Source organism: Campylobacter sp. US53, assembly GCF_004378995.1.
GTDB lineage: Bacteria > Campylobacterota > Campylobacteria > Campylobacterales > Campylobacteraceae > Campylobacter_D > Campylobacter_D jejuni.
In genome coordinates, this window is sequence record NZ_RYYH01000001.1 from 57,672 (window position 1) to 115,342 (window position 57,671).

The 57,671-nt window shown below is 30.4% G+C and carries 58 protein-coding genes and 1 pseudogene (2 of these 59 cut by a window edge); 18 read left to right on the forward strand and 41 right to left on the reverse strand.

Features of this window, described 5'->3' with window-relative positions; all coding sequences use genetic code 11:
* Positions 1-284, forward strand: partial view of a multidrug efflux RND transporter permease subunit CmeF gene (gene cmeF / locus ELQ05_RS00295; RefSeq protein WP_134239825.1) — the end only. 2,734 nt of this gene lie to the left of the window's left edge; the window shows 284 of its 3,018 coding nt (coding positions 2,735-3,018); the start codon falls outside the window, past its left edge; the stop codon is at positions 282-284.
* 23 nt (positions 285-307) lie between these two features.
* On the opposite strand, the gene ELQ05_RS00300 is transcribed toward cmeF, so the two are convergent.
* From ELQ05_RS00300 to ELQ05_RS00315, 4 genes are read right to left on the reverse strand one after another with little or no spacing between them, the layout of a single operon-like run.
* Entirely contained in the window at positions 308-1,114 is an 807-nt protein-coding gene (locus ELQ05_RS00300; protein ID WP_002861764.1) for an adenylosuccinate lyase, read from the reverse strand.
* The gene (locus tag ELQ05_RS00305; protein WP_134239826.1) at positions 1,115-1,834 is read right to left on the reverse strand and encodes an arginyltransferase; all 720 of its coding nucleotides are present in this window, start codon (positions 1,832-1,834) and stop codon (positions 1,115-1,117) included.
* The gene (locus ELQ05_RS00310) at positions 1,834-2,085 is read right to left on the reverse strand and encodes a hypothetical protein (protein ID WP_038816117.1); all 252 of its coding nucleotides are present in this window, start codon (positions 2,083-2,085) and stop codon (positions 1,834-1,836) included. Before ELQ05_RS00310 ends, ELQ05_RS00305 begins: the two co-directional genes overlap by 1 nt.
* 3 nt (positions 2,086-2,088) lie before the next feature.
* Positions 2,089-3,534, reverse strand: a complete 1,446-nt coding sequence (locus ELQ05_RS00315; protein WP_002856595.1) for an acetyl-CoA carboxylase subunit A — start codon at positions 3,532-3,534, stop codon at positions 2,089-2,091.
* Between the two features lie 139 nt (positions 3,535-3,673).
* On the opposite strand from ELQ05_RS00315, the gene ftsW reads away from it, so the two are divergent.
* Together ftsW and murG are read left to right on the forward strand one after the other, a co-directional pair.
* Positions 3,674-4,837: a putative lipid II flippase FtsW gene (ftsW, locus tag ELQ05_RS00320; RefSeq protein WP_002853553.1), complete on the forward strand. Its 1,164-nt coding sequence runs from the start codon at positions 3,674-3,676 to the stop codon at positions 4,835-4,837.
* Positions 4,834-5,862 carry an undecaprenyldiphospho-muramoylpentapeptide beta-N-acetylglucosaminyltransferase gene (gene murG, locus ELQ05_RS00325; RefSeq protein WP_070317100.1) on the forward strand — a complete coding sequence of 343 codons (1,029 nt, stop codon included), beginning with the start codon at positions 4,834-4,836 and terminating at the stop codon, positions 5,860-5,862. Before ftsW ends, murG begins: the two co-directional genes overlap by 4 nt.
* Here the strand turns inward: murG and ELQ05_RS00330 are convergent.
* From ELQ05_RS00330 to ileS, 20 genes and pseudogenes are all read right to left on the reverse strand, one after another.
* Positions 5,833-6,999 carry an MFS transporter gene (locus ELQ05_RS00330; RefSeq protein ID WP_070317099.1) on the reverse strand — a complete coding sequence of 389 codons (1,167 nt, stop codon included), beginning with the start codon at positions 6,997-6,999 and terminating at the stop codon, positions 5,833-5,835. The genes murG and ELQ05_RS00330 overlap by 30 nt on opposite strands.
* Positions 6,992-7,603 carry a thiamine phosphate synthase gene (locus ELQ05_RS00335; protein WP_070317098.1) on the reverse strand — a complete coding sequence of 204 codons (612 nt, stop codon included), beginning with the start codon at positions 7,601-7,603 and terminating at the stop codon, positions 6,992-6,994. Before ELQ05_RS00335 ends, ELQ05_RS00330 begins: the two co-directional genes overlap by 8 nt.
* A complete protein-coding gene (gene thiH / locus ELQ05_RS00340) occupies positions 7,593-8,738 on the reverse strand; it encodes a 2-iminoacetate synthase ThiH (protein WP_070300990.1) in 1,146 nt (381 codons plus the stop codon). The genes ELQ05_RS00335 and thiH overlap by 11 nt, the downstream gene beginning before the upstream one ends.
* Positions 8,739-8,740: 2 nt before the next feature.
* Entirely contained in the window at positions 8,741-9,517 is a 777-nt protein-coding gene (locus ELQ05_RS00345; protein WP_057100806.1) for a thiazole synthase, read from the reverse strand.
* A 2-nt stretch (positions 9,518-9,519) separates the two neighbouring features.
* Entirely contained in the window at positions 9,520-10,323 is an 804-nt protein-coding gene (gene thiF / locus ELQ05_RS00350; RefSeq protein ID WP_079862149.1) for a thiamine biosynthesis protein ThiF, read from the reverse strand.
* Positions 10,320-10,511 (reverse strand): sulfur carrier protein ThiS, encoded by a 192-nt coding sequence (gene thiS / locus ELQ05_RS00355; protein WP_002836054.1) that lies wholly within the window; start codon positions 10,509-10,511, stop codon positions 10,320-10,322. Before thiS ends, thiF begins: the two co-directional genes overlap by 4 nt.
* A 9-nt stretch (positions 10,512-10,520) precedes the next feature.
* Positions 10,521-11,618: a succinyl-diaminopimelate desuccinylase gene (dapE, locus tag ELQ05_RS00360; RefSeq protein ID WP_002877725.1), complete on the reverse strand. Its 1,098-nt coding sequence runs from the start codon at positions 11,616-11,618 to the stop codon at positions 10,521-10,523.
* 3 nt (positions 11,619-11,621) lie between these two features.
* Positions 11,622-12,221 carry a LysE family translocator gene (locus tag ELQ05_RS00365; RefSeq protein WP_002861777.1) on the reverse strand — a complete coding sequence of 200 codons (600 nt, stop codon included), beginning with the start codon at positions 12,219-12,221 and terminating at the stop codon, positions 11,622-11,624.
* Entirely contained in the window at positions 12,214-12,915 is a 702-nt protein-coding gene (locus ELQ05_RS00370; RefSeq protein ID WP_070317096.1) for an NAD-dependent deacetylase, read from the reverse strand. The genes ELQ05_RS00365 and ELQ05_RS00370 overlap by 8 nt, the downstream gene beginning before the upstream one ends.
* Positions 12,916-12,957: 42 nt before the next feature.
* Positions 12,958-16,959 carry an N-6 DNA methylase gene (locus ELQ05_RS00375; RefSeq protein ID WP_134239827.1) on the reverse strand — a complete coding sequence of 1,334 codons (4,002 nt, stop codon included), beginning with the start codon at positions 16,957-16,959 and terminating at the stop codon, positions 12,958-12,960.
* An 8-nt stretch (positions 16,960-16,967) separates the two neighbouring features.
* Positions 16,968-19,178: an endonuclease MutS2 gene (locus tag ELQ05_RS00380; RefSeq protein ID WP_074469264.1), complete on the reverse strand. Its 2,211-nt coding sequence runs from the start codon at positions 19,176-19,178 to the stop codon at positions 16,968-16,970.
* Positions 19,168-19,518: a membrane protein gene (locus ELQ05_RS00385; RefSeq protein ID WP_002869116.1), complete on the reverse strand. Its 351-nt coding sequence runs from the start codon at positions 19,516-19,518 to the stop codon at positions 19,168-19,170. The genes ELQ05_RS00380 and ELQ05_RS00385 overlap by 11 nt, the downstream gene beginning before the upstream one ends.
* Entirely contained in the window at positions 19,511-20,809 is a 1,299-nt protein-coding gene (gene murC / locus ELQ05_RS00390; protein ID WP_079742602.1) for a UDP-N-acetylmuramate--L-alanine ligase, read from the reverse strand. Before murC ends, ELQ05_RS00385 begins: the two co-directional genes overlap by 8 nt.
* 63 nt (positions 20,810-20,872) lie before the next feature.
* A complete protein-coding gene (locus tag ELQ05_RS00395) occupies positions 20,873-22,846 on the reverse strand; it encodes an LTA synthase family protein (RefSeq protein ID WP_070300968.1) in 1,974 nt (657 codons plus the stop codon).
* Positions 22,847-22,857: 11 nt separating this feature from the next.
* The gene (locus tag ELQ05_RS00400) at positions 22,858-23,634 is read right to left on the reverse strand and encodes a carbon-nitrogen hydrolase family protein (RefSeq protein ID WP_052782823.1); all 777 of its coding nucleotides are present in this window, start codon (positions 23,632-23,634) and stop codon (positions 22,858-22,860) included.
* Positions 23,627-23,800 (reverse strand): exodeoxyribonuclease VII small subunit, encoded by a 174-nt coding sequence (gene xseB, locus ELQ05_RS00405; RefSeq protein ID WP_002853034.1) that lies wholly within the window; start codon positions 23,798-23,800, stop codon positions 23,627-23,629. The genes ELQ05_RS00400 and xseB overlap by 8 nt, the downstream gene beginning before the upstream one ends.
* On the reverse strand, positions 23,797-25,254 hold the full coding sequence (gene guaB / locus ELQ05_RS00410) for an IMP dehydrogenase (RefSeq protein WP_057100053.1): 1,458 nt from the start codon (positions 25,252-25,254) through the stop codon (positions 23,797-23,799). Before guaB ends, xseB begins: the two co-directional genes overlap by 4 nt.
* 9 nt (positions 25,255-25,263) lie before the next feature.
* Positions 25,264-26,625, reverse strand: a complete 1,362-nt coding sequence (gatA, locus tag ELQ05_RS00415; protein ID WP_134225689.1) for an Asp-tRNA(Asn)/Glu-tRNA(Gln) amidotransferase subunit GatA — start codon at positions 26,623-26,625, stop codon at positions 25,264-25,266.
* Positions 26,622-26,733: pseudogene (locus ELQ05_RS00420) on the reverse strand (hypothetical protein). The gene gatA and the pseudogene ELQ05_RS00420 overlap by 4 nt, the downstream one beginning before the upstream one ends.
* Positions 26,727-29,480 carry an isoleucine--tRNA ligase gene (gene ileS / locus ELQ05_RS00425; RefSeq protein ID WP_134239828.1) on the reverse strand — a complete coding sequence of 918 codons (2,754 nt, stop codon included), beginning with the start codon at positions 29,478-29,480 and terminating at the stop codon, positions 26,727-26,729. The pseudogene ELQ05_RS00420 and the gene ileS overlap by 7 nt, the downstream one beginning before the upstream one ends.
* Before the next feature lie 98 nt (positions 29,481-29,578).
* Between ileS and ELQ05_RS00430 the strand changes: the two genes are divergently transcribed.
* The 7 genes from ELQ05_RS00430 to ELQ05_RS00460 all read left to right on the forward strand — a co-directional run bounded on the left by ELQ05_RS00430 (position 29,579) and on the right by ELQ05_RS00460 (position 35,010).
* Positions 29,579-30,667, forward strand: coding sequence for a CinA family protein (locus tag ELQ05_RS00430; protein ID WP_002871785.1), 1,089 nt, complete (start codon positions 29,579-29,581; stop codon positions 30,665-30,667).
* Between the two features lie 12 nt (positions 30,668-30,679).
* Positions 30,680-31,105 carry an N-acetyltransferase gene (locus ELQ05_RS00435; RefSeq protein WP_134239829.1) on the forward strand — a complete coding sequence of 142 codons (426 nt, stop codon included), beginning with the start codon at positions 30,680-30,682 and terminating at the stop codon, positions 31,103-31,105.
* A gap of 62 nt (positions 31,106-31,167) precedes the next feature.
* Positions 31,168-31,788: an NAD(P)H-dependent oxidoreductase gene (locus tag ELQ05_RS00440; RefSeq protein ID WP_134239830.1), complete on the forward strand. Its 621-nt coding sequence runs from the start codon at positions 31,168-31,170 to the stop codon at positions 31,786-31,788.
* Positions 31,788-32,393: an NAD(P)H-dependent oxidoreductase gene (locus tag ELQ05_RS00445; protein WP_134224628.1), complete on the forward strand. Its 606-nt coding sequence runs from the start codon at positions 31,788-31,790 to the stop codon at positions 32,391-32,393. Before ELQ05_RS00440 ends, ELQ05_RS00445 begins: the two co-directional genes overlap by 1 nt.
* 124 nt (positions 32,394-32,517) lie before the next feature.
* Complete coding sequence (pgsA, locus tag ELQ05_RS00450; protein WP_002812871.1) at positions 32,518-33,054, forward strand: CDP-diacylglycerol--glycerol-3-phosphate 3-phosphatidyltransferase; 537 nt, start codon at positions 32,518-32,520, stop codon at positions 33,052-33,054.
* Complete coding sequence (gene rseP / locus ELQ05_RS00455; protein WP_070317086.1) at positions 33,051-34,157, forward strand: RIP metalloprotease RseP; 1,107 nt, start codon at positions 33,051-33,053, stop codon at positions 34,155-34,157. The genes pgsA and rseP overlap by 4 nt, the downstream gene beginning before the upstream one ends.
* The gene (locus tag ELQ05_RS00460) at positions 34,150-35,010 is read left to right on the forward strand and encodes a VirK family antimicrobial peptide resistance protein (protein ID WP_070300966.1); all 861 of its coding nucleotides are present in this window, start codon (positions 34,150-34,152) and stop codon (positions 35,008-35,010) included. Before rseP ends, ELQ05_RS00460 begins: the two co-directional genes overlap by 8 nt.
* Here the strand turns inward: ELQ05_RS00460 and ELQ05_RS00465 are convergent.
* Both ELQ05_RS00465 and ELQ05_RS00470 read right to left on the reverse strand, forming a co-directional pair.
* A complete protein-coding gene (locus ELQ05_RS00465; RefSeq protein ID WP_134239831.1) occupies positions 35,003-36,004 on the reverse strand; it encodes a sugar phosphate isomerase/epimerase in 1,002 nt (333 codons plus the stop codon). The two genes, ELQ05_RS00460 and ELQ05_RS00465, sit on opposite strands and share 8 nt — an antisense overlap.
* On the reverse strand, positions 36,001-37,275 hold the full coding sequence (locus ELQ05_RS00470) for an MFS transporter (RefSeq protein ID WP_002866096.1): 1,275 nt from the start codon (positions 37,273-37,275) through the stop codon (positions 36,001-36,003). Before ELQ05_RS00470 ends, ELQ05_RS00465 begins: the two co-directional genes overlap by 4 nt.
* A 217-nt stretch (positions 37,276-37,492) precedes the next feature.
* Between ELQ05_RS00470 and rpsF the strand changes: the two genes are divergently transcribed.
* The 3 genes from rpsF to rpsR are packed head-to-tail and all read left to right on the forward strand — an operon-like array spanning position 37,493 to position 38,701.
* Entirely contained in the window at positions 37,493-37,870 is a 378-nt protein-coding gene (gene rpsF / locus ELQ05_RS00475; RefSeq protein ID WP_002812868.1) for a 30S ribosomal protein S6, read from the forward strand.
* A gap of 8 nt (positions 37,871-37,878) precedes the next feature.
* The gene (locus tag ELQ05_RS00480) at positions 37,879-38,430 is read left to right on the forward strand and encodes a single-stranded DNA-binding protein (protein ID WP_002866097.1); all 552 of its coding nucleotides are present in this window, start codon (positions 37,879-37,881) and stop codon (positions 38,428-38,430) included.
* Between the two features lie 10 nt (positions 38,431-38,440).
* The gene (gene rpsR, locus ELQ05_RS00485; protein WP_002777087.1) at positions 38,441-38,701 is read left to right on the forward strand and encodes a 30S ribosomal protein S18; all 261 of its coding nucleotides are present in this window, start codon (positions 38,441-38,443) and stop codon (positions 38,699-38,701) included.
* A gap of 61 nt (positions 38,702-38,762) precedes the next feature.
* Here rpsR and lon read toward each other — a convergent pair whose 3' ends face one another.
* Positions 38,763-41,138 carry an endopeptidase La gene (gene lon / locus ELQ05_RS00490; protein WP_134239832.1) on the reverse strand — a complete coding sequence of 792 codons (2,376 nt, stop codon included), beginning with the start codon at positions 41,136-41,138 and terminating at the stop codon, positions 38,763-38,765.
* Positions 41,139-41,154: 16 nt separating this feature from the next.
* Positions 41,155-41,802, reverse strand: coding sequence for an outer membrane protein assembly factor BamD (bamD, locus tag ELQ05_RS00495; protein ID WP_002877748.1), 648 nt, complete (start codon positions 41,800-41,802; stop codon positions 41,155-41,157).
* Between the two features lie 160 nt (positions 41,803-41,962).
* Between bamD and fliW the strand changes: the two genes are divergently transcribed.
* The 5 genes from fliW to ELQ05_RS00520 are packed head-to-tail and all read left to right on the forward strand — an operon-like array spanning position 41,963 to position 44,490.
* Positions 41,963-42,352 (forward strand): flagellar assembly protein FliW, encoded by a 390-nt coding sequence (gene fliW, locus ELQ05_RS00500; RefSeq protein WP_002852982.1) that lies wholly within the window; start codon positions 41,963-41,965, stop codon positions 42,350-42,352.
* Positions 42,352-43,083: a pyrroline-5-carboxylate reductase gene (locus tag ELQ05_RS00505; RefSeq protein WP_002932769.1), complete on the forward strand. Its 732-nt coding sequence runs from the start codon at positions 42,352-42,354 to the stop codon at positions 43,081-43,083. Before fliW ends, ELQ05_RS00505 begins: the two co-directional genes overlap by 1 nt.
* Positions 43,080-43,382 carry a transformation system protein gene (locus tag ELQ05_RS00510; RefSeq protein ID WP_002855822.1) on the forward strand — a complete coding sequence of 101 codons (303 nt, stop codon included), beginning with the start codon at positions 43,080-43,082 and terminating at the stop codon, positions 43,380-43,382. Before ELQ05_RS00505 ends, ELQ05_RS00510 begins: the two co-directional genes overlap by 4 nt.
* On the forward strand, positions 43,379-44,041 hold the full coding sequence (locus ELQ05_RS00515; RefSeq protein WP_134239833.1) for a hypothetical protein: 663 nt from the start codon (positions 43,379-43,381) through the stop codon (positions 44,039-44,041). Before ELQ05_RS00510 ends, ELQ05_RS00515 begins: the two co-directional genes overlap by 4 nt.
* Complete coding sequence (locus tag ELQ05_RS00520; protein ID WP_032603535.1) at positions 44,038-44,490, forward strand: hypothetical protein; 453 nt, start codon at positions 44,038-44,040, stop codon at positions 44,488-44,490. The genes ELQ05_RS00515 and ELQ05_RS00520 overlap by 4 nt, the downstream gene beginning before the upstream one ends.
* On the opposite strand, the gene ELQ05_RS00525 is transcribed toward ELQ05_RS00520, so the two are convergent.
* The 13 genes in view from ELQ05_RS00525 to secF are tightly spaced (at most 9 nt apart) and all read right to left on the reverse strand, a layout consistent with a single transcriptional unit that may run on beyond the window.
* Complete coding sequence (locus ELQ05_RS00525; protein ID WP_002866105.1) at positions 44,487-45,116, reverse strand: uroporphyrinogen-III synthase; 630 nt, start codon at positions 45,114-45,116, stop codon at positions 44,487-44,489. The two genes, ELQ05_RS00520 and ELQ05_RS00525, sit on opposite strands and share 4 nt — an antisense overlap.
* Complete coding sequence (gene thiE / locus ELQ05_RS00530; protein WP_057042821.1) at positions 45,094-45,726, reverse strand: thiamine phosphate synthase; 633 nt, start codon at positions 45,724-45,726, stop codon at positions 45,094-45,096. Before thiE ends, ELQ05_RS00525 begins: the two co-directional genes overlap by 23 nt.
* On the reverse strand, positions 45,716-46,528 hold the full coding sequence (gene thiD / locus ELQ05_RS00535; RefSeq protein WP_134239834.1) for a bifunctional hydroxymethylpyrimidine kinase/phosphomethylpyrimidine kinase: 813 nt from the start codon (positions 46,526-46,528) through the stop codon (positions 45,716-45,718). The genes thiE and thiD overlap by 11 nt, the downstream gene beginning before the upstream one ends.
* The gene (locus ELQ05_RS00540) at positions 46,525-47,211 is read right to left on the reverse strand and encodes an endonuclease III domain-containing protein (protein WP_134239835.1); all 687 of its coding nucleotides are present in this window, start codon (positions 47,209-47,211) and stop codon (positions 46,525-46,527) included. Before ELQ05_RS00540 ends, thiD begins: the two co-directional genes overlap by 4 nt.
* A complete protein-coding gene (locus ELQ05_RS00545) occupies positions 47,208-47,969 on the reverse strand; it encodes an ATP-binding protein (protein ID WP_134239836.1) in 762 nt (253 codons plus the stop codon). Before ELQ05_RS00545 ends, ELQ05_RS00540 begins: the two co-directional genes overlap by 4 nt.
* A 1-nt stretch (position 47,970) precedes the next feature.
* Entirely contained in the window at positions 47,971-50,907 is a 2,937-nt protein-coding gene (locus ELQ05_RS00550; RefSeq protein ID WP_057042819.1) for a DEAD/DEAH box helicase, read from the reverse strand.
* Positions 50,907-51,302 carry a polymer-forming cytoskeletal protein gene (locus ELQ05_RS00555; RefSeq protein ID WP_002868630.1) on the reverse strand — a complete coding sequence of 132 codons (396 nt, stop codon included), beginning with the start codon at positions 51,300-51,302 and terminating at the stop codon, positions 50,907-50,909. The genes ELQ05_RS00550 and ELQ05_RS00555 overlap by 1 nt, the downstream gene beginning before the upstream one ends.
* Positions 51,239-52,141: a M23 family metallopeptidase gene (locus ELQ05_RS00560; protein WP_002866112.1), complete on the reverse strand. Its 903-nt coding sequence runs from the start codon at positions 52,139-52,141 to the stop codon at positions 51,239-51,241. Before ELQ05_RS00560 ends, ELQ05_RS00555 begins: the two co-directional genes overlap by 64 nt.
* A complete protein-coding gene (locus ELQ05_RS00565; protein WP_070317080.1) occupies positions 52,128-53,288 on the reverse strand; it encodes a folylpolyglutamate synthase/dihydrofolate synthase family protein in 1,161 nt (386 codons plus the stop codon). Before ELQ05_RS00565 ends, ELQ05_RS00560 begins: the two co-directional genes overlap by 14 nt.
* On the reverse strand, positions 53,288-54,676 hold the full coding sequence (locus tag ELQ05_RS00570; protein ID WP_002936721.1) for a hypothetical protein: 1,389 nt from the start codon (positions 54,674-54,676) through the stop codon (positions 53,288-53,290). Before ELQ05_RS00570 ends, ELQ05_RS00565 begins: the two co-directional genes overlap by 1 nt.
* Positions 54,660-55,172: an LPS assembly lipoprotein LptE gene (gene lptE, locus ELQ05_RS00575; protein WP_070317079.1), complete on the reverse strand. Its 513-nt coding sequence runs from the start codon at positions 55,170-55,172 to the stop codon at positions 54,660-54,662. Before lptE ends, ELQ05_RS00570 begins: the two co-directional genes overlap by 17 nt.
* On the reverse strand, positions 55,169-57,598 hold the full coding sequence (leuS, locus tag ELQ05_RS00580; protein ID WP_070317078.1) for a leucine--tRNA ligase: 2,430 nt from the start codon (positions 57,596-57,598) through the stop codon (positions 55,169-55,171). The genes lptE and leuS overlap by 4 nt, the downstream gene beginning before the upstream one ends.
* A 9-nt stretch (positions 57,599-57,607) precedes the next feature.
* Positions 57,608-57,671 carry the final stretch of a protein translocase subunit SecF gene (gene secF / locus ELQ05_RS00585; RefSeq protein WP_057042810.1) on the reverse strand. Its footprint extends 908 nt past the window's final position, so the window shows 64 of its 972 coding nt (coding positions 909-972); the start codon falls outside the window, past its right edge; the stop codon is at positions 57,608-57,610.

Consider the following 57,671-nt stretch of genomic DNA (forward strand, 5'->3'; position numbering starts at 1 on the left):
AATGCCATGAAGGTTTAGATCCCGATAAAGCTCTTTTAATCGCTGGAAAATCACGCTTAAGGGCTATATTGATGACAACTTTTGCTATGATTTTTGCCATGCTCCCACTTGCTCTTTCAAGGGGTGCGGGCTATGAAGCCAATTCTCCTATGGCAATAGCCATTATCTTTGGGCTTATAAGTTCGACTTTGCTTACCTTACTCGTAGTACCTGCACTTTTTAAATTTTGTTTTAAACTAGATAGTAAATTAAGAAAAATTTATGAGAGAGAAAAATTAAATTAACCAAAATGATTAATTTAATTTTTTTAAGTATTATTCTTATAAAGTGCTTTTAAGTTATCATAGGCGATTTGTATTTTTTCAAACTGTTCTCTTGCGTAAGCTTTTTCTATTGCACTTTTTCCTTGATGAAAATCAGGATGATAAAGTTTTACCAAAATCAAATATTTTTGTCTGATTTCACTAAGATCATTTTGCGGAGTGCATTCTAAAGTATTAAAATAATTACTAAAAAGCTTAGCTAAAGCATTAAATTTCCATTTCATATTTTCTTTATTGTGAATATTTTGGCGAAATTTTTTATACTCTTCGCGGTCAACTTCAAAATTCACGCAATATTTTAAATGCTCGCTCTCATCTGCAAAAGCTTCAAAAAGTTCAAGGGTATTCTCGTTTTTATATTCTAAAATTAGAATATTTGTCATTTCATTGTATTCTATATTATGATCTTGAAAATAATTTCTTATATAAGTAACGAATAATTTTTCATTAGAACTTAACTTCATCAAAATTCTACCCGCAGCAAAATCAATCTTGATAAACAACATAGGCTTAAGCATATTATTTTGCTCAAAATTTAATCTAAAAGTTTTAAAATGAGCATCTTGTAAATTCTCTATACCTTCGTTTGTACTTTTGCGATATTTTTGATCTAAAACTTTTAAGAAATAACGACGCTGTGGAATTTCATTTTCTTCAAAAAAAGAAAAAATTTTATTTTTTCGTCCTATGACCTTTGTGAAATTTTTGGTAATCAAGTCTTTAAAATACTGAAATACGCTAATATCATCTGTATTAACATTGATAGTTTCTAAAGTTTGCACGATTTGCATCTATTTCTCCCATAAAACCTCATTTTCAAAAAGCTCTTTAGTGCCTTTTAAAATTTCATTGGGTGTATAATCGGCTTTATAAGATAAAGATTGACACTTTTTTGCAAAATACCCAAGATAAATATATTCTAAGTTCATTTTTTTAGCTATTTGTATTTCATTGAGCAAAGAAAATTTACCCAAAGAAAAATACGAAAAATCAGGATCATAAAAACAATAAATGCTTGAAATTCCATCCTCTAAAATATCAATCAAATCAACACAAACGAGCTTATCTTCTATATAAAATGCAAGCTCATATCCAAAATTCATAAAACCATCGACATAAAGATTATAATACTGTTTAAAGCTTAAATCATAACGCTTCCAGTTCTTTTTTTCTTCCATAAAACGATGGTATTTATCATATAAAAACAAATGTTCATTGCTTAAATTGGGTGTTCTAAGTATAACTTTGGTGTTAATATTTTTATTTATAACCCTTCTTTCACTTCTTGAAAAATTATATTCATTAACTAAAATTCTAAGACTTAAACATTCATCACAATCTTTACAAATAGGGCGTGAAAAATACCTACCAAAACGACGCCAACCTCGTTTTATTAGCTCATTATTGATTCCTTTAGGGCAATTTTCAATGTATTTATACTCTATTCTTGAGCGTTTATCTTTTAAGTAAGGACACTGATCTTCAAGAGTACAAAAACCAATCTCAAGCATTAAATTTTCTTAATATCTGCATTTTTGATAAATTCGGAAAATTCATCCTGTAGTTTTTCTTGCTTTAAGAAAATTTCTTGCATTTCCTTATCTATGTTTGTTTCTTGATTTTTTTCGCGAATATCTTTAGCTAGTTTTTCTAAATTTTTTACACTTGCACCACTCTTGCTTGATTTCTTTGCTAATTTTTGAGTATTGGTGTTAGCTTGCATTTCTTTTTTAATACTTTTAAGACTGTCTAAAAAATCCATCTATTATTCTCTGCTTTCTCGTATTTTTTTAAGAGTAGCAGCTATTGCAGCTATAACTTCTTCTTTATTTTCTTGATGACGATCTTCTGTTTTTTCTAATAGTTCTTGCATATGTGTTTCTATGAAAGAGGTGTCTAAATACCCTCTTCTAAATTCTCTTGTTTTTGTAATAGCGATTAAAAATGGTATCGTTGTTCTAATATCATCAATCACAAATTCCTTCAAAGCACGCTCAAGTTTATTAACCGCTAAATCATAACTTGTTGCTTTAATAATAAGCTTTGCAAGCATGGAATCATAATAAGGCGGCACAGTATAGTCTTTATAAATATGACTATCAACCCTAACAGATGGTCCAAGAGCTGGGTAGTATTCTCCTATTTTTCCAGGACTTGGAATAAAATTTTTCCATACATTTTCAGCAGTAATTCTAGCTTCAATAGCAAAACCCCTAGGTTTAATATCGCTTTGTTCTAAGTCCAAAATTTCTCCTGCTGCAATGCGAATTTGTCTTACAATAAGATCAATACCTGTAATTTCTTCAGTAATTGGATGTTCAACTTGAATTCTTGTATTCATTTCCATAAAATAAAAGCGATTATAATCATCAAGTAAAAACTCTATAGTTCCAGCATTTGTATAACCTACGGCCTTAGCAGCTGCCACAGCTGTAACACCCATGGTTTTTCTAAGATTATCTGAAATTCCAGGGCAAGGTGCTATCTCAATTACCTTTTGATGTCTTCTTTGGATAGAACAATCCCTTTCACAAAGATGGATAATATTTCCATAGTTATCTCCTAAAATTTGAAATTCTATATGTCTGGGATTAACTACATATTTTTCCATAAATACTTCATCATTATTAAAGTATGTTAAAGCTTCTCTTTTGCAAGATTCAAAAGCATTTTCAAGATCTTGTTCTTTATGAACAACGCGAATTCCACGTCCACCTCCACCACCTGAAGCTTTTAAAATAACAGGATAACCAATCTTCTCAGCAAAAATTTTAATTTCTTCCATGCTATAGGAATTTAATTTTTCAGTCCCTGGAACAATAGGTATGCCATTTTTAGCCATTAACTTACGAGCGATATTTTTATTTCCCATCTTATGGATTACTTCAGATTTTGGACCTATAAAAATAATTCCAGCATCTTCACAAGCCTTAGCAAATTCGTAATTTTCACTTAAAAATCCATAACCAGGATGGATCGCATCAGCACCACAAGCCTTAGCAATCTCAACAATACGAGCAACATCTAAATATCCTCTTATAGCATCCGTTCCTATGCGATAAGCCTCATCTGCGATTTTTACATGCAAACATTCACGATCAGGCTCTGTAAAAACTGCAACACTTTTAATATGTAAATCTCTACAAGCACGGATTACTCTAACAGCTATTTCAGCTCTATTTGCTATGAGAATTTTATGGATTTGATTCATAATTTGCCTTTTTTGTTATATTTTTATTGTTAATTTTAGCAAATTTTCCTTACAAAAACTTAGCAAAAAATTTAATTTATTTTAGTTATAATAAAACTTTTTAAAATTTTAATTCCAATAAAGAAAAGTTATAATTATAATGGTTGCTGATAAAAGATTATTTTATTTAAGTTGTATTTTAATCACCATAGGAATAGTATTTTCATACTCTCTTACAGCTTTTACTGTTCTTTTTCTTGACTATAGTGAGTTTCATTTTTTTATTCGTCAGCTATTTTTTGGAATTAGTGGCATACTTATAATGTTTTTTATTTCTCGATTGGATCCTGATAAAGCACTTTCTAAAAAAATTATTTTAGCTATTTTGATTATTTCTTTTATCTTTATCATCATTTTGCCATTTTTACCTTCTGCATTAGCAACAGCTAGCGGAGGAGCTAAACGCTGGATACGCTTAGGCCCACTCTCTATCTCTCCTGTGGAATTTTTTAAAATAGGATTGATTTATTTTTTAGCATGGAGCTATACAAGGCGTATTGATGATAGTAAAAAAGCTATCAGACACGAGGCTTTAATTCTTCTGCCTTATTGTATCTTAGCTTCTATAGTTATAGGATATATTTATATCACTCAAAACGATTTAGGACAAAGCGTAATTTCTTTCTTTTTGATTCTAGCTTTAGCTTTTTTTGCAGGAGCTAGTAAAAGGCTTTTTGCTTTTGGAACTTTAATCATTATGATGATAGGTATAATGGTAATTTTTAGCAACCAAAGAAGAATTCAAAGAATCGCTTCTTGGTGGGGGAATATACAAGATGCTTTTTTACCTATGCTTCCTGATTGGCTAGCAAATGCTTTAAGAGTAAGTAGCAACAGCGAGCCTTATCAGATTTCGCACTCTTTAAATGCTATAGCCCATGGAGGAATGTTTGGTGAAGGCCTAGGACTTGGAACTTTTAAATTAGGCTTTTTAAGTGAAGTGCATACTGACTTTGTTCTTTCAGGAATTACTGAAGAAATAGGACTCTTAGGTCTTGGAGTTATTTGCTATATTTATCTTTGGATGATTTTAAGAATTTTTAGAATTGCAGGAAGATGCGAAGCTAAACAAGATTTTATTTTTTGTTCAGGCATAGCCTTACTTTTACTTTTTTCTTTCTTTATGAATGCTTTTGGTATTATTTCTCTTACTCCACTAAAAGGTGTAGCGGTTCCACTTTTAAGCTATGGAGGAAGTTCAATGTGGGCAATTTGCATAGGCATAGGATATGTATTAATGATTTCAAAAAAGGTTAAATTATGACAATAGCTTTAACAGGTGGCGGAACTGGAGGGCATTTAGCCATAGTGCGTTGCTTATTAGAAAGCGCAATTAAAAAAAATATAGAATGTGTATACATAGGCAGTCAAAATGGTCAAGATAAAGCTTGGTTTGAAAATGAAATACGCTTTAAGGAAAAATTTTTTTTAAGCTCTAAAGGAGTGGTTAATCAAAGCAAATTTGGCAAAATCAGTTCTTTACTCCACACCTTAAAACTCTCCAAAGATTGTAGAGAAATTTTTAAAAAATACCACATCCAAGCCGTTTTTAGTGTAGGTGGATATAGTGCAGCTCCTGCATCTTTTGCAGCTTTATTCTCACATTTGCCTCTTTTTATACACGAACAAAATTCAAAAAGCGGCTCTTTGAATATGCTTTTAAAACCTTTCGCTACAAAATTTTTTAGCGCCTTTGAAAAAGAATTTAGTCCTTATCCTGTGGCAAATAAATTTTTTGATAATGCTAGGACTCGCACAGAATTAAAAAATATTATTTTCCTAGGAGGATCACAAGGAGCTAGCTTTATAAACGAACTAGCTTTAAATCTCGCCCCAAAGCTTCAAAACCAAAATATTAAAATCATTCATCAATGCGGAAAAAATGATTTTGAAAAATGCAAAAAACACTACCAAAGCTTAAATATCCAAGCTGATGTTTTTGACTTTAGTTCAAATTTGGAAGAAAAAATGAAAAATGCGGATCTAGCTATATCAAGAGCAGGTGCAAGCACCCTTTTTGAACTTTGCGCTAACACCTTGCCTGCTATTTTCATACCTTATCCTTATGCAGCTAAAAATCATCAATACTTTAATGCTAAATTTTTACAAGATCAAGCTTTATGTCAAATTTTCACGCAAGACTCGATCAATCTTGATGATTTTTTAAAAGCAATGTTAAAACTTAACTTAGAAGATATTTCTACAAGATTGCAAAATATAGCACAAAAAAATGGTGGGGATATTTTACTAGAAAAAGCACTATCTGATAACTTGGCTTTTATAAGATAAATATCCAAAGATATTTACCAAAACCCCTACAAAAATCAACATCAAAATAGCAAGTGAAAAATTCTCAAATTTATCGTGTAAAAAACCTATAATCCACTGCCCTTGTGCTGCGATTAAATATCCAAAACCTTGAGCTAAAGCAGAAAGCTTTGCTGCTACTTGAGTATTTGAACTTTTTTGAGCGATAAAAAGTAGTGCAATACCAAAAACCCCACCCCATGGAAAGCCCATGATAAAAGCACTAATGATAATAGAAGTTTTACTATCAAAAACAAAAAGCATGGCAAAAGCAATTACATACATACTACACAAACTTGCTATATAAGGAGTATGTAAATTTTGCCTTAATTTTCCTAAAAGCAATGGGCCAAAAAGGGACACTGGAGCTGCAACAAGTTGAGCAAAAAGAACCATATTTGTAGCAAATTCTTTATCAAAACCTTTTTCTACAACGATTTGAACATACCAAAAAAACAAAGAATAAGCTAAAAAACTTTGAAATCCCATAAAAAGGGTAATCTTCCAAGTGGTTGCATTTGTAAAAAGATTGATTTTTTTAGAACTTTTTTTCTTAGCACGAAAAAATCTACCATTTTTAGCTTGAGGATAATAAACCACCAAAGCTACAAAAGAAAAAATCGCCCAAAAAAACATAGCACCTGCTAAATCAAACACGCTAAGTAAAGGTATAGCTAAAGCTACCCCTGCTATAGAAGAAATACTTAAAATAAGACTATAAACCCCCATCATACTTGCTATTTTTTTAGGAAATTTTTCTTTAATAAAACTAGGCAATAAAACATTAGCGATTGCTATACCACAACCTATGCCTAACATACCCAAAAATAAGCCATATATCCCTGTATAAGAACGCAAAATTTCGCCAATAAAGATCAAAAAAATCCCCACGATAATAGCCCTAATAGGTGAAAAATATCCCACTATAAAAGAAATACTTCCAAAGGCTATCAAAGGTAAACTTGTAAGCACTCCTGCAAAAGTAGAATTTAACCCATACGCATCTTTAATCACATCTATTATAGGCCCTATAGCGGTAATAGGAGCACGCAGATTAAAAGCTACAATCACAACGATGAAAAAATTAAGCCAAAAAATCTTTTTTTGAATACTACTCATAAGATAATCTTTCTTTGCAAACTTGGATATATGTTTTTAAGTCTTTTTCTTTCATTAAAATTTCACGCATACAAATACCTGCTATATTCATATCTTTAAAATTTTCTATATTTTGAGCATTGATACCGCCTATAGCATAAAGTGGAATTTGACTAAATTCAAGCAGAGATTTTAAAAAATCAAGCCCTTTAGGTTCTAAACCCGCCTTACAAGAACTTTCAAAAATATGCCCTACAAAAGCATAATTTACCTTATAACTCATCGCCTCTAAAAGCTCTTCTTTGCTATGGACTGAAGTACCAAGTATATGAAAATATTTTATTAATTTAGGCTCTTTTCTTAGCAAAGAAAGCGGTGCGTGAAAATAACGATGCCCTAATTTTAAACAAACCTTATCAAAAGAATGCAAAAAACAAGTCACTTTTTGCTTTGTGCAAATGCTTAAAACTTCTTTTGCTAAATCATAATACTCAAACTCGCTTAAATCTTTTTCTCTTAAAACTATAGCATCTACCTTAGCCTTAGCAAGTTTTTCAATCTGCTTTAAGAAGTCTATTTCTACACATTTTCTATCGCTTATAGCGATGATTTTTTTATCCCACATAAATGCTATCACTCATCACAGCTTGTAAATTTGATCTTTTAAGCATAGCTAAAATTTCATCTACACTCCTATCATCTGAAATTTCAAACTGCTCATCGCCCTTTTTCTCGCCCTTATGCTCACCTATACCCACACTCACTCCTGCACTCATTTTAGTAGCGCCAAGCTTGATAACCTCATCTCTAAAACCTATTCTTTCACGACTTGAAATGGTAATACCCGCAAAAGGCAAAAAGAGTCTATAAGCACAAAGTACTTGCAAAAGGCGTTTTTCACTCACATCTTTAGGATGGATTTTAGCATTATTGATAATAGGTCTTAAACGTGGTACTGAAATAGAAATTTCAGCATGCGGATAAGCTTGTTGTAAAAAATGCGCATGAAGTGCCGTAGCAAGGGCATCTTTTCTAAAATCATCTATACCTAAAAGTGCCGCAAAAGCCACTCCACGCATACCTGCTTTTAAAGCTCTTTCTTGAGCATTAAAGCGATAAGGAAAAATGCGTTTTTCACCACCTAAATGAATTTTAGAATATTTTAAAGGATTGTAAGTTTCTTGAAAAACAGTCACATAATCACAACCCTTTTCATGCAAAATTTTATATTCTTCTTCATTCATAGGATAAATTTCAACGCCTACAACCTTAAAATACTCTCTAGCAATCTTGCAAGCATTTGCTATATATTCTACACTTGCAAACTCCCTACCCTCACCTGTTAGCATTAAAATTTCCTCTAAACCACTTTTAGCAATAGCTTGCATTTCTTCATGAATTTCAGCTTCACTTAGCTTAGCTCTTGCGATTTTATTACCTTTTTGAAAACCACAATAAACACATTTAGAATTACAATAATTTGACAAATAAAGTGGGGTAAAAAGAGAGATAGAATTTCCAAAATATTTTTGCTTGACTTTAGCGGATTTAAAGGCTAATTCTTCTATGAAATCTTCTGCCGCACTTGAAAGCAAGGCTTTTAAATGCTCTATGTTTAAATGTGTTTGATTTAAAGCATTTTTAACATCTTTGGCGCTAAATTGACTCTCATCATAGCTTTGAACTTGAGTTAAAACCTTGTTTAAAATTTCGCTTTTTATTTCCTGCATATGAGGTAAATACTGCATATAATCTTGCATGATTAATCCCTTAAAAAGCCTGTTAATGGAGAACTTGCTTTAGCCTCGCTCACACTTGCTAAACCTGCTAAAAAAGCCGCTCTTCCTGCATTTACCGCCAAAGAAAAAGCTCTAGCCATCAAGGCTATATCTTTAGCTTCAGCTATAGCTGTATTTACCATCACCGCACTTACTCCCATTTGCATAGCTTCACAAGCTTGCGCAGGACTTCCAATACCCGCATCTACAATGATAGGCAAATCAATTTCATTAAGCAAAATTTGTATAAATTCCTTAGCACATAAGCCTTTATTGCTCCCAATAGGTGCTGCCAAAGGCATGATAGCCGCAGCTCCTGCATCACGCATAGCTCTAGCTGCGTAAAGATCAGCATGCATGTAAGGTAAAGGCGTAAAGCCCTCTTTAGCTAAAAGCTCGCAAGCTTTAATCGTTTCATAATTATCAGGCAGCAAATACCTACTATCGCTTATCACTTCTATCTTGATAAGTTCTCCACAACCAAGCTCTCTTGAAAGCCTTGCAATACGTAAGGCTTCATCGGCGTTTCTTGCACCTGAAGTGTTGGGTAAAAGTGTGATATTTTTAGGGATATAATCAAGTATATTAGCAATTTCCCCTGTATTTGCACGGCGTAAGGCTAGAGTGATAATCTGTGCTTTAGCTTCTTCTATGGCTGATTTTATAAGCTCTAGCGAATATTTTCCAGAACCTAAAATAAATCTTGAATCAAACTCGTATTTACCTATTTTTAATTTATCATTTTTTAAATTTTCTTGCATTTTTACTCCTTATTTGCTAAAAGCTCTAAAACAAGATTGCTTTGATGTCCTGCGCAAATATTTACCCTTGGTGCCATAAGTCCATTTCCTAGCTTAGCACCATTTACCAAATCCCCACATACATAGAAATTTTTAGCAATTTTTCTTGTTTGTATGCTGTTGCTATCACCATAGCCCGCAAGCCCTGAAGCACAGATTAAAATACTATCTTTGTAAAATCTATGAAAATTTTGCGCCATCATCGCTTTTGCGATAGCACTATCAAAGGCTTCACAAACTATATCTATATCTTTAAACAAAGACTTTAAATTATCCTCATCGATTTTTAAAGTGCAAATTTCAACGCTGATATAAGGGTTAATCTCGCTAATTTGCTCTTTTAAAGCTTCGGTTTTAAATTTACCCAAATCACTTACACGGTAAGCTTGACGATTCAAATTACTAGGTTCAATCACATCAAAATCAATCAGCTTTAAATACCCCACTCCACTTCTTGCCAAATTTATCGCTATATGTGAGCCAAGCCCACCTAAACCACAAACTGCCACGCGCCCATTTTTAAGTTTATCGTGAAGCTTTGGAGTGTGTCTTGCTCTCATCATAGCATCTAGTGCATCTTTTGGAGGTAAAGTATTTCTTTCTATGCAAAAAAGCTCATCATCTTCGTTTAAAGCGATATTCTCTTTTGTTGCAAAACCATTGATAATCCATACATCATTTTCATTTTTGCTGATATTTTCAAAAAATTCCAAACTTGTTTTAAAGTCTGTATCAAGTTCTTTACCATTAAATTTCACTCTCATCAACCGCCTCCTACAAAACTTACGATTTCAGCTTTATCGTTTTCTTTTAAAATCAAATTTTCAAATTCGCTTTTTGGTATGATTTCTCCATTTAATTCTAAAGCGATAAGTTCGATTTTCAAGCCTTTTTCTTTGATAAAATCCATAAATTTAAGCTCTTTAAGCTCAAATTTTTCTCCATTGATAATCATCCTAAACCTTTAAAAATTTTCTATCAAGTCTTTAAAAACAAGGCAAAGTTTTTCAAATTCTTCTATGCTTACTCTTTCATCAATAGCGTGAATTCTATCATTGCAAACCCCAAATTCCACTACTTTTACACCATATTTTGCAAAATACCTTGCATCACTTGTACCGCCTTTGGTATTAAGCTCTGGCACTTCATGAGTGATTTTTTGAACGCTTTCATTCATTTTTTGAACGATTTTATTATCGATATTTGTCAAAAAAGCTTCGCTTGATTGTTTTAGCTCTAACTCATAGTTTAAACCATGACAAATTTTTTCTACATAACTTTTTACATCTTCTAAACTTGTATCAGGGGAATTGCGAACATTAAACATAAGTTTTAAATCATTTGGCGTAACATTACACACCCCCATACCTCCGCGAATATCGGTAATAACGATTTTTGAAGGACTAAATTCAGCACTTCCAGGATCAAGATCAAAACCCGCTAAAAGCTTTAAAACCGGTGCAAAATCATGCACAGGATTGATACATTTTTCAGGATAAGCAACATGCCCTTGTTTTCCGCGGATTAAAAGTTTTCCATTGATAGAACCACGACGCCCTATTTTGATACTATCGCCGATTTTTTTAACACAGGTTGGCTCGGCAACCACTGCATAATCAGGTAGCATATCTCTTTCTTGCATCCATTCTAAAACAGCCTTAGTTCCATATATAGCTTCGCCTTCTTCATCACTTGTTAAAATAAGACTCAGTCTTGCTCCTTTAAAATCCGCATTCTTTGCCGCATCTACAAAGGCTGCTACTCCGCTTTTCATATCTTGAGCACCTCTTGCATAGATAAAGCCTTCTTTTTCCATAGGCACGAAAGCATCGCTACTCCAACCCTCGCCTGCAGGCACCACGTCTACATGCCCACCAAAAGCTAAATGCTCACCCTCATCTTTAAATTTTTTAGTGAGTAAAAGGTTTTTAATGCCTTCTTTTTCTATAAAAAAAGCTTCAAAATCACTCAGTTCCATAGCGATGAAATTTAAAGCTCCATCATCATTTGGCGTAACAGATTTAAATTTTAAAAGTTCGATTAAAAATTCTTTTGCATTCATTTTTTATCCTAAGAAAGTTTTATATAATAAATTAAGAGCAAAATACTCTATAATTATAGCTGAAATTATATTGATTATAAAAACAACTTTTGCACTAAAAACATGACTATATCTTGCCACCACAAAGGCTAAAGCACTTACCCAAAAAAGTATAGCCACAACAAGCCCTAAAGTCATCAAATAAGCATGATCACTACTTAAAACCACGCTTGCAGCACTAAGCCAAAATCCTATCACAAAAGGATTTGAACCATTTAAAAAAGCTCCTTTAATATAACTTTTCAAAAGACTTTCTTTAAATTCTTTATGCTCTAAATTTAAGCTTTCTTTCTTTTTTCTTAGCATCAAATACGCCATATAAGTTAAAAAACAAAAACCAAAAATCGCCAAAGAACGCATAAAAATAACATTGTCTAAGAAATTTAAAAGCCCAAATTGAAGCAAAAAAAGATAAAGCATATCTATACTAAATGCTCCAAGTCCTACAGCTATGGAATTTTTAAAAGCTTTTAATGCATAAGTTAAAATCAAAATATTTACAGGCCCAAAAGGCACGCTCACTCCAAAGCCCAAAAAAACTCCACTTAAAAAAGAATCAAACATTACCATCTTTCATAAAATTTTCTATATCAAGTGCGATTTTATCAATAGCACTTATAATATCTTCTATATAGATTTTATCAAAATACCGCTCTAAATTCGCATCTTTTTCGTAGATATTTAAAATACTTTTTTCGCACATTGAAGCATAACGCCCTACAGGCAAAACCGCCCCACTTGTGCCTATGCTGATAAAAAGCGAAGTTTGATTTAGCAAAGAATAAAGCGTAGTATAAGCAGGAGCTTGCTCTTCAAACATGACTATATTGTGTCTTAAATCCTTGCTTTTGCATTTTGGGCATTGTTTATCTGTGATTTTTTCATAGCCTATATTAAAAATTTCTTCGCATTTTAAGCAGCGAAGTTCAGGCAAAAAGCCATGCAAATGAATCACATCTTTACACCCTGCACGCTCTAGCAAATCATCTACATTTTGCGTGATAACAAAAAGATTTTTACCCCATTTTTCTTTTAACTGTGCAATTTTTTCATGAGCATGATTTGGCTTTACATTTTGAAGTTGTGCTCTTCTTGCATCGTAAAAATCAAGTACTTTTTTAGGATTTTTTCTAAAACCTGTTGCAGAGCAAACCTCCATCACATCGTATTCTTCCCAAAGCCCGTCATTATCCCTAAAAGTTTTGAGCCCACTTGGAGCACTAAGCCCTGCTCCGCTTAATATCATAATGTTTTTCATAGCTAAACCTTATAAAATTTACAAAGTTTAGCGAAAAATGCTTTAAGAAAATAAATATTTTTGCAAGATTTTTTCTTTTTCTTTTTCTAAAAATTCTAATTTAAGATTAAGAAAATCAATTTGTTGTTCTACTAATTCAATGTTTTGAACAATTTTTTCTTGAATTTCTAACGGTGGGAGTGGGATTGTAAGATTTTCATAAAAACTTATAGGAACTCTTTTGTGTCCGCTTGCTCCAGTCATAGCAAGAGCTGCTTTTTCTCTTATATTTTGTTGATTTAGATTATAGAATAAGAAACTGCTATCAAGCCCTGTTTTTGCTCTAAAAATATGAAATTCTGTGCTACCAAAACCTATGTTATTTGTTAGATTTTTTGCGATAGCACATTTACCATTTTCCATGCAAGGAGTAATTTTTGCAATCAAAATATCATTTTCTATAAAATATGTGTAGCCTTTTCTTACTTCGTTTAATGACCTATCTATCTTACTTTGAATATAACCCTTATCTGAAACACTAGCCATTTCTATAAATGAGACAAGCATATTTTCATCAAGTTTTGATATTTCTTTTTTGCTAGGATTAAGTTCTATATATTGTTCATTCTTTAAAGAAATTCTCTTCCAGCCATCTTTTGGAGATATCGGAAGGGTGTCTAAAATAGCTTTTATATTCTTGACGAATTCTTTAAATTTCTTTAAGTCTTCTTGCCTTGCATTAGTAAAATCATCTATAAATGAAAACAAGAGATTAAAATCAAGCTTAGATTCTAATTTTTGCAAATTTTCTAAAATAGAATTTAGTTCATATTCTTGATTGTCCTCTATGATGCCGCATTTTTGAAGCATTGCTTTGATTAGGTTTTGATACTCTTTTATACTCAAGCTTAAAGCATTATGCTGCTCTTCTACTTCTTCACACTCTACAACGATTTGCTTTTGAATTTCAAGCGGTGGTTTTGGAATAACCATATTTTGCAAGATTCCTAAATTTATATTTTGTTGCGAAGTTGTAATAACTTCGTTATATAATTGAAATTTAAAATAATCAATAGCATACATAAGATATTTATTTATAAATTCTTCATTTGGAATAATAGCTACTATAGCTTGATTTGTTGTCATATCTTCGCCTAATATTCCAACTCTACCAATAGTTGCATAAATTGAAACAACAACAGCACCTTTTTGTATCATTTTTGCATTAGAATTCTTAAAACCCTCTCTTGTAATTTTTTCTTTAGTATCCATAATAACTTGACGATTAGAGTAATCGCTAATTGTTAGCCACTTAATATCCCCATTCCAATAATTTATATTTTTTCTTGATGGTGTTCCTCCCATGAAAAAATCTCCACAAATTTTCAATTTAACCAATGGGTATTGAGACTTTATTTCTTCTCTTTGAGTTTTTGGATTTAAACTTATAGCTTTATTAAATTCCACTTTTTCAAAATCTATCATATCAACAAGCCTTGCTTTTGTAGCATAAGTCTGTAATTCTTGCGGGATAACATCAAGCGTATTTAAAAAAGATTTGTAGATTAAAGTATTAAGCTTAGTTTCATTTTGCGGATTGCCTCTTTCAAAAAGTGGGCTCAAATAAGGTTCGTGCAATTCTTTTAAACCTTCATCACCTTTTCTATTGCTCCACTCATAACCTAAAAATTTCTTTTGTTCTTTTATATCACTTGGGGATTTTATGATTAAAACTTCTTGATTAAGACTTAGACAAAAATAAAGCAATTTATCCTTTTCTATTGCCTGAGCATAAGCTAAAAAGGCTTTATCTTCTAAATCTTGCTTATCTTTACTTTCTTTATAAATTTTAGATTCTTTAAGTTTTTTATAATCACTTGTTTGCCTAAATGCATTGCGATAATCTTTAAAGGCTTCTAACTCTACAAGATTAGAATCTAAGTTTCCATTTAAAAAATTGCTATAAAGCTCTTTATCAAATTTTCTAAAATCACAATACGCACTTAGATAATTTTGATAAAAGTTTTCATTGTCTTTTAAATTTTCAGCTTCTATGCGTTCTTTAATCAAACTATAATCTTGAGAAATAAGATGATTTTCTTGTTTAAAAGTTTCTTTTTTGCGTAAAAATAAAATAATCGTATTTGTCCCTGTTGCTCCAAATGTTTGGCTTCCAAGCTCTACAATGGCAATAAAATCAAAATTTTGAAATAATATTTCTCTTGTATTTTTATAAATAGAATCTTTATTTAAAATAGAACTTGGCAAGATAATAGCAGCTTTAGCATTATCATTTAAAATTTGATTTGCTCGCTCACAAAAAAAGCATTCGATAGAATTATTTGTTTCTATGTTTATATCATCGTTAAAAAGTTTATAGGTATTTTTAGATTTATCACTTAAAGTTTCTAAAAATCCTTTTACAGAATAAGGTGGATTTGCTATAAGCAAATCAAAACTATTTGATTCTATTTGTGGTTTTGCTTTTTCTCCTTCTAAATTATTTGTATTTGCTAATTCAAAAGAAGCAAGTGCATCAGCGTATAAAATATTGATTTCATTTTGCCCATACATTGCACTTGATACCTTAGAAACCTTACTTAAGCGATACTCTTTTTCAATACCATAAATATTTTTATAATGCTCTTTAAGCTCATCTTCTGTTAGATAACGCTTAAGCTCATTGGCATAGGTGTTTAAAAAATGTCCAGCACCACAAGCATAATCAATCACCCTTAAAGCTTTAGAGTTTTTGCTTAACATTTCTTGAAGCGGTAAAGAATACATAATAAATTCACAAATTTGAATAGGGGTAAAAAACTGCCCTTCATCTTGCTTCATACCTTTTTGCAAAAAAAGTTCAAAAAGATTGCCTAAAAATTGATTTGTAGAGTTTTGGGTAAGCTTGTAATTTGCAAAAAGCTCTACTATTTCTTTTAATACAAGTGCATTTTTTAAGAATAATTCTTTATTATGCACTTCTAAAAATGCAAAATCATTATTTGAATAAAATTTTAATTCTTTGATGTAATTTTGCATTACTTCTTTTAAAGTTTTTATCTTTAATTGCTTAAAGTCTTTTTCTATATCTTCATTAGATACAAAGGTAATTTTCTCTCCTAAGAATTCTTTCATAGCTTCTTTATAAAGCCACATTAATCTATCTTGCATATTTGCATAAGTATCTGCCATTACACCAAAATATCCAAATTTGAGATTGTTTTTATTAAAAGTTTCATCATAAATTTTGCAAAGAAAAATATTTACAAGTTTATCAAAGGCATTTTCCTTGCCTGATATATTATGCTTGCGTAAAATTTTTGCAAATTCGTGATATTTGCCTTCTTCTTTAAGTTCTTTAAGATTATCAAAAGTTGGAGTAATTTCTAAAATTTTATAGGCATTGACATTTGCTTCAAAAATACCTTGCTCGAAATATTGCAGTTCATAACTTTCTTTCCAAGTTTTAAAAAGTTCTATATTGTTATTAGATTTTTTATAAGAATTTTGTAATTCTTTTTCTTTTAGATATTCTTCGTTATCGTAAGCTTGTATGATGTAATTTTTATATTCTAACTTATCGCTAAAATCACTTGTATAAAGACAAAGATATTTTACACCTTTTTCTTGCTGAAAATAAGAAAAAAGCTGCCCACCATCTTCTTGCATTCTATTCCATTCTTTTATAAATTCACTATTTTTAAAATCTGTGGTTTTACATTCTATAATTAAATAAGGATTGTTTTCATTATCCTTTACTAAAATATCAGCCTTACCACCTTTTTTATCCCTGCCAAGATTCCATTTTGGCTCTAACTCTAAATGTTGAGCCTTGTAGCCTTTTTCTAAAAGTCTATGCACACATTCAAAAACTACAAAATTTTCAGGGTGTGAAAAATTAGAAGTAGTTTTATCGTGAATTTTTATTTCTTTTGGGTAATTAATACTTTGGTTTTTATAATCTATTAAAAGTGTGCAATTATTGATTGTTTTTACATAATTTTCATTTTTATTTTTAAAGCCTAAGTTTTCTAAAACATATTTTAAATTATCTTTTGTAATCATTTATTTCCTTATAATTTTACCACCTTAGCACCAAAGCCACCTTGATTGATCGGTGCGTCATTAAAACCCTTGACACTTTTATGGGTTTTTAAAAACTCTCTTACAGCAAAGGCAAGCTTTCCTGTTCCTATGCCATGATAGATCAAAACCTCATCAAATCCCGCTATCAAAGCATCTGAAATAAATTTATCAAGCCTTGAAATAGCCTCATCACTCCTAAGTCCATGCAAATCCAAAGTTACACTTAAATTGCTTGGTTTACTTACGCTTATACTTGTTTTTGCTACTTTTTTTGGCATTGCACCACTTTTTTTAAGTAGTTTTAAAGGCACACGAAGTTTGATCCCATCGCTTTCAACCATAGCATCGTTTTTAGAAATGCTTATGATTTTACCCTTAATTTTTTCATATTTTACAAAATCCCCCACACGCAATTCTTCGTTTTGCTCCATACTTGGCAAAATGATTTCTTTTTTAAGCTCATTGGCTTTATTAAGACTTCTTTGCTTATCTTTTGTGTCTTTAAGCTGTATAGTTTTTTTAGCTTCTTCTATGGCTTTGTGAAATTTAAATTCTAAATTTCTCAAACTCGTACGAAATTCTTGTTCATTTTTTTCTTTTTGATCTTTTAAAGAAAGTAAAATTTCATCGACTTTTTGCTCTTTTTTCTCAACATTTTCAAGCTTAGCTTTTAGTTCTAATTCAAGATTGATATTTTTACCTACAAGTTCCTCTAAATTTTCTTTATCCTCGCCATAAAGCTTTTTAGCCTCGCTAACTAAATTCGGCGGAATCTGATAACGCAAAGCGGTTTCAAAGGCATAAGATTTTCCTATAGTACCTTTTAAAAACTCATATTTTGGGCGTGAAAGTTCTTCATCATATAAAGCAGCGATGAGTTCAACTTGCTCATTCTTTGCTAAAAGCATGGCAAGGCGTTTGTGGTGTGTGGTGATAATGATTTTAAGATTATTAGCTATGAGTTTTGAAATTAACACGCTATACAAACAAGCCGCTTCTTCAAAATCTGTTCCAAGCTCTATTTCATCGATACCTAAAAGCAAATTTTTCTTAGAAAAAAGCCTAGAAAAATGCAACATTCTTCCTGCAAAAGTTGAAATGTCGTTTTTAACATTTTGCGGATCTTCTATGATGGCATCAAATTCTTTAAAAGTACCGATTTTACTTTCACTTGCTTTTATATGCATAGGCAAAAGATGTTTAGCTAAAAATGCTGCGCTTAGCATGGATTTTAAAAGCATGGATTTTCCACCTGCATTTACCCCTGTGATGATTAAAACTTGTTTTTTAAATTCCAAACTCACGCTTTTTGGATTTTTTAAGGCAGGATGAGCGAAATTTTTAAGCACTAAATCCGTACTTTGATCACACAAAACAAATTCAAAATCCCTTTTTTTAGCAAGCAAAACCCTAGCACTATAATGATCAAAAAGATCAAAGACTGTATTGATAAATTTTAAAAAAGGTAGGTTTTTTGCTAAAAAAGCTGAGAAATTTTTAGCGTATTCATAATAAATTTCTTCTTTTTGATTTTTGATTTTTTCTATATCATTTTGCAAATTTTCAACACTTAAAGGCACGATATAAAAGCCACCGCCACTACTTCTACCTATGATTTTTGCTTTAATAGCGTGATTAAACCCGCCTCTTACAAGCAAGGCTTCAAGATTGTTTATAAGATGGATTTGTGTATCGATAAGATAAGGCATTAAAGCTTTTGTATAGCAAAATTTCTTAAACTCAGCTATTATGCTTTCGTTTTTCAATCTTAAAGCGGCATTAAGATTTACAAGTCTTTCGTCTAAACTTTCTTTTAATTCCCCTTTTTCATCGAAATTCAAACAAAGCTCCAAAGCCCCGCTAACAAATTCTATCTTTTGTAACCAAGAGTCTAAATTTGTTCCTAGTTTTATTTTTTTTAACTTTTCAAAATAACGAAAAATTTTTACAAATTCAAAAATTTCATCTAAATGTAAAATTCCTTGCTTGCTTAAATGCACTAAGGCTTTATCAAGATTGCTAAGCTCTGGCATAGTAGGAAATTCCACCTCACAAAGCTCATGTATGCGTTTAAAATGAAGGTTAGAATCTCCTTGTAAAAAAATCTCTTTATCTCTTGCAAAAAGGGCCTTAAACTCTTCTAAATAGCTGTTTAAATCAAGCTTTGAGATCAATTCTTCTTTTGCATCATTCATCATTTAACCTACAATCTTTAATATCTATGATTAAAGAATTAAAACTTTGATTATTATCCTTTGAAATAAAACTTCCTGTTCCAAATTCATAATTAAAATACGCCTTAGAAACATTAATATCTTTACATAAAATATTTTTATTTTGATTAAAAGCTACGATAATATCTGTTCTTAAATGACTTTTTTGCGTATTTTCAAATTCAAAAAATACTGCTAAAACAATAAAAATCACAAGTAAAATACCAAAAAAAGGTTTGGTTTTTTTGCCTAATTTTTCACGCAAAGCAAAAGTGATTAAGGCTAAAATTAAAATAATTAAAAAATATAAAAAAACCCTACTCATTCTTTTGCCTTAATTTGTTGCTGATATCTCCTGCACCAAAACCTATAATAAGCCCTTCTTCAAAAACCTGCCCCTTAGAAGCTACTAAAAATTTACCCTCTCTTTTGATATCTTCTACAAATAAAGCCTTAGGAAAAACTGCTTTTAAATCAAGCTCTATAGGCTCTTCTCCTGCAGCATAAACAGGTAAAATTACAAGCTCATCAACACCTTCAAAAGCCTTTGCAAATTCCTTTAAATTTGCAGCTAAACGCGTGTAGCGGTGGGGTTCAAAGATAGCTGTGATTTTTTTATATCTACCTAATTTTGCGTATTCTTGTGCTGCACTTAAAGTCGCTTTTATTTCGGTTGGATGATGACCATAATCATCAATTAAAACCAAATTTTCATCAGCATGTAAAATATCAAAACGCTTTTTAATACCTTGATAATTTTTAAGTCTGGTTCTTATCGTTTCTATATCTAAAAAATTTAGAGCCGCCAAAATCGCCAAAGACGCATCAAGAGCTAAATGATATCCCATACCAAAAACTTTAAACTCACCTAAATCTTTTAACTCAAAGCTTGTAAAAGGTTTGAAATTTTCTATACACATGGTGCAGTTTTTGATATCTTTGCTTGGATAAAGCTTGATTGACTCATTTTTATAATTTTTCAAAAACTCATCTTCAGCATTAATCACGCGAATTTTAGCCACATCTAAAAACTGGGTATAAGCATGATGAAGTTTTGAAACTTCATTACCATAATGATCTAAATGCTCTGCTTCCGCATTGGTAACTATAGCCAAATAAGGATTTGAATTTAAAAAAGAACTATCGCTCTCATCAGCTTCAAAAACAAGGTTTTGACTTTCTTTATAAATCATATTTGAACCAAATTCTTTTAAAATCGCTCCGATGATCACAGAAGCATCATCAAGTAAAGAAGCTAAAATACTTGAAGTCGTGCTTTTTCCATGTGCTCCTGCAATTGCAAAAACACGCTTATCTTCTAAGATAAGAGGTAAGGCCTCCTTGCGTGAAAGGCATTTAATGCCCAATTCTTTAGCATGTTTAAATTCAGGATTTTCTTCTTTGATAGCAGCAGAATAAATAACTAAATCTTTGTTTAAAATATTGTCTTTATGATGAGGGATGCTGACCTTAACCCCTTCTTTTTCTAGTTCTTTAGTGATTTTACTCTCTTTAAGATCACTTCCGCTAATCTTAAAACCTTTTTCTTTTAAAAATCTTGCTAAAGCGGAAATTCCTATACCGCCTATGCCGATAAAATGGATATTTTGCATCATTTAAACCTTTATACTTTAAAGGCTAAATTTTAGCACTTTTTTACTAAAAAGAAAATATAAATCCTATTTTGAAATGCCTAAACGCTCGGCTAATTGATATAAATTTAACTCTCTATAAAATTTATCAAAGTCTTTAGTATAACCATCAAGGTTAAAAGCTTTATTCATATCTTTTAAAGCATCATTACTTTCAAAATAATACCCTTTACCGCCACTATAAATACCTTTTTTATCAATCCATACAGCATCGTTGATCCCAAATTCTAATTTCTCATCACTTGGTCTTGCTAACATATTTCTTCCGCCTACGCTTAAATACTTGACATTATTTAAACTTAAAGCATAAAGAGTTGGAAAAATATCTTTATGAGATCCTACACGATCTTTATCATAATAAATATTATCTTGCAAATCCTTAGGAATATAAAGATAAAAAGGTACACTATAAGCAAAAGCTTTTTGGGAATTTAAATCTATACTCATTTCGCGTACTCTATGATCTCCAGTTGCTGCTATAATAACACTATTCTTAAATGGACTTTGCTTTACTTTATCTAGAAATTTTCCAAATTCATTGTTTGCATAAGTATAAGCTTTGATAATATTGTCTTGTTTATCTTTTTCATAAGGAAGCATATTAAGCAAAGTTTGTGGAATGTTTTCTAATTTTGGCAAATCATTTTGCGGAAATTTATAAGGTGGATGATTAGAAATAGTAAGAGCAATTATAAGGGTGTTGTGTGGATTTTTTTGAAGCAAATCATAAACTTTTTTATATAAAAACTCATCAGCTACCCCATAACCATTTTCACTATCTTTTGCTCCATTATAGTCTTTCATTAAAATATTTTCATCTATAATCTCATCTACTCCCAAAATACTGAGATAATTTTTAATATTTTGCCAAGATCCATTACCTGCACTTACAAAAATCACCTTATATCCTGCTTTCTTATAAACAGCAATAGGTGTTAAATCCAAATAAGTTTTCTGAAATTTGCTTGTAGAAATATTAGAAAATGGACTTACAAAAAATAAGTTTGCAAAACTTGGTATAGTTCCATTACTAGAACTCAAAAAACGTTTGAATAAAAAATCTTGCTTAAAATGTTTATCTAACGAACCTAAAAAATTATGTTCTGTATTTGCAAAATCAGCCAAATTAAGCCCAAAACTTTCCATTAAGTTAACAAATACACTAGGATGATTCTTTTCAGCTTTTAGATTTATAGGACTTTGATGCAAATAATCAAAAAGTTTTTCTTTAAGTTTTTGTGCTTTCAAAGGTGTGATAACCTTCAAAGCCGCTTCTTCTTTATATTGTTTTAAAGCCCAAGAAAATGCCATAATTGGATTTAACATTGTATCATTTACAACACTATATTCACTAAAAGAATAATTTTGCACATTTATAGCCACATGCTTAAAGGGACCCCTTAATGCTATAACATAAACAATAATTAATATTAAATTTAAAGCTATCAAGGGAAATAATCTTAAATTAACAGGTTTTAGCTTTAAATTTAATATTTTCAAATTTAAAAAAAATACAAAAACTCCAAAAATCAACATTAAAGCTAAAATTTTTAAAATTGGATAATCGTGATAAATAATACTTAAAATAGTTTTTGTATTATCATCTTTTAGAGTAAACATAAAAATATCAAATTTAGTCTTGTAAATTTCGTAATAATAGTATTTTGCATAAGAAAATCCTATACAAAGACAAGAAAGAACAATTATATAAATGCTTGAAAAAATGAAATAAAAATTTTTACTATATATTACTAATTTATTATTTATTTTTATATTAGAAAAAATTAAACTTAAAAAACCACAAAGCAAGAATGGTAAAAACGCTGCGCTTAAAAATCTTATATCATGAAAAACACCTAAAAGATACATTAAAAAGATTTCATTTTTATCACTAATTAAACCAGTAGGGATAAAAGAATTTTGCATTAAAATACGATTAATGGTAAAAGTTACTATAAATAATACACTAAAAATAAAAATTTGAAGTAAAATTTTTCTCATATTCATCTTCTTTAAAAATTCTTAAGAATTTTATCAAAACCCCAAAGTTTTCTTGCTTCATCACTTTTTTTAGGCTCTATAATAAGCATTTCTTCTTCAGAACCTAATTTACTTTCTATCTCGCCAAAAGCATTGATAAACAGAGTATCGCCGTAAAAATTCCATTCATCTTTTGTTTTACCTATGCGATTTACTCTTAAAATGCTTGTAGAATTTAAAAAAGCTCTTGTTTTTAAAAGTTCTTCCCATCTTTGTTTACTTTCAAAGGTACAAGCACTAGGAACGATAACCAAATCAATTTTTTTCGCCATAATCTGTTGCCAAAAAATATCAAAATGCGTCTCAAAACCAAAAAGCAAAGTACATTTTAATTTTTCATAATTAAAAGTAAAAATTTTTAATTCCGATGGAGTTTTGTTGCTGAAAAATTTTTCTTCATTCCAATGTTCATAAGGCATTAAAATTTGCTGTTCATAACTTTTAACACCATTTGGAGTAACTTTTAAGCAAAGTTTTTTATAACTTTTAGCTTCAACGCTAACATAAGGAGCGATGATTTCTAATTCGTATTTTTTAGCAAGTTTAATCAAGCTTTCTTTTTTAGCCTCGCTTTGTTCTTTTATCATATTTTTTGGCATGTGTAAAAGTTCTGTAAAAAAACTATTGATCACATATTCGCCCAAAACTACCAAATTTGCCCCATTGTCTTTTGAAGCTTTGAGATAATAATCAAGCCTTGATTCACTTAAAGCTAAAGTTGGAAACTGTAAAGCCGCTATTTTACTCATCGATTTGCTCCACTTCTAATTTTGCTTTTTCAAGCTCAAGTCTTGCTTTTTTGATACTCTCTAAACCTTCTTTATAAATTTTTACACTTTCATCTAAGGCAAGCTCTTGATTGTTTAATTTTTCCAAAGATTCATTAGCGTGTTTTAAATTTTCTTCAAAACTCATTGATGATTGACCTTGTAATTTGGTGCTTCATGAGTGATAATAACATCATGCACATGACTTTCTTTAAGCCCTGCAGTAGTAATTTCAACAAATTCAGCTCTTTTTTGAAAATCTTCTATATCTTTAGCCCCAACATAACCCATAGAAGAACGCAAACCTCCTAAAAGTTGATGCACCACGCTTCTTATACTTCCCACATAAGGAACACGCCCTTCTATACCTTCAGGAACGAGTTTATCTTGAGCAGTACCTTGCTGAAAATATCTATCTGAACTTCCCTTTTGCATAGCCCCAAGTGAGCCCATACCACGATAAGACTTATATTGTCTTCCTTGATAAGTAAAAAGCTCTCCTGGACTCTCATCTGTTCCAGCTAAAAGCGATCCTATCATAACAGAACTTGCACCTACGGCTAAAGCTTTTGCGATATCACCTGAATATTTAATCCCGCCATCAGCTATCACAGGAACGCCAAATTTATTTGCTTCTTCCACGCACTCATCAATGGCTGAAATTTGAGGCACACCCACACCTGAAACAATACGCGTAGTACAAATACTTCCTGGCCCAATACCTACTTTAACCGCATCTACTCCTGCTTCACAAAGTGCTTTTGCTGCGGCTGCAGTAGCGATATTTCCTGCGATAAGATCTAAATTTGGATATTTGGTTTTAATCGCTTTTACTGTATCAATAATACCCTTAGAATGTCCATGCGCAGAATCAAGCACAACAACATCAACGCCTGCCTCAACTAAAGCATCTACACGATCCATTTGCCCTACTCCTATAGCCGCACCCACACGTAATCTTCCAAAACCATCTTTATTGGCATCAGGATATTCTTTGCGTTTTTTAAGATCTTTTATAGTGATAAGTCCTTCCAAGCGTCCTTGTTCATCAACTATAGGAAGTTTTTCTACTTTGTTGGTACTGAAAATTTTTTCCGCATCATCTAAAGTACAACCCTTTGGAGCAGTGATTAAAGGCATTTTAGTCATAACATTTTCAACCAAATTTGAAAAATCGCTCTCAAATCTTAAATCACGATTGGTAAGTATGCCTATTAGTTTCTTATCTTCATCTACTACAGGAACACCTGAAATTCTATACTCTGCCATAATTTCTAAAGCTTCCGCAACACTTGCTTTAGGACTTACAAAAATAGGATCGATAATCACTCCGCTTTCGCTTTTTTTCACTCTTTTTACTTCTCTAACTTGTGAAGCTATATCCATATTTTTATGAATCACTCCAAGTCCTCCAAGTCTTGCCATCATGATAGCAGCTCTGTGTTCAGTAACTGTATCCATAGCCGCAGAGATTAAAGGCATATTTAAAGTGATATTTTTTGTTAGTTTAGTGTGAATTTTTACTTCCTTAGGTAGAACTTCAGAATACCCAGGACGCAATAATACATCTTCAAAAGTTAAAGCTCTTTTTACAATTTTCATCTTTCATCCTTAATTTTTAATCATTTGTTCTAAACTTAAAGCCCCATCTAACAAGGTTTGTTCATCATAAGCTTTGCAAATCAGTTGTGCTGATATATTAAGCCCTTCTTTATCTTTTGCAACAGGCACACTAATGCCTCCAAGTCCTGCTAAATTTACAGAGATAGTATAAACATCTTCTAAATAAGTTTGCATAGGGCTTTTTTGAGTATCAAATTTAAAAGCCGTTGTAGGAGTTACAGGCATAAAAATAAGATCACAATCTTGCAAAATTTCTTCATATTTTGCCTTGATAAAAGCTCTAGCTTTTTGTGCTTTGATATAATACGCATCATAATATCCACTACTTAAAACAAAAGTTCCTAACAAAATTCTTCTTTTTACTTCTTCGCCAAAACCTTCGCTGCGTGTATTTACATACATCTCTTTTAAATTTTGAATATTTTCAGAACGCTTGCCATAACGTACCCCATCATAACGACTTAAATTTGCACTTGCTTCAGCTGTTGCGATGATATAATACGCTGCGATATCAAATTTAGAATCAAGCAAATTTTTATATACAATCTCATGTCCATTAGCTTTTAACATATCTATGGTTTTTAAAAGTGCGTTTTTTACTTCGCTATCTGCATCATTGACATAATTTTCAATCACTGCGATTTTTAATTTTTTATTTGCATTTAAATTTGGAGCGGTTTTGATAAACTCGATATTTGCACTCGTGCTATCCATTTTATCATATCCTGCGATCGCATCATATAAAATTGCTGCATCTTCTACATTTTGCGTTAAAACCCCGATTTGATCCAAACTTGAAGAATAAGAAGCCAAACCATAGCGACTCACTCTTCCATAACTCGGTTTAAATCCTACACAACCACAAAAAGCCGCAGGTTGGCGTACAGATCCTCCTGTATCAGAACCCAAACTTGCCAAAGCCAAGCCACCCGCTACCGCAGCAGCACTTCCACCACTTGATCCACCTGGAACACGCTCAAAATTTAAAGGATTTAAAGTTTTTCCATAACAAGAACTCGCTGTTGAACTTCCCATAGCAAATTCATCCATATTACAACGCCCAAAAGGAGAAAAACCATTAGCTTTTAAATTAACAATCGCACTTGCATCATAAGGAGCAATGTAACCTTGTAAAATGTTACTTGCACTGGTAAGTTCCCAGCCCTTTACACTGATATTATCTTTTATAGCTACAGGCACACCTTCACCTGAAACACTTAAGTCTTTATCTAAAAATTGTTCGATATAAGCACCTAATTTTTTTTCTTTTTTTGCTTTTTCATTGAGTTCTTTTTTTAAATTTTCAAGTTCTTCTTTGGAGTATTTTAAAGCTTCTTTTAGAGTTATCATTTATTTTCCTTTGTTTTTTTTGATCAAAAATACTGCTAAAGCACTAAAAGCCAAAACCACCGCTATAGTTGTGATGATAATACTATTTGGAATCGGATTTTCTAGCATTGAACTCCTTTTAAAACTTCTTCACATCTTAAACAAGGTGTTTCTTCATTTTTACTTTGAAGTTTCCAACATCTTGGGCATTTACAAAGTGAAGCTTTGGTGATTTTAAATTTCTCATTCTCTACTTCAAATTCAGCCAAAATTTCTTCATTTTCATTGCTGATTTGACTTACCATAAACCAATCGGCTAATTCCTCATTTGGGAATTTATTAAAACTGATGTTTAAATTTAATTCCAAAGTAGATTTAATGATTTTATCTTTTTTAAGTATATCAATTTGTTCAAAAAATTTCTCTCTAGCACTCATTAAAAATGTATCATCTATACCAAAATCATAATCAAAATCTTGAGTTAAACTTAGATCAAATACATCTTTTGCATCACCTTTAATTAAAACATTAGCATGTTCTAGAGCCTCATCTACACTATAGCTTAAATTCGGAGCAAGTAAATTTAAAAGCTCTTTTGCTATCAAAGCCATAGCCACTTGAGCAGATTTTCTTCTTTGGGCATTTTCACTATCGCAATAAAGCCTATCTTTACTGATATCAAGATAAATCCCACTTAAATCCGCACTTAAAAAATTTAAAAGCAAACTAAAACCTTTAGCAAATTCATAAGCAAAAAATGCCTCTTTACTTGCTTTAAAAACTTTGGTTGCACGGCTTAATATCCATTTATCAATAAAACTAAATTCTTTAACTTCTAAATCTTTTAAATCATTGGTATTAGCAAGTAAAAATCTTATAGTATTTCTTATTTTGCGGTATTGTTCGCCTACTTGTTTTAAGATATTGTCTGAAATTTTTAAATCACTTGAATAATCACTTAAAAGTATCCAAAGTCTTAAAATTTCAACTCCATAGGTTTTTGCTACATATTCAGGAGCGATCACATTGCCTTTAGATTTAGACATTTTTTGCCCTTTTTCATCGGTGGTAAAACCATGAGTTAAAATGCTTTCATAAGGTGCGCTTTCATTGATCGCTGTACCTACAAGCAAAGAGCTTTGAAACCAACCCCGATGTTGATCGCTTCCTTCTAAATACATACTTGCTCTTTTTTCTCCTGCGTCATAAAGTCCACTATTTAAAACCGCATTAAAAGTACTTCCACTATCAAACCAAACATCTAAAATATCATATACTTTTTCTAAATTTTCAGCTTTGTATTTTGAATTTGTAGGAATTAAATCTTTGATTTCAAACTCCCACCACACATCAGCGTCGTATTTTTCAAAAATAGCTGCTACAAAGTCAAAAAGTTCATCATCAAAAATCACTTCTTTAGTATTTTTATCTCTAAAAAAGGCTATAGGCGTTCCCCAGTCCCTTTGTCTTGAAATACACCAATCTGGGCGATTTTCCACCATAGAACCTATTCTTTTTACTCCACTTTGCGGATAAAAGGTTGTTTTTAAAAGTTGTTCTTTTGCACACTCTCTTAAAGTTTTTCCTTGAAGTTTCGGTTCATCCATTAAAATAAACCATTGTTTAGTAGCTCTATAGATTACAGGCTTATGTGTTCTCCAGCAAAACGGATAAGAGTGTATAAATTTAGAAGAATGTAAAAGTTTTTCGCCTAAAAGTTCTAAAATTTTTTCATTGGCCTTAAAAATATGAAGACCTATAAACTCTTCAAGCAAATGAGAAGGCAAAAGCTCTTTAGCTCTTAAAGTTTCATCATAACATCCACCATCATCAACAGGCATTAAAACTTCAATACCGTATTTCAAACATGCATAATAATCATCTTCGCCATGTCCTGGTGCAGTATGCACAAGCCCACTTCCACCATCCATCAATACATGTTCACCCATGATTAAAACAGATTTTCTTCCATTTAAAGGATTGATAGCTTCAAGTTTTTCAAATTCTTTTGCGTTTAATTCTTTTTGAATTTCTCCACTTGTAAGTCCTTTTTCTACCATACTTTTAAGTAAAGCACTAGCAAAAATCAAACCTTCTTTAGTGATCACATAATTTTCATTAGGATTTAAGGCTATAGCTTGATTAGCCACCAAAGTCCAAGGTGTAGTTGTCCATATCACTGCACTTGCTTTTGATACGCCTAATTTTTCGCAAGCTTTTACATCCAAATCAAAAGCCACAAAGATAGAATAATCCTCTTTATCCTGATACTCTACTTCAGCTTCCGCTAAAGCTGACTTTGCCGCCCAACTCCAAAAAACAGGTTTAGAACGCTCGCAAAGTAAGCCTTTTTTAGCAATCTCACATAAAGTTCTATAAATCGCTGCTTCAAACTCAAATTTCATAGTTAAATAAGGCTTATCCCAATCTGCAATAATGCCTAAATTTTTAAATTCTTCTCTTTGGATATCTACAAATTCACTCGCATGTTGTCTGCAAAACTCACGAATTTCTTTCTTGCTTAAGCTTTTTTTCTTTTCTCCAAGCTTTACTTCTACTTGTTGTTCTATAGGTAAACCATGACAATCCCACCCTGGAGTAAAACGCACACTCTCACCTTTAAAATAATGTGTTTTGATAATAGTTTCTTTTAAAATTTTATTTAAAGCATGTCCTATATGGATATGTCCGTTAGCATAAGGGGGGCCATCGTGTAAGGTAAAACTTTTTTTCGCATTTTTGCGATTTTCTTTCATTTTTTCATAAGCATAATTTTGCTCAAACCATTTTTTAAATCTTTGCGGTTCAAGTTCCGCTAAATTCGCCCGCATAGCAAAAGTAGTGCTGGGCAAAAGTAGAGTTTCTTTGTAGTCCATTTTTTCCACCTAATTTTTAATAATCTTAAATTCTACTCAAATTAGCTTTAATTTCTACTTTGTTTTTGGCTATAATTATAAGAAAAAAAGGAAAATTTATGAAACATTTGCTTTATCTTATAGGAGATGAGCTTACTATAAACGAAAAATTCAAAAATTATATTTATAGAACTTATGAAGAAAAATTTAAAGAAATTAACGAAATTCGCATACAAAATAAAACCGATAAAGACTTACCCTTTTTGCTTGAAAATCTCTTAAATCAGTATGATTTTATCACTTTATTTACAAGCTCTTTGCATTATGCGACTGTTGCTAAAATTTTAGCAACTTTAAATGATGATAATCTTATCTTAAAAGATGATACCTTGGTTCCAGATAAAGCAGAATTTAGTAAAAATAGCTTTGTGTGTAATTTTTCAAATTCAAAAATCAATGTCGTTAAAATAAATCCAAGCGAAAAATTACCTGATCTTCTTGGGCATATAAAATTAAATTTTGCATATTTTTGCATTTTTGGCATGGATGATGAAAGCGCTATATTGCTACTGCAAACCCTAACAAAATCTTATGAGATAAGTATAAAATCAACCAAGCTTTTAGATAATCTCGTGCTTATTAAGGCCACTTGTGCTAATTTTGGAAAACTTGATGGTTTTTTAAATAGCGTAAAAAATCTTTTTGGACAAAAGGTGTTTTTAGGTAAAGATCCTATACATTTTATAAGCTCTAAACTTTTAGAAAAAAAATTAAAAATTTCTTTTGCTGAAAGTTGCACAGGTGGACTTTGTGCAAGTACCTTAACCAAAATTTCAGGTGTAAGTGAAATTTTTGAAGGATCTATTATAAGTTATTCCAACCGCATCAAACACGAATGGCTTGGAATTAGCGAAAGCGTCTTAGAAAATAATGGCGAATACAGTGAACGTTGTGTTTATTTTATGCTAAAAGGTATTTTTAAAACAGCTAATCCTGATTTTGCCTTAGCTATTAGCGGAGTAGTTGGCGAAAAAGATGAGGGAAAAATAAAATCAGGCACTATTTATATAGGTGCAATGTTTAAAGATGGAACTTTTATCCAAGAAACGCTTTATTTAGATGGAGATCGTGAATTTATGCAAGAACAAGCTGTTTTGGCAACTTTTTGCCTACTTTTAAAATTAAAACCTGAGATTTTTGAAATTTAAGGGATTTAAACAATGAAAGAAATTAAGCTAAAAGAAGACTTGGAAAAAATTTATCCCTTGATAAAACAATTAAGAAATAACCTATCTTTGAAAGATTTTTTAGATAAATTCCAACTTGCTACACAAACTCAACATTATAAACTTTTTGCCTATGAAAATGAGGGAAGCTACAAAGCAGCTTGTGGAGTCATGCCCTTTAATGTACTTTATCATAATCATTGTCTTTATATTTGTGATTTTGTCGTAGATGAAACTTTAAGAGAAAAAGGTATAGGTCAAGCTTTTTTGAAAAAAATCCAAATTTGGGCAAAAAATCAAGGATATGAAGAATTAGAACTAAGTTCAAGTTTTTTTAGAACACAAGCTCATGAATTTTATATCCAAAAAATGGGTTTTGAAAAATCCGGTTTTGTTTTTAAGAAAAATATCAAACTATAATATTTTTGATTAAGCTTTGCATTTTATAATTAATATTATTATTTTTGATTTTAAGGAATAAAATGAATTTTAAAGAACTGATTTCAAAACGCAGAGCTTGTAAACTTTTTAATGATAAAAAAATCAATGAAAAGGATTTGCATTTTATCTTAGAAAGCGGAGTCTTAGCCCCAAGCTCACATGGATTTGAGCCTTGGAAATTTGTAGTATTGGAACAAAAAGAACATAATCTTAAACTCTCAACTCTATGTTGCAATCAACAAAATGTAGCAAGTGCGAGTCATAATATCATTTTTCTAGCAAGAAAAGATCTTCAAAGCAAAGATGAATTTGCACAAAAACAAGTGCGTCGTTTCTCAGGTTCTAGCGAAGAAAATTTTCAAAAAATTTTAGAAATTTACACCCATAAAACCAATGCAATGAATGATAATGAACTCTATCATTACGCACAACTTCAATGCTATCTTGCTATGATGCAAATGTCGCTAGCTGCAATGAGCTTAGGTATTGATTCTTGTATGATAGGTGGCTTTGAAAAAGCTAGGGTTGATAATTTTCTTAATTTAACTTATCCTTTTGAAACTGCTGTAATTTTATCCTTAGGATATAAAGCCCATGAACCAAAATATTCTACTCAACGCTTAAATTTTAATGAAGTCGTCGAATTTTACAAGGAAAAATAATGAAAAAAGAACTTGAAATTTTTAGCACAAGATATTCTTGTAGAAATTTTAAAAATGAAAAACTCAAAAAAGAGGATTTAAATTCTATTTTAGAAATAGCAAGATTAAGCCCCAGCTCCTTAGGACTGGAACCTTGGAAATTTATAGTAGCACAAGATGAGAAAAGAAAAGAAGAACTTTCTAAAATTTGCAATCAACAAAAACATGTAAAAGATTGTGCTGCATTAATTATCATCATTTCAAGACTTGATTTTTTGGATTATTTTGAAGAAAAACTTAGAAAAAGAGATATGAGTGAAACAGAAATTCAAAAACGCTTAGATACTTATATGCCTTTTTTAAAATCTCTAAATCAAGAACAAAAAATATCTTATGCAAGAGAACAAGCTCATATAGCTCTAGCTAGCATACTTTACAGTGCTAATGCTTTAAATATAGCAAGTTGCACTATAGGTGGTTTTGATAAAGAAAAGCTTGATTCTTATTTATCACTTGATATTCAAAAAGAAAGATCAAGTTTGGTAGTAGCTTTAGGATATTGCAACGATGAAAAAAATTCTCAAAAAAATCGTTTTAGTTTTGATGAAGTTGTAAAATTTATTTAAATTTTGCTTTTAAGCAAAATTTAAATAAAAATAAACTGATTCTTTTTTGTATTTTTACTAAGTCTTTGCTTAAATTTTATACAATTTTAATTATAATTTTACATTTAATTTCACAAGGCTTGTTATGAATTTACCTAATATCTTGGCGATTTTTAGAATGGTTTTAGCACCTTTATTATTTTTTTTGTTAATTCATAAATTTGAAAACATTCATCAAAGTTGGATTAACTATTTTGCTGCTTTAACTTTTTCATTAGCGGCTTTAAGTGATTTTTTTGATGGATACATCGCAAGAACTTGGAAACAAACTACAAAACTGGGCGGAATCTTAGATCCATTAGCCGATAAAATGCTTGTTTTAGCAGCTTTTTTAGGGCTTTTACTTACAGGAAAAGCTAATGAATGGGTAATTTATATTATACTAGTAAGGGAATTTTTTATCACAGGTTTTAGAGTTGTAATGATCAGTGAAAATTTAAATGTCAATGCTTCTTTTGCAGGCAAACTTAAAACCGCTTTTCAAATGACTGCGATAGGATTTTTAATCATGGAGTGGATAGGCGGAGAAATTCTACTTTACATAGCTTTGATTTTAACTCTTTATTCTGGATTTGAATACATCTATACTTATATAAAAGCTCAAAAAAAAGGAGAAAAATGAGATCTTTATTGTTTTTAATTGTTATTTTGATTTTGGGAATTAAATTTTATTCTATTGAATTTTTAGCAACTGTTTTAGTCATCTCATTTTTAATTTTCTTTCACGAATTAGGACATTTTTTAGCTGCAAGATCTTTGGGTGTAAAAGTTGAAGTCTTTAGTATAGGATTTGGAAAAAGTCTTATAGAACGTGAATTTAAAGGCACAAACTATCGCTTAAGCGCTTTACCACTTGGAGGATATGTTAAACTTAAAGGACAAGATGATATGCGTCCTGGTTTTGAAAATCTAGACAAAGATAGCTATAGCATTTTAAGTCCTTTAAAAAAGATTTATATTCTTTTTGCTGGACCATTTTTTAACCTGATTTTAGCTTTTTTTCTTTATATTATCATAGGAAATTTAGGTCTAAACAAACTTGCTCCGCAAATAGGAAACATAGCACCAAACTCTGCTGCACAAGACATAGGACTTCAAAAAAATGATACTATCTTAGAAATTAACGGTATAAAAATTCAAAGCTTTGATGAAATTTCAAAGCATTTAAGTTTAGAACCTTTGAAAATATTAATCAATAGAGAAGGAAAAAATTTAGAATTTATCTTAACTCCAAAAATAGGACAAGGATATAATGACTTTGGACAAATCGTTGAAAAGCCTCAACTTGGAGTCAGTCCAAATGGGACAAGCACTCTTGTAAAACATCAAGGTTTAGAAAGTTTTAAATATGCCACACAAGAAAGTTTTCAAGCTTCTACACTTATCATCAAGGGTATTGTAAAACTCATAAGTGGTGAAGTTGAAGCAAAAAATTTAGGCGGTATTATCACCATGACTGAAATTACCTCAAAGGCTGCACAAAATAGCTTTACTTTGCTTTTATTTATCACTGCTTTAATTTCTATAAATTTAGGCATTTTAAATCTTTTGCCTATTCCTATGCTTGATGGAGGACATATACTTTTTAATCTTTATGAAATGATTTTTAGACGCAAAGTTCCACAGCGTGCTTTTGAATATTTAAGCTATACAGGCATGGCAATACTTTTAAGTTTAATGCTCTTTGCAACTTATAATGATATATCAAGGATTATAGGTGAATAAAAAATTTTCCTACCCTATTCCAAATTTTACTGATAGAAGAAAAAGTATCATCTTTTGGCGCTATTTGCGTTTTCAAGCAAGAAAAATTTTATATTTTCCTCAAGTAAGACTTCTAGAAAAAACGCTTAATGAAGAAAAAAATAAACATTTAAAAGACTTTTTCTCTCAAAGACCCTATGCTTGCTACAATGCTATAAGAAGATTTTGCGATAAAAGTTTTAAAGCAAATGAACGCGTTAAAACACTTATTTATGATGTTGATAAGGGACTTACTTGTTTTAAATTTCTTCCCGAAGAACAATTGATTTTTTCTTTTGATGAAGATTTTGAGCTTTTTTTAGGATATAACCATAATGTTTACGAAGAAGGTTTTTGGGCTTTTTCTTTAAAATTTAAAAAATACACTATTTCACAATGTAATTTTTGCTTTACTTTAGAAAATAATCTTCTACTTTCTTGCATACAAGGATATAAATACAAAGATTTTAATCTTTTAGAAATTAATAAAATTTTAACTAAAAAATGTCATGGTTTGCGCCCTGTTGCTTTACTTATAGAATGCTCTAAGATGCTTTGTGAAATTTTAAAATTTCAAGCTACTTTAGGTGTACATGAAAAAAATCAAATCCGTTCTCAAAAAGGAAAAGAAAAAGGATATTTTGTAGATTATCAAAAAATTTGGCTAGAAAATGGTGGAGAATTAATAAAAATCAATAAACACAAATACTATAAACTCCACCACTCTCAAAAAAACCTAGAAGAAATCCCTTCGCAAAAACGCTCCATGTATAAAAAACGTTTTGCTATGCTTGAAAATATTAAACAAAATTTATTCCAAATTTTATCTAAATAATACTTTTTAAATATTCTACACTTTTCTCGCAACCTTTTTTTTGAAGTTTTAAAAGCCTCTCTAAGCATTCTTGAGATACTTCTTGAGGATAATAATACTGCATAGCTTTTAAATCTTCAAATAAAGCTTTTTCTATCTTAAAAGCCCCTTTACCTAATTCTTTAACCCCACCTGTTCCTTTTTCTCTTTTAAAAGTCGCACAATAAGGATAACATTGCTCTACATTAATACGGTCAAGTCCTTCTTTTTTAAGAATTTCTACACAAGTTTTAATGTCTAAATTTCCTTCTCCCAAAGGAACGCCGCAAACATATTCTACACCCTCTTCAATGAAAACTATATGATCCTTACAATGCGTGCTAAAAGTATATTTAGCCATGTCTTTGCAAGCTTTTATAGGATCTTCATAGGCCATCATGGAATTTCCAAAATCATATAAAAATCCTATTTTAGGATGATTGATCAATTTCAACAAATCAAGCAAATCCTCTGAAGTTTGATACTCATGATTTTCTATAGCAAGTTTTAAATCATATTTTTCCAAAATCGGTATCAAAGCTTTTATTTCATCCTTTGTAGCTAAAAAATCTTCTTTATCGAATCTAGTAGTAATTTTAGAATCATCATAAGCCCCATCGCTAGCATGTTTAACCTTTTTATTTTTATCGGTTAAGGGCACATAAGAGCGTATAATTTTAGCGCCTAAAATAGAAGCTACTTTAGCAATTTTTTCAAATTTATCCCTATTAAAACCCTTAGAGTCGATCTCACAATACATATTGTATTCATCCAATTTGGCTTTAATTTTTTTAAGATGATTTTCGTCATCGCTTCCTAAGCATCCCCATTCTTCATCCAAACCAAAATCTTTAATGATATTTATAATCACACCCTCACAGCCCAAATTTTTAGCAAAATCTATATAAGAAAATATATCCATCCTACCATTTTGAAACCATAAATGCATGCTTTCAGTTTCTAAACCTATTTTCATGATACCACTCCTTTTAATGCTTTTTTTCTAGCTATCATCTTAAGTAAAATCGTAGTTACAATCACACCACAAATAGCAAAAATCCCCATTAACGCAAAAACAATTTGATAGCCTAATAAACCTTTAAAATGATCGATCATAAAACCATAAAGTGCAAAACAAAAAAGTTGTGGAGAATAACCAAAAATACAAGCTATACTCATAGCAGCTCCGCTAATTTCTCTAGGTACTTCTATCTCATCCACAGGTGCAAAAAATGTCGCACGCATAGTAAAAACAAGAGCGGCAAAACCTAAGGTTAAACTCATACCAAAATAAATATTTAATTTCTCATGAGGCATAAAAACAAAAATTAATATGGCCAAGGCTCCTAAAATCAAAGCAAAACGCAAATATCTTGTTGAAGATTTAAAGGTTTTATCTGCTAAATATCCCCCAATTGGCCCACCTACTAATTTTAAAGTGTATTGATTGATAATACCATAAGCACCGACCAAAGCCACAGGCATACCATAAATATCTTTTAAAAATGGAATAAAATAAGTCAAACCACAATACACAGAATAAATAGTAAAAATGGTCAAAGATACCACCCAAATTTCAGGAGTTTTAATCGCTTTGATAACTCCATTCCAAGCGGCTTTGTTTTTACTGATTTCATTTCCTTGCTCATCTTGGGTATTAATTTTGTCATCTTCAAGTAGAAAATATGCCAAAATACCTGCTATAATCACACAAGCGCTATAAAATAATATAGCAGCCTTAAGTCCACCTGCGCCAGACCCTAAAAGTAAAAAAATTCCCAAAGCACCAAAAGCAACTATAGTATCTATAACACCACGTCCTGCTTCTAAAAATCCAAAAAGTCTTCCTTGTTGAGTAGAATCTCCAAGCAAGCGAATGGCTTTAAGCAAAACAGGCCAATACACAACTTCTCCAAATAAAGAAAGCAAACCCCAAGCTATTAAAATTCCATAAAAAGAAGGAAAAGTAGAAATATAAATTCCAACCAAACCCACACAAACCAATGAAAAAGGAATGAGTATTTTTTTAGAAAATCTATCTGCTATATAAATGGATGCAAAATTTCCCACCGTTTGCACTATGCCATAAACTGAGAGTGCGAGTCCAATTTGTGTATTGCTAAGATTCATAAATTCTTGCATAGGCACATAAAAGGCATCTTTTAAAGAGGAAAGTTTAAAAACAGTTCCTCCGCCAATAACTAAAACGATAAAAGTAAACCAACGAATAGGTTTCGTACTATTCATATCCACCCTCCTTTTTTAACAATTCGCAACTTAAATTAATTATATCACGGATTAAGATAAAAGGTTAAAATTTCACCTTTAAATTATAAACAGGTAATTACAAAAAGTTACAACACTTATTGAAGTATAAATTAAGTATATTTTGATATAATTTAGCCTTGCTTTATGCAAAATCCTTGCTCATGAAAATGGGCTTTAATATCCATAAGGAGAAAAGATGAAACATTATGAGGTTTTATTTATCTTAAAACCAACACTTACCGAAGAGGAAGTGAATGCGAAGTTGGAATTCGTTAAAGAAGTCCTAACCAAAAATGGTGCAGAAATTGAAACTGTTGTTCCAATGGGCACTAGAAAATTAGCGTATAAAATCAAAAAATACGAAAGAGGAACTTATTTTGTGATTTATTTCAAAGCTCCTACAAACTTGATCGCTGAGCTTGAAAGGGTGTTAAGAATCACTGAAGAAGTAATAAGATTTTTAATCGTAAAATATGAAAACAAAAAAGAAATTGCAGCTTGGGAAAAACTAAGCCACGGGATTAAGCAATCTAAAAAAGAAATCAAACCTTTAGATGCTCCTGAAATTCAATAAGGAAAAAGATGTTTAACAAAGTTGTTTTGGTTGGAAATCTTACACGCGATATAGAAATGCGTTATGCACAAAGCGGTAGTGCTATTGGAACTTCTGCTATCGCAGTAACAAGAAGATTTACCACAAATGGAGAAAAAAGAGAGGAAACTTGCTTTATTGATATAAGCTTTTATGGTCGCACCGCAGAAGTTGCAAACCAATACCTTACAAAAGGTTCAAAAGTACTCATAGAAGGACGTTTGAGATTTGAACAATGGAGTGATCAAAATGGACAAAATCGCTCTAAACATAGCATTCAAGTTGAAAATATGGAAATGCTTGGCGGCAATTCCAATGCTCCACAACAATGTGGAATTGGTAATAATAGCTTTTCAAACAACAATTATAGTGGAAACTATGAAAATCAAAGCTATGATCCTTATATGAGTGAAAATCAAAATTTTAATAAAGCAAAAGCAAACCCTGCTCCACAAAGAAACCAAAACCCACAACACGAAGAAAAATTAAAAGAAATTGATATCGATGCTTATGATAGCGATGATACTAATTTACCATTTTAAAGGATAAACTATGGCAGAAAAAAGAAAATATTCTCGCAAATATTGCAAATACACTGAAGCAAAAGTTGAATTTATTGATTATAAAGATACAGCAATGTTAAAACATGCTTTATCTGAAAGATTTAAAATCATGCCACGCCGTTTAACAGGTACAAGCAAAAAATACCAAGAAATGGTAGAAGTTGCAATCAAACGTGCAAGACATGTAGCTCTTATCCCTTATATAGTGGATAGAAAAGAAGTAGTCAATAATCCTTTTGAAGGACTATAATCTTTTAAAAAGCAAACTTGTAAAAAGTTTGCTTTCTTATACATTTATTCTCAAAATAAAATTAAACCAAAGTATATTCTAAGACATCACTAAAAGTATCAACAGCAATGATTTCCATATTGTCTCTAACCTCACTAGGAATATCTTTTAAATCCCTTTCGTAATTTTTTCTTGGGATTAAAGCTGTTTTTATATCTGCTTTATAAGCTGCAATTAATTTTTCTTTTAATCCACCTATTGGTAAAACTTTTCCTTTTAAATCTATTTCACCTGTCATTGCAACATCTGCTTTAACCTTTTTATCACTAAAAATAGAAGCAATAGCTGTGCTTATCGTAATGCCTGCACTTGGGCCATCTTTTGGAGTAGCTCCATCTGGCACATGGATATGAATATTATAACTATCATAAACATTAACTTTAGGATCGATAATTATTTTTTTAGGTATTTTTATTTTTCCTTCATCGATTAAAACTTTTATCATGCTAAAAGCAATTCTAGCTGATTCTTTCATTACATCACCCAAACTTCCCGTGAGCGTTAATTCTCCTTTACCTTTAATTTTTACAGCCTCTACTTTTAAAACATCTCCACCTACACTTGTCCAAGCCAAACCATTAACCTGACCTATTTGATTTTCTCCATTATTTTTTTCTATTTCAAAAACTTTTTTATCTAAAAATTCATTCAAATTTTTTGTATTAATAATGACTTTTTTAATATTTTCTAAAAGTAGTTTTTTAGCACTCTTACGACACAACTCTGCCACTTTGCGACGCAAATTTCTAACTCCTGATTCACGAGTATAATCACTAATGATTAACTCTATAGTTTCATCATCAATAGATAATTCATTGGATTTTAAGCCATGTTTTTTAAGCTCATCTGGAATTAAATATTTTTTCATTATATGAAATTTTTCACTTGGAGTATAAGAGCTAAGTTCTATAAATTCCATTCTATCTCTTAAAGGTGCAGGAATATTGCTAATATCATTTGCCGTTGCTATAAAAATGACTTTACTTAAATCAATATTAAAATTTAAATAATAATCCCTAAATTTAGAATTTTGCTCTGGATCTAAAATTTCTAAAAGCACCGCACTTGGATCGCCTCTAAAACTGCGATTTAATTTATCAATTTCATCCAATACAATTACAGGATTAATTTGTTTTGCCTCTATGAGTCCTTGGGTAATACGTCCAGGCATAGCGCCTATATAAGTTCTACGATGACCACGTAGCTCATTAACATCTTCAAGTCCGCCTAAGGCTATGCGAATAAGCTCTCTTTTTAAAGCTTTTGAAACAGAATTTGCCAGTGAAGTTTTACCCACGCCAGGAGGTCCATAAAGACAAAGTATAACTTTAGCACCATCTTTTTCTGCTATTTTTCTTTTTTCTAAAAGTTCCCTAACTGCAAAATATTCTTCTATGCGTTCTTTTGGTTTATTTAATGCATAATGATCATGGTTGAGCTGTTTTGAAACTTCTTTAATATCAAGTTTTTTCTTAGAAATTTTTTCAAAAGGAATATCTAATGCTGTTTCTATGTAAGTTTGAATCATCGATGCTTCGGAATTATCTTGATGAATGCGTTCGAATTTTTCAATTTGTTTTTTGATTTCTTTATAAGCGTCTTCGTGCATAAATTTCTTCTTTAACTCCAGACGCTTTTGATACTCTCTAACCTCATCTTCTTTTTGTGTGTCAGAACCAAGCTCTTTTTGAATTTGTCTTAATTGTTCTTTTAAAAAATATTCTTTATTTACCTTATCAATACGAGAATGTACTTTATTTTTAATTTCTTTTTGAATTTTATTGGCTTCTATTTCTTGGGCAATTAAATCTATTAATTTTACTAATTTTTGCTCAAGATCTGTTAAAACAAAAAACTCATAAGCAACTTGTTTTTTAATACGCACAGTATTTAAAATCAAATCACAAATCCTAGACGCATCAAAACCTTCTTCAATTGTTCTTAAAAGATCCGGAGAAAAATAATGACTAATATTTGCCAAATTTTTTACCTTCTCTTTTAAAACTTCAAGAAGCGCTTCTTTTTTAGTTCCTTCTAAAAAGTCTTCTTTTATAAGTTCTATCTTGGCTTCTAAAGGTTTATTAGAAATTTGCTCTATAATTTTACCCTTAGCATATCCTTGAAAAAGTATTTTCACCCTTCCATCAGGTAAAGGAACTTTTCGCATGATAGTCCCAATCACTCCACAATTATAAATTTCATCAAAATTTCTTCCATTTTCCAACCTTGAAGGCGCAACAAAAAGCATACTATCATTTTTAATCGCAAGATCTAAAGCTTTCATATTGGATGAATCGTTAATAAAAATAGGAGTTATCATAAAAGGATATAAAAATAATTCATCTTCAACCAATACTGGTAAATTTGCTGGATAATTTTGTATCTCTTCAATCTGCATTTATTTTCCTTGTTTATTAAAATCTTTCAAATATACTTCTATACCAAGGAAGCTCAGGTTTGATAATACTTTGCTGATAAAATTCACTTTCTTGAAGTCTTTGTTTATAAATTTGCGCACTTTCATCATGCCCTATGCGCTGGTATAGATTTTCTATAGTACTATTAAGATAAAAAACCGCTAAATTAAATTTTGTAAGCATTGTTTGAACCAAAGGTTCATATTCTGTATAAGGATAATCTTTCAAAAAAGTATCTATTTCTTTTTGGCTTTCAAGCATTAAAGCCTGATTACGATTTGGCACTGCAAATGCATCAAATTTTGCTTTAATTTTAAGATAACGAATATAATCAGCATTGCGTGAATTTCCAAATTTTTTATTATATTCATCTAAATAAAATTCAGCTAACTTATATTCCTCTTCATCCATATGAGCTTGTGCTAAAATAATTAAAGTAGTTTCCAATAAAGGATCGGCAACGTGCTCACTTGCCATACCATTATAATGATCATCGGCTTTTTCCAAATCCTTGTCTTGTAAATCTTTAATAATTTGCTTATACCACTCACTAGCACTAAGATTGTATAAACCTTCATCATTTTTCGTACTACACGCATTAAAAAAAACACTTAAAAAAACCAATAAAAAAATACCTTTTTTCATACTTCACCTTGATTTATATTCTCAAAAATCTATATTTTAACGATTTTATAATTATGTTCTTCTAAAATTATAATAAAATTAATTAAATAATTTAAAATTTTGGAATGATTATTGCTTATTTTATGTTAAAATATTAAACATTATAACTTGAGGAGAAAACATGACCCTAGCTGTTAAATGCCCTATCTTAGGTTTTGAAGAAACCAAAAATATGGAATTTTCAACTATCGATGAAGTATTTGTAAGACTTAAAAGTCTTGATGGTAAAGACTTTTCTTTTGTTTTAATTAATCCTTATTTGATTAGACCTGATTATGAATTTGATATACCAACTTATTATCAAGAGCTTCTTTCTTTAACACCTGAATCTAATATGAAAATTTTTAATATAGTAGCCATAGCAAAAAGCATTGAAGAATCGACAGTGAATTTTCTAGCTCCAGTAGTCATTAATCTTGATAATAATACTATGGTACAAGTGATACTAGATACAGTTAATTATCCGGACTTTTTTCAAGCTGATCAAATTGCTAATTATATTAAAAAATAATGCTCTATATACTTGCAAATGGAGCTATGGCAACAGCCTTAGCCTATGGATTAAAAGATGATTATGAAATTTGTATAGTAGGAAGAAGTATAGAAAAACTTCAAGCCCTCACCAAAGAAGGCTTTAAAACCTTACTTTACAAAGATTTTAACATAGAAGGTAAAGATGTTATTTTGGCTTTCAAACCTTATGCTTTAGAAAATATTGCCCAAATACTAAAAGGACGAGCACGCATCTTAATCTCTGTTTTAGCCAATGTTGATTTTGAAAAACTACAAACCATCAAAGCTCAAAATTATGTTAGAATAATGCCTAATACAGCAGCTAAATATAAGGCTTCAACTACACCATATATACTTAAAAACTCTCATTTTGAAAATGAAATTTTAGACATTTTAAAAACTTTTGGTTCAGCTTATAAATTAGATAATGAAATACAAATGAATGCAGCTATGGCGATTAGCGGCTGCGCTCCTGCTTTTTTAGCACTTATAGCAGAAAGTATTGCTAATGCTGGAGTTTATGAAGGTTTGTCAAAAGAACTTAGTCTCAATCTTACGCGCTCTTTATTTAAAAGCTCTAGTGCTTTACTAGAACATGAACATCCAGCTATTATCAAAGAAAATATTTGCTCCCCTGGCGGAGTTACAATAAAAGGCATAAAAATACTCGAACAAAAAGGAATTCGCGGAAGTTTTTTTGAAGCCATAAATGCTAGCAGCGCTAAATGAAAAAGGCTTTCATACTTATAGAAAGTATTAGTGCTATAACGATCATATCTTTAATTTTCATTGGCATTTTTTATTACTATACTCAACTTTACAAAAACTATGAAAATTTAAATATTTTTGAAAGACTCTATAAACTTCAAGAAGAATTATATGAAAAGCCCATTTTTAAAACCATCATACTTCAAACTTCAGCCTTAAAACCTATAGTTTTACAAGAACAGTTTGTTAATGATGGTATATTTCAATTTCAAAAATTATACTTTCAAGATCAAAATTATAGCGTTTATTTTAAAGAATGAGCAAAGCTTTTACACTTTTTGAACTTATAATATCACTAATACTTTTTACTTTTATAACTAGCTTACTTTCAAAACCTTTAATGGATTTTTATCATTTAAATTTCACTGCTTTACATACAAACAATCTTATCACTCAAACACATTTAAACTTGCTTAAAATAGAAAAATTAATACAAAATTGTATTAATATTACATTTTCACAAAATACATTAAAATGTCTTTTAAAAGATGAGTTAATTAGCCTAAAAGATAATAAACTTTATCTTATTAATTCTGCTCTTATTTTAGAAAATAATCATACACTTTATTCACCTCATTCTGATTTTAAAACACAACTCCAAAATAGAAAAGATTTATATAATGACAATGAGCATATTAGCTATGCTTATAAAATTAATAAGATTGAAAAAATATCCATCTTAGAAAATGGTATATCTACAAATTTTACAGGTAGTTTTATTCCTTTGCAAGCTCAATTAGTTATCAAATTGCAAAATGAAGAACTTATATATGAAATAAAGCCAAAATTTAATGAACAATTAAACCAACAAGGATTAATTTCTAAAAACATAAGCTCATTTAACCTGCAAAACAATAAATTAAAAATTTGCCTAAAAAGACAAACAAAATATTGCCTTGAAAAAAGAATTTTACTATGAAAAAAGCTTATGTTTTAATTTGGACAATTTTTTTAATACTACTAATAAGTCTATGGATGAGCTTGACCTTAAACATATCTAGCTACACTCCAAAAATAATCCAAGATAGTTATTACTACCTTCAAGCTCAAATTTTAAGTCACAATGCAACACAATTTTCTAAATATTTTTTATATCAAGCAAAGCAAGAAAATAAAGAATGTTTAGATAATATATATTTTAATTACGCAAAAGCTTTGATTAAAATAAAATACTTTTATCCTATTGTACAATGTGTTAATTTTAAATTTTCCAACTTCAATCCCGATGCAAATTTAAGCAAAGATGGTGTTATTATAGCCCACATTAGCATTACTTTAAATCGTGATAAAAATGTCAATGATGAAATTTTACTCACAAAAAGCATTATCATTTATCCCAAAGAAAATTTTTGGAATTTAAAAAATTAAACCAAAGTCTTAGCAAGCTTAACACACTCTAAAAGACTTTGATTTTCGCATATATAAAGATTTTTAAAATTTAAAAGCTTCTTTGCTGTGCTTTGCCCTATAACTACAACCTTATCTTCTTCTTTTAAGCTATAAAATTTTAAAAAATTTTCTACACTTAAAGGAGAGGTAAATATAAAAATAGCAGGATGAGTAAGTTTTTTGTCACCTTTTTTAAAAACATTTTCATAAACAATCATTTCATCTAAATCCACACCTGCATTTTTAAGATCCAAATTTAAAGTTGAAACAATATTTTTAGCCCTTAAATATAAACATTTTTGCGTTTTTAATTCCTCTTTAAATTCAAGAAAAAGATCTTTTCCATAAGCCTTTGATGGAATTTTAATCTTTTTAAAACCTAAATTTTTAGCGTATTGAGCTGTACTTTGTCCTACAGCGTATAAATTGAGTTTAAAATTTAAAGTGATTTTTGCATTTTGTAAGGCTTTTAAAGCATTTTTTGAGGTGCAGATTAAAGCATCATATAAACTTAAATCCACACTAAAATCGTAAAAAATAATCTCATTTAAAATAAGATTTTCCACCCCTTCAAAAGGAGTTTCATTTAAGAGGTAAATTTTCATAGATTTTACGCTTTAGCTCTTTAGCTGCCAAAAAAGCATCTTTAGCATCCATGATCGCCCTAACCACAGCCACACCGCTTAAATTTATACCCTTTAACTCATCAAGCACTTCTTTATCAATCCCTCCTATGGCTACAACCCCTATAGGGCTTTTATCACAAATTTGGCTTAAAAACTCAAGGCTTAAAAGCGAACTTTCTTTAGTAGGCGTTGCCTTAATGGCTCCACAACCTAGATAATTTGCTCCTTGTATGAACTCAAGTTGTTCTAGTTTTTTAAGGCTTAAGCCTATGATTTTTTCATCTCCTAAAAGCTTTCTAGCTAGTTTTACTTCTAAATCTTCCTGCCCTAAATGCACCCCATCAGCATCTAAGGCTAAAGCTATGTCCACTCTATCGTTAATCAAAAAAGGTATTTTATAGGCCTTGCAAAGTTTTTGTACCTTTAAACCTAGTTTATAAAATTCTCTTGCATTAAGCTCTTTTTCACGAAGTTGTATGATACTTACTCCACCTTTTATAGCATTTTCTAAAGTATTTAAAAAACACTCCTCGCTTTTATTTCCCTGAGAAGCAACTAAATAAAGGCTAAGATCTAATTTATTTTTCATCTAAAAACTTGAAAAAATGATTTGTAGGACCACAACCTTTTCCAAGATTGAGTGAATAATAAATCACATTTCTTACATATTCTTTAGCCTCACTAACAGCATAAAATAAATCCTTGCCTTTAGCTAAATTACTAGCAATAGCCGAAGAAAGCGTACAACCTGTACCGTGAGTATTTTTAGTTTCTATGCGTTCGCCTTTTAAAATATAAATTTCTTTTCCATCATAAAGCACATCATTGGCATTTTCTTTACTATGTCCGCCTTTAAGTAAAACTGCCTTAGCCCCCAAGCTGCATAAATGTTTAGCCGCCTTTATCATCTGCTCTTCATTAGCGATCTTAAAACCGCATAAAAACTCTGCTTCAGGAATATTAGGCGTAAGAATGTCTGCAAATTTTACTATGGTTTGTTTGAAAAAATCACAATTTTCTTGCGGCATTAAAGCATAACCATTTTTAGCAAACATTACAGGATCAATCACTATATTTTGAGGTTTAAACTCGCTTAAATTTTTAGCTACACAGCTCATTAATTCACAAGAACCTATCATTCCGATTTTAGTTGCCTTTGGCACTATATCTTCAAACACGGCAAGCATTTGTTCATCTACGCTTTGAGTAGGTATATCGTGTACAGAAATCACCCTTGCGGTATTTTCAGCTACCACACTTAAAACCACACTCATACCAAAAAGATTGTGCGCACTAAAGGTTTTAAGATCGGCTTGTATCCCTGCTCCACCACTACAATCACTTCCTGCTATAGTTAAAACAGGTATAAGTTCGCTTCCTTTTGCTTTCATAATTCTTCCTTTAAAATTTTGATCCATTCTTCACCCTTAGGGCTTAATTTTTGTCCTTTAAAACTCTGTTTTGCAAAAGCTACAATCAAAGCATGAAAAATTTGATAAAGTTCGTAAAGTTCATATTTTCTCCCTAAAATTTTACACAAATTTTCTTGCTCACTCTCTATACCACTTTGAAAAAATTCTCTTAATTCTTCATAATTTTCAAACTCATAGCCTAAGTGAAAAGCCAAACGCAAACTATAACTATCTACAACCAAAATCTCTCTTTTGCAAAGATAATTTAATATCCCATCAACACTTTCAAAACCCAAACCTTTGATATTTAAAAGCCATTCTCTGCTTACATTTGTTTTAAAATTTTCTAAATTTTCATAAGTGTTTATGATACTTTCTACTAAGCCTTTTAAACGCTTGGCTTTGGTATTATAAAATCCGCTAGGCTTGATTAAAGTTGCAAGTTCTAAATTGGATAAAGTATTGATTTGTTCTAAGCTTGCAATATTTTCTTTTTTTAAATTTTCTAAAGCTTTTAAGACATTTTTCCAATTTGTATTTTGAGTTAAAATGACAGAAATTAAAAGCTCAAATTCACTCAATCCTTGATTTTCAAGCCAATCAAAATCATGATAATTTAAATCTAAATTTAAAAGCTTGATAAAAATTTGCGCTCCAGTCATTTAAAATTCTCCTTAAAAGCCAAATAAAATTGCTTTGCAGTACGACCACTTCTACTTGCTCTTAAGGTAGCAAATTCTTTAGCTTTAGCGTGTAAAAGCTCTTTATCGCAAGAATAATCTTTAAAATAAAAATCTATCATCTTTAAATACTCTTCTAAATTTCCTTGATAAAAACTTAACCACAAACCAAATCTATCACTCAAGCTTAATCTTTCTTCGGCAGCATCGCTTAAATGAAGTTCTGTATGTGTGATTTGCGTATCAAGATTGTCAGCAATGCTTTCACTTAATAAATGCCTACGATTTGAACTCGCATAAATAATTACATTATTTGGGGCTTTTTCTATGCTTCCTTCGAGCAAAGGTTTTAAAAATTTATAACTATCATCTCCCTTCTCAAAAGAAAAATCATCACAAAAAAGTATGAATTTAAAATTTTCTAATCTGATTTCATCGATGATATCTGCTAAGGCAAATAAATCTTCTTTATTTAATTCGACAAGTCTTAAGCCCTGTTCTTTAAATTCATTAAATATAGCCTTAATCAAACTTGATTTTCCAGTGCCCTTAGATCCCCATAAAAGTGCGTGATTTGCCCCTTTATTTTGAATGAAATTTAAAGTATTGTCATAAAGTGCTTTTTTTTGACTTTCCATACCTACTAAATCTTTTAAAGTGATAGGATCGATTTCAAAAATAGGCTTTAAATAGTCTTTTCTTGCTCTATAAATTGCTGCATAAATTTTATTCCAATCCATTTTAAGCCTTTCTTAAATGCATTAAAATTGCCTCTAAAATATCATCATCGTCTTTACTTTTTGCCTTGATAAATTCTTTTTCATCATTTAAAGCAGTAAATTGAATATTTTGCTCATAGTTGCTAATACTTTTAAATTTATTTAAAGCTAAAATTTTAATAATAATCAAAGATAAAAATTGCTTAGTATAAACATCAAGTTTTCCAAAACGATCTTCAATTTCACCTTCAATCTCATAAACCTCATGAACTTGCTCACACTTACTAAGCCTTCTATAAAGTTCTAATCTTAAGCGATCTTCGCTGATAAGTTCGCTGTTTAAAAAGGCATTAACATTGAGTTTTAAATCAAGTTTATTTTCTTTTTGATCCACTTCATTTTTACTTAAAGCATTAAGTTCATCTTCTAACATTTTAAGATATAGACTATATCCAATTTGCTCGATATGTCCGCTTTGATCCACGCCTAATAAATTTCCACCGCCACGAATTTCAAGATCATGATAAGCCAAAACAGATCCTGCACCTAAAAAAGAATTACTTTCTAAGGAAACAAGGCGCTTTAAAGCATCTTTTGTGATAATATTTTTATCTTCGATTAAAAAATAACAATAGCCTTGCTTGTCACTTCTTCCCACGCGCCCACGCAATTGGTGCAAATCAGCCATACCAAAACGATCGCTTTTTTCTACTATAATAGTATTTGCATTGGGTAAATCAATACCACTTTCTACGATAGAGGTACTTAAAAGCAAATCATATTCTTTGTTTTCAAATTTCAACATTTCTTCTTCTTGCACCTTAGCATCAATTTTAGAATGTAAAATCAAAATACGCAAAGTAGAAAAAAGTTCTAATAAATGCTTTTTACACTGCTCTATACTTGCAATATGATTATGAATATAAAAAATTTGCCCACTGCGTCTTAACTCTCTTGCTATAACTTCTTTTAAAAGTGCGTCATCATTTTCTTTAACAAAAGTTCTTACATCTATTCTATCTTCTGGTGGAGTTTGTAAAACACTATAAGATTTTATAGAACTTAAAGCTTGATTTAAGCTTCTTGGTATAGGGGTTGCTGACATGGATAAAATATGTGAATTTTGAGTGATTTCCTTAAGCTTTTCTTTTTGTTTCACTCCAAATTTATGCTCTTCATCAATAATAACAAGAGCTAAATTTTCACATTCTACACTTAAAAGTGCATGAGTTCCTACAACTACACAAGCTTTATTTTCTTTTAAATTTTGTAAAACCTGTTTTTTTTCTGCACTACTTGTAAAGCGATCAAGTTTAAAAACCTCTATATCAAAAGGATCAAAACGCTTTTTTAAGGTTTTATAATGCTGATGAGAAAGCAAAGTTGTAGGTGCAAATAAAAATGCGCAAAATCCGCTTTTAACTACTGGATAAATAGCATTCATAGCAACTTCTGTTTTTCCAAAACCCACATCACCGCTTAAAAGCCTATCCATGACTTTTCCACTTTGAAAATCTTGCAAAATTTCATGGCAGGCTTTATCTTGATCACTTGTATAAACAAAACCCGCACTAGCTATAAAATCAGCTTGTCTACTTAAATCCACTGTGATTTTTTTTGCTTGCACTAAAGATCTTTTAGCTGCCATAATAACAATTTCAGAAGCTATGGCTAAAAGTTTAGTTTTTAATTTTTCTTTAAGTTTAATAAAGCTTGTTTTACCTAGTTTGTCTAAACTTGGAATAGATCCACTCACGCCCAAATATTTATCAATCAAATAAAGATTTTCCACTGGTAATAAAAGCTTATCAGAATTTTGATACTCTATAGCAACAAACTCTTTTTTTGCTCCGCTTATCACTATCATCTCAAGACCTAAAAATTTACCCACTCCGTAATCTTCGTGTACTATATAATCCCCATTTTTAAGCTCATCTATAATCAAACTAGCTTTTTTTCTTGTTTTTTGTTTTTCTTTTTGATTTAAAGAAATGATTAGCTCTTCAGGACTAATAAGATTAAGCCTTAAATCACTTTTTACAAAATAGATATTTTGAGTATCTTCAAGCTCTAAAGCTTTAAATAAAGCTTCGTTTTTAGCTAAAAGTGTGATTTTTTTATTTTTATGAAATTCAAAAAAATCTTTATTGTAAGAACTTTGCAATTCTTTAAATTTTTTAGCTTGAGGTAAAATTTTTGCATTCACAAAACTTATATCTTTTTCATATTCGTTAATATCAAACTTTTCACAAGCTAAAAAATCAAGTTCTAAATAATCAAAAAAATCATCAATACACCAAAACCCTAAAGAATTGATATCATGTATTAAAGTATCACTTTGAAAATCTTCTAATTTGTCCTTAAAAATTTCATAATTTTCTTTGTCAAAATATTTTAAAAAAGGACAAATTTCAAAATGTTCTAGTTCGTTAGGAATAGACTTTTGACTTTGCAAATCAAAATATCTTATACTTTCAATCTCTTCGCCAAAAAGCAAAATTCTAATAGGATTTTCTTCATTGATACAAAAAATATCAATAATATCCGCACGAATTGAAATTTCACCTTTATCCTGAACTATATCTACAAATTCGTATCCCAATCTTGAAATTTCATCTTCAAAACATTTCAAATCAAAATTTTGTTTTTTATCGATATGATAATTTTGTAAATGTTTTTTTGAAGGAAGTTTTTTTAAAACAGTATTTAAAGGAGAAATAAGGATTTTTTTTTCTTCTTCTTTATGATAAGCATTTAAAATCTTGCAAAGATCAAAAAGTTCTTTAGAAAAAGCCCTTAAATCATCTCCAAACTGCGCTCTAAAATCAGGTAAAACAAAGGTTTTTAAACCCTTAAATCGTGAAACTTGAGCAAGTAAATCTGCTTGTTTTTCATCTTTACAAAGCAAAAGTTCACAAATTTTTGGATTTTGTAGGTATTCATAAAATGAAGCTTGCATTATTCTTCGTTATTATTTTCAATAAGTTTGATAGTATCTTCTTTAATTTTACTAGTTCCATTAAAACGACCGCCATTTTCTATAGAAATTTTTTGCGTTGAAATATCGCCATTAACAACTCCGCCTGCTAAAATTTCTAAACTATTGGCCTCAAGTTGCCCTTCAAAATACCCATTTACTACAATTTTATCTGCTTGTAATTCACCTTTTAAATTTCCATTTTTTCCGATAACCACAATGCTTTCAGAATGAATAATACCACTTAACTCTCCATCAACATGAAGCATAGAAGCAAAATAAAATTTACCCTCAATTCTCGCACCTGAAGAAATTACTGTTGTTTCTGAGCTAGAGCTGGATGTTGGGCTGATACCGCCTTTATTAAAGATTGCCATGGAACTCTCCTTTCTTGATTAAAAAAATCATTCATATTTTTTCTTTGCAAATTTAAAAAATACAAAGGTTCTAAAGTTTTATTAATAAACCTTACCTCATAGTGCAAATGCGGCCCCGTAGAAAGACCTGTATTGCCACTATAACCTATCAACTGCCCCTTGCTAACAAATTGACCTGCTTTGACTACTTCTTTGCGCATCATATGAGCAAATACTGTTTTAAAACCAAAATTATGCAATAAAATTACATTATAACCATAGCCGTTATCACTATAACCTGAAAATTCCACTACTCCACTTGCTGGTGCATAAATAGGAGTACCAATTTCCGCTCTTAAATCAATACCAGGATGAAATTCCCTTCTTTTTAAAAGCGGATGCTCTCTCCAGCCAAAATTTCCTGTAATGCCTTTATTTTCAATAGGCCATCCATTAGGAATTTGTCCCAAAATTCCAAGTTGCTGCTCATTGGTAAGCTGAAGATTATCAAGTCTTGCACTAATTGTAAGATTATTTTCTGCTTCTAAGCCCAAAGCCTCTTCAAAAGAAGCTATTTTATCTTCTATAGCTGCATACTGCTGAGTTTTTTCTTCTATGCTTTTTTGCATTTGCGAATTAGATAATTCCAATTCTTTGCTTTTTTTCAAAAGCTCCTCACGCTTTTCACTGATATCGCTAAGTTTGCTATCGAGATATTTGATATAAAAACCACTAAAAACTAAAAATAAAACAATAAAAGCAATAGTATAAAAAACTATTTTTTTAATTATTTGATTTAAATAAAAATGTCTTGAACCGTTAATATCTGTAATGGTAATAGTGAATTTATTTTTTACCACACCACTCCTTTAAAAAATTTTCTACCAGCATAAAAGAACCAAAAACTAGATTTTTTTTATTCTCTTCTAATTTTACAAATTCTTTACATTGTATGCCTAGCTTTGATGCAATACTATAAATTTCATCATCAGCCAGCTTTCGTTCTGCACTTTTATATTTATATATTTGTATTGTATCAATAATAGGCTTTAATGTATTTAAAATTTGAAAAATATCCTTATCCAAATAAGCATTATAAATAAGATTTATTTTTTCTCCTTGAAATTTATCAAGCATAGCCTTAGCAGCCATGGGATTATGACCCACATCAACAAAAAAATTTGGAGAAATTTCTTGGCATCTTCCTTGTAAATTTAACTCTTGTAACTTTTTTAAAGCTTCTAAGGTTTTTTCTTGCGAAGTTAAAATTTCACAAGCCTTTAATGCAAGCTTTAAATTATGCTTTAAAAAACAAGGTAAAACAAACTTTTTACAATAAATCTCAAATTTTTCTTTCAAAAAAGGATTTAAGGAAGAAACTTGCAAATTAGCTTTTTTTAAAAAAGCAATTTTTTTTGCTAAATTTAAAACATTTTGCTCTTGCTCATCACTTATAAGTGCTATAGGCGCCATAACTTTAAGCTTGGTTCTTGCAATATCTTCTAAAGAATTGCCCAAAATTTGAATATGGTCAAATCCAATTCTTGTAAAAATATTCATTCTTCTTTCAAAAACAGAAGTAGCATCATATTCTCCACCCACTCCTGCTTCTAAAACAATGAAATCGCATTTTTGAAATAAAATCATAGCTAAAAAAGTAGCATATTCGAAATAACTTAATTTTTGCAAGTCTTGTTTAAAAATTTCTTCAAGTCTTATATGAGCTTGTTCTAATTCTTCATCATTTGCAATCTTACCATCAAGATAAAATCTTTCATTAAAACTGAAAATGTGGGGGCTAGTATAATGCCCTATTTTATAATTTAAATTTTCTAAAAGTTGGGTTAAATATCTACCCGTACTACCTTTACCATTTGTGCCTACAAGTTGAATTATAGGAATATTTTTAAAATATTTCTTATATTTTTCATACATTCTAAACATCAAAAAACGATCAATTTTATCGTAATTTATACTTTTTTGAGCTAAAAAATTCTCAACTTTCATTATATTTGTTCATCAACTGTTGAAATCTGCTGTATCAACTCATCCAAAATATTAATATTTGGCTTACTTTGTTTATCAAGATAAGCCACATGAATTTTAGGTGTTATGATATCTTGCTTATAAATAAATCTAAAATTTTCTATAGTTTTAAGATTTGTATTTACAAGTTGAATGATTTCTTCTTTACTTTTTCCCGGTGAAACAATCAAATAACTCTTTTCATCTATCATCCACAGCTCATCAAATTCGCTACAAGAATCTTTTAAAATTTTTTTAAATCGAACAAAAATTTCATTCAAACTTCCCATACCATATTTTTCCATAATGAAACGGTAATTTACTATAGAAAATAAAGCTAAAGAATAATTAACTTTATACTTATTAAAATTTTCATCCATTTTATCAAGCTCTTTAAGAACACTCCAAGCCTCTCTCTCCTCCAAGCTTTGCGTGAATTCAATTTGATTATTTAAAGATGTAATTTTTTCTCCAAGTTGTTTAAATTTTAGTTTTAAATCCTCAAAACTAAGTTTTACTTCCCCATTTTCATCTGGTTTTAAAGTATTGATAAAATCCATATTTTTTTCATTCGATTTATTAAGCAAGACAAGCAATTCATAGATTTTTTTTAGATTATCATTAAAAAAATTTAAATTTTTTTGGACATACATATTATCAACCATTATACGATGATTTATAAATTCCATTAGTTCATTTTTAAAATTTTCTTCGCCTATTACAAAAGGCTTTTGTGTTAAATTTTGTATAAAACCTTGAATTTTTAAATCTTCTACCAATGAAGGATTTAAACCCAAGCATAATAATTCACTAAAGTGCTCATAACTGCGCTCTTCAAGTTTAACTAAGAGTTTTTTAATCACGCTATCATAATCATCATATTTACTAATGCCATATTTACGAGCTTGTTCTTCTAAGTCATTTTCATCGTAATTTCTTTCAAGCTCTTTCCATTTTTTAGTAAGCAAGTAAATACTTTCACTATCCATAGTTTTAGAAATTCTAATCGAAGTCACCTTAGCCAAATCTCTTATCTTTTTATCCTTACTTATTTGCAAAGTTTTAGATATGGTATATAAAAAATCAAAAAATTCACTAAATTGTTTTCCGCTTTGTCTATTTAAAACAGAAATTAAAAAACTAATTAGTTCTTCTAAACTTCTTATAGTTTTAGAATTTAATTCTTGTTGATAAATCGGTAAAAGCAAGGTTTTGTATTTGTCAAGTTTAGCTTTATTTGAGCTTGTGATACCATATTTTAAAGATAATTCTTCAAAAATTTCCGTATAATTTTCAGGAGTTGGTTTTAGTTTTCTTTCTTTTAATGCAATTAAAGTTTGCTTTGCTATTTCATTAGTATTTGGAATCATGTTTTTGCCCTTTAATAGCAATTACGGAAATAAACTCATCAAATGCCTCGCTTGAAGCTGCTCGAATAGCCTCATACCTTGCAGAATCACTAATAATACTATTTGGAGAAATTTCAAAATTATAACTTCCACTTGTACTAAAAGCCTGACTTGAACCATCTTTAAAGACAACATTAAAATCTAAATTTAATTTAGCTTTATAACTAATAACATAGCCATTTTTATCATAAGCTAAAGGAATAAATTCTAAATTATTCATTTTAACATTAATTACATCATCTGCCTCGTGTTTTAAAGCAAGTTTACGCCCTAATTTTGAAATTACCATTTCTTTTAAAGTATCGGCAACATAGATACTATTTTTTGGGTCTTGTTGACTTAATTCAACATTAACATAAACTTTCTCATCGAAAATATTATTAGCGATTTTTGATGTAGGAACATATCCACAAGCACCTAAAAATAAACCTATACAAAAAATTAAAATCTTTTTCATTTAATCACCAGATTAACTAGCTTTCCTTCCACATAAATTTCTTTAACTATACTCTTACCTTCAAGCCATTTAGCAGTATTTTCTTTTGCAAAAGCTAAAATTTCTTCTTTGCTCGCACTACTTGAAATTTCAAATTCAGCCCTTTTTTTGCCATTAATACTTACAGCTAAATTTAAAGTATCTTTTACAAAAACCTCTTCTTTAAGTTCTAATTTTTTGAAATTTTTACATTTAAAAAGCTCCTCGCTAAGCTCAAAACAAACATGAGGAATAATAGGCTCTAAAATATTTAAAATAATATAAAAAGCCTCTTGCTCCAAAGCTTCATTTTTACAAAGCGCTAAAGCATTTAAAGCTTCCATGCAAGCTGCAATTAAAGTATTAAAAGCAAAACTTTGATGATAAACTTCAAAAGATTTTTTCAAAGCTTCATATACCTTTAATCTTGCATATTTTTCTTCTTTGTTTAAATTTTCTTGTTTTAATTCTACAAGCTCACCTTTTTTAACATTTTGCGCCCTATCATAAAGTTTGCAAATAAATCTATAAGCCCCTTCAACAGCATCATCATTCCATTCAAGCTCTTTAGCCGGAGGCGCAGCAAAAAGTATAAAAAGTCTTGCGGTATCAGCACCGTATTTTTCTATAATCTCATCAGGATCTACAACATTGCCTTTTGATTTTGACATTTTAGCACCATCTTTTAACACCATACCCTGAGTTAAAAGTCTATCAAAAGGTTCATTTTGCGTTAAATAACCCAAGTCTCTTAAAGCTTTTTGGAAAAATCTCGCATAAAGTAAATGCAAGATTGCATGTTCAATACCACCTATATATTGATCCACACTCATCCAATACTTCACACTTTTTTCATCTAAAGCTTTTTCCTGCCAAGTTTTCTCATCGCTTGCAAAACGTGCAAAATACCAAGAACTTTCAAAAAAAGTATCTAAAGTATCGCTTTCTTTTTGAGCCTCTTTGCCACATTTGGGACAAATACAATTTTTCCAAGTTGGATGTTTATCAAGTGGATTGCCCTCTCCTGTAATTTGCGCATCTTCAGGCAGAGTAATAGGTAAATTTTCTAGTTTTTGAGGTACTATACCACAGCTTTGACATTTAATCATAGGAATAGGCGCACCCCAATATCTTTGACGCGAAACACCCCAATCACGAATTTTAAAATTTACAACCCTTTTTCCTATATTTTTAGCTTCAAACTGAGAAATAATTTTTAATCTTGCCTCATTACAATCAAGATTATCAAATTCTTGACTATGGATTAATTTTCCTGATTTTTGCGTATAAGGTAAATTTTCTTGAGTTTGAATAACTTGTTTGATGGCAAGATTATATTTTGTTGCAAATTCAAAATCTCTTTCATCATGAGCTGGAACAGCCATAACCGCTCCACTACCATAATCAGCCAAGACAAAATTAGCCACCCATAAAGGAATTTTTTCTCCGCTTAAAGGATGAATGGCATAAATTCCTAAAAAATAACCTTCTTTTTCAGAACTTTGTCTTTCTCTTGGGCTTTGATTTTGAATAGCTTTGATTTTATTTAATACATCTTGATTTAATAAATTTTGCGAAAGCAAATTTTGAACAATTTTATGTTCTGGAGCTAAAGCGATATACGAAACTCCATAAATTGTATCTGCTCTTGTAGTAAAAACTTCTAAAGAACTTTCTTTAGTTTTTTGCTTGCTTTCTTCGTCTAAATTTAAAGAAAATTCCAAACCTTCGCTTTTACCAATCCAATTTTCTTGCATAGTTAAAACTTGATTAGGCCATTTATCTTTTAATTCTTCTAAATCTTTTAAAAGTTCCTCAGCATAAGCAGTGATTTTTACATAATAACCTGGCATTTTTTTCTGCACCACTTCATGACCACAACGCCAACATTTTCCGTCTTCAACTTGCTCATTAGCCAAAACCGTTTGATCTTGCTCACACCAATTCACATTTGCTTCTTTAGTGTAAATCAAACCTTTTTCAAACATCTTAATAAAAAATTCTTGCTCAAATTTTGTATAAAGTGGATCTGAAGTAGCAAGCATTCTTTTTTTAGAAAAAGAAAAACCTAAAGAAAAAAGTTCTTTTTTCATATAAGCTATATTTTCATAAGTCCATGACTTAGGATGAATTTTATGTTTAATAGCTGCGTTTTCAGCAGGCATACCAAAGCTATCAAAACCTATAGGATGTAAAACATTAAATCCTATCTTGCGATAATATCTTGCTAAAGCATCACCTATAGTATAATTTCTTACATGCCCCATGTGAATGCGTCCGCTAGGATAAGGAAACATCGATAAAATATATTTTTTAGGCAAATTTAAATCATCTTTTGGCTCAAAATATTCATTTTCATCCCAAATTTTTTGCCATTTTTTTTCTATTAAACTTGCTTCATAAGCCATAAATTCTCCTTACACTGTTCCTTTTTCATACATTGCACGATTGCGTTCTTTATCTTGTTTTCTTTTTGCTTTT

Coding starts and splice junctions, on each gene's coding strand:
- ELQ05_RS00300 (WP_002861764.1), bottom strand. CDS start 1,114: ATGCAAATCGTGCAAACTTTAGAAACTATCAATGTTAATACAGATGAT.
- ELQ05_RS00305 (WP_134239826.1), bottom strand. CDS start 1,834: ATGCTTGAGATTGGTTTTTGTACTCTTGAAGATCAGTGTCCTTACTTA.
- ELQ05_RS00310 (WP_038816117.1), bottom strand. CDS start 2,085: ATGGATTTTTTAGACAGTCTTAAAAGTATTAAAAAAGAAATGCAAGCT.
- ELQ05_RS00315 (WP_002856595.1), bottom strand. CDS start 3,534: ATGAATCAAATCCATAAAATTCTCATAGCAAATAGAGCTGAAATAGCT.
- ftsW (WP_002853553.1), top strand. CDS start 3,674: ATGGTTGCTGATAAAAGATTATTTTATTTAAGTTGTATTTTAATCACC.
- murG (WP_070317100.1), top strand. CDS start 4,834: ATGACAATAGCTTTAACAGGTGGCGGAACTGGAGGGCATTTAGCCATA.
- ELQ05_RS00330 (WP_070317099.1), bottom strand. CDS start 6,999: ATGAGTAGTATTCAAAAAAAGATTTTTTGGCTTAATTTTTTCATCGTT.
- ELQ05_RS00335 (WP_070317098.1), bottom strand. CDS start 7,603: ATGTGGGATAAAAAAATCATCGCTATAAGCGATAGAAAATGTGTAGAA.
- thiH (WP_070300990.1), bottom strand. CDS start 8,738: ATGCAAGATTATATGCAGTATTTACCTCATATGCAGGAAATAAAAAGC.
- ELQ05_RS00345 (WP_057100806.1), bottom strand. CDS start 9,517: ATGCAAGAAAATTTAAAAAATGATAAATTAAAAATAGGTAAATACGAG.
- thiS (WP_002836054.1), bottom strand. CDS start 10,511: ATGATTATCAATGGAGAAAAATTTGAGCTTAAAGAGCTTAAATTTATG.
- dapE (WP_002877725.1), bottom strand. CDS start 11,618: ATGAATGCAAAAGAATTTTTAATCGAACTTTTAAAATTTAAATCTGTT.
- ELQ05_RS00365 (WP_002861777.1), bottom strand. CDS start 12,221: ATGTTTGATTCTTTTTTAAGTGGAGTTTTTTTGGGCTTTGGAGTGAGC.
- ELQ05_RS00370 (WP_070317096.1), bottom strand. CDS start 12,915: ATGAAAAACATTATGATATTAAGCGGAGCAGGGCTTAGTGCTCCAAGT.
- ELQ05_RS00375 (WP_134239827.1), bottom strand. CDS start 16,959: ATGATTACAAAAGATAATTTAAAATATGTTTTAGAAAACTTAGGCTTT.
- ELQ05_RS00380 (WP_074469264.1), bottom strand. CDS start 19,178: ATGATGAATGATGCAAAAGAAGAATTGATCTCAAAGCTTGATTTAAAC.
- ELQ05_RS00385 (WP_002869116.1), bottom strand. CDS start 19,518: ATGAGTAGGGTTTTTTTATATTTTTTAATTATTTTAATTTTAGCCTTA.
- murC (WP_079742602.1), bottom strand. CDS start 20,809: ATGATGCAAAATATCCATTTTATCGGCATAGGCGGTATAGGAATTTCC.
- ELQ05_RS00395 (WP_070300968.1), bottom strand. CDS start 22,846: ATGAGAAAAATTTTACTTCAAATTTTTATTTTTAGTGTATTATTTATA.
- ELQ05_RS00400 (WP_052782823.1), bottom strand. CDS start 23,634: ATGAGTAAAATAGCGGCTTTACAGTTTCCAACTTTAGCTTTAAGTGAA.
- xseB (WP_002853034.1), bottom strand. CDS start 23,800: ATGAGTTTTGAAGAAAATTTAAAACACGCTAATGAATCTTTGGAAAAA.
- guaB (WP_057100053.1), bottom strand. CDS start 25,254: ATGAAAATTGTAAAAAGAGCTTTAACTTTTGAAGATGTATTATTGCGT.
- gatA (WP_134225689.1), bottom strand. CDS start 26,625: ATGATAACTCTAAAAGAAGCTTTAAAATACTCCAAAGAAGAACTTGAA.
- ileS (WP_134239828.1), bottom strand. CDS start 29,480: ATGGACTACAAAGAAACTCTACTTTTGCCCAGCACTACTTTTGCTATG.
- ELQ05_RS00430 (WP_002871785.1), top strand. CDS start 29,579: ATGAAACATTTGCTTTATCTTATAGGAGATGAGCTTACTATAAACGAA.
- ELQ05_RS00435 (WP_134239829.1), top strand. CDS start 30,680: ATGAAAGAAATTAAGCTAAAAGAAGACTTGGAAAAAATTTATCCCTTG.
- ELQ05_RS00440 (WP_134239830.1), top strand. CDS start 31,168: ATGAATTTTAAAGAACTGATTTCAAAACGCAGAGCTTGTAAACTTTTT.
- ELQ05_RS00445 (WP_134224628.1), top strand. CDS start 31,788: ATGAAAAAAGAACTTGAAATTTTTAGCACAAGATATTCTTGTAGAAAT.
- pgsA (WP_002812871.1), top strand. CDS start 32,518: ATGAATTTACCTAATATCTTGGCGATTTTTAGAATGGTTTTAGCACCT.
- rseP (WP_070317086.1), top strand. CDS start 33,051: ATGAGATCTTTATTGTTTTTAATTGTTATTTTGATTTTGGGAATTAAA.
- ELQ05_RS00465 (WP_134239831.1), bottom strand. CDS start 36,004: ATGAAAATAGGTTTAGAAACTGAAAGCATGCATTTATGGTTTCAAAAT.
- ELQ05_RS00470 (WP_002866096.1), bottom strand. CDS start 37,275: ATGAATAGTACGAAACCTATTCGTTGGTTTACTTTTATCGTTTTAGTT.
- rpsF (WP_002812868.1), top strand. CDS start 37,493: ATGAAACATTATGAGGTTTTATTTATCTTAAAACCAACACTTACCGAA.
- ELQ05_RS00480 (WP_002866097.1), top strand. CDS start 37,879: ATGTTTAACAAAGTTGTTTTGGTTGGAAATCTTACACGCGATATAGAA.
- rpsR (WP_002777087.1), top strand. CDS start 38,441: ATGGCAGAAAAAAGAAAATATTCTCGCAAATATTGCAAATACACTGAA.
- lon (WP_134239832.1), bottom strand. CDS start 41,138: ATGCAGATTGAAGAGATACAAAATTATCCAGCAAATTTACCAGTATTG.
- bamD (WP_002877748.1), bottom strand. CDS start 41,802: ATGAAAAAAGGTATTTTTTTATTGGTTTTTTTAAGTGTTTTTTTTAAT.
- fliW (WP_002852982.1), top strand. CDS start 41,963: ATGACCCTAGCTGTTAAATGCCCTATCTTAGGTTTTGAAGAAACCAAA.
- ELQ05_RS00505 (WP_002932769.1), top strand. CDS start 42,352: ATGCTCTATATACTTGCAAATGGAGCTATGGCAACAGCCTTAGCCTAT.
- ELQ05_RS00510 (WP_002855822.1), top strand. CDS start 43,080: ATGAAAAAGGCTTTCATACTTATAGAAAGTATTAGTGCTATAACGATC.
- ELQ05_RS00515 (WP_134239833.1), top strand. CDS start 43,379: ATGAGCAAAGCTTTTACACTTTTTGAACTTATAATATCACTAATACTT.
- ELQ05_RS00520 (WP_032603535.1), top strand. CDS start 44,038: ATGAAAAAAGCTTATGTTTTAATTTGGACAATTTTTTTAATACTACTA.
- ELQ05_RS00525 (WP_002866105.1), bottom strand. CDS start 45,116: ATGAAAATTTACCTCTTAAATGAAACTCCTTTTGAAGGGGTGGAAAAT.
- thiE (WP_057042821.1), bottom strand. CDS start 45,726: ATGAAAAATAAATTAGATCTTAGCCTTTATTTAGTTGCTTCTCAGGGA.
- thiD (WP_134239834.1), bottom strand. CDS start 46,528: ATGAAAGCAAAAGGAAGCGAACTTATACCTGTTTTAACTATAGCAGGA.
- ELQ05_RS00540 (WP_134239835.1), bottom strand. CDS start 47,211: ATGACTGGAGCGCAAATTTTTATCAAGCTTTTAAATTTAGATTTAAAT.
- ELQ05_RS00545 (WP_134239836.1), bottom strand. CDS start 47,969: ATGGATTGGAATAAAATTTATGCAGCAATTTATAGAGCAAGAAAAGAC.
- ELQ05_RS00550 (WP_057042819.1), bottom strand. CDS start 50,907: ATGCAAGCTTCATTTTATGAATACCTACAAAATCCAAAAATTTGTGAA.
- ELQ05_RS00555 (WP_002868630.1), bottom strand. CDS start 51,302: ATGGCAATCTTTAATAAAGGCGGTATCAGCCCAACATCCAGCTCTAGC.
- ELQ05_RS00565 (WP_070317080.1), bottom strand. CDS start 53,288: ATGAAAGTTGAGAATTTTTTAGCTCAAAAAAGTATAAATTACGATAAA.
- ELQ05_RS00570 (WP_002936721.1), bottom strand. CDS start 54,676: ATGATTCCAAATACTAATGAAATAGCAAAGCAAACTTTAATTGCATTA.
- lptE (WP_070317079.1), bottom strand. CDS start 55,172: ATGAAAAAGATTTTAATTTTTTGTATAGGTTTATTTTTAGGTGCTTGT.
- leuS (WP_070317078.1), bottom strand. CDS start 57,598: ATGGCTTATGAAGCAAGTTTAATAGAAAAAAAATGGCAAAAAATTTGG.